Annotated in this window: 52 protein-coding genes and 1 riboswitch (1 of these 53 running past the window's edge); of the genes, 35 read left to right on the plus strand and 17 right to left on the minus strand. The window is 44.6% G+C overall.

Annotated features, from left to right (window positions below):
- The 3 genes from F7R24_RS11360 to fdxA form a co-directional block, all read left to right on the plus strand.
- Positions 1–1,087 carry the 3' portion of an NAD(P)/FAD-dependent oxidoreductase gene (locus F7R24_RS11360; protein WP_151671374.1) on the plus strand. It extends 221 nt beyond the left edge of the window, so the window shows 1,087 of its 1,308 coding nt (coding positions 222–1,308); its start codon lies off the left edge, out of view; its stop codon occupies positions 1,085–1,087.
- A gap of 19 nt (positions 1,088–1,106) precedes the next feature.
- Positions 1,107–1,487 (plus strand): DUF2237 family protein, encoded by a 381-nt coding sequence (locus F7R24_RS11365; RefSeq protein ID WP_151671375.1) that lies wholly within the window; start codon positions 1,107–1,109, stop codon positions 1,485–1,487.
- Positions 1,488–1,548: 61 nt separating this feature from the next.
- Positions 1,549–1,872, plus strand: coding sequence for a ferredoxin FdxA (gene fdxA / locus F7R24_RS11370; RefSeq protein ID WP_151671376.1), 324 nt, complete (start codon positions 1,549–1,551; stop codon positions 1,870–1,872).
- A 56-nt stretch (positions 1,873–1,928) separates the two neighbouring features.
- Here fdxA and lipA read toward each other — a convergent pair whose 3' ends face one another.
- The 4 genes from lipA to mtnP all read right to left on the minus strand — a co-directional run bounded on the left by lipA (position 1,929) and on the right by mtnP (position 7,682).
- Entirely contained in the window at positions 1,929–2,972 is a 1,044-nt protein-coding gene (gene lipA / locus F7R24_RS11375) for a lipoyl synthase (RefSeq protein WP_151671377.1), read from the minus strand.
- A gap of 78 nt (positions 2,973–3,050) precedes the next feature.
- Positions 3,051–3,908: a PA4780 family RIO1-like protein kinase gene (locus F7R24_RS11380; protein WP_151671378.1), complete on the minus strand. Its 858-nt coding sequence runs from the start codon at positions 3,906–3,908 to the stop codon at positions 3,051–3,053.
- A 77-nt stretch (positions 3,909–3,985) separates the two neighbouring features.
- Complete coding sequence (locus tag F7R24_RS11385; protein ID WP_151671379.1) at positions 3,986–6,649, minus strand: transporter substrate-binding domain-containing diguanylate cyclase; 2,664 nt, start codon at positions 6,647–6,649, stop codon at positions 3,986–3,988.
- A 97-nt stretch (positions 6,650–6,746) separates the two neighbouring features.
- On the minus strand, positions 6,747–7,682 hold the full coding sequence (gene mtnP, locus F7R24_RS11390) for an S-methyl-5'-thioadenosine phosphorylase (RefSeq protein WP_206057531.1): 936 nt from the start codon (positions 7,680–7,682) through the stop codon (positions 6,747–6,749).
- 149 nt (positions 7,683–7,831) lie between these two features.
- Between mtnP and arsS the strand changes: the two genes are divergently transcribed.
- Both arsS and F7R24_RS11400 read left to right on the plus strand, forming a co-directional pair.
- Complete coding sequence (gene arsS, locus F7R24_RS11395; protein WP_151671380.1) at positions 7,832–8,797, plus strand: arsenosugar biosynthesis radical SAM (seleno)protein ArsS; 966 nt, start codon at positions 7,832–7,834, stop codon at positions 8,795–8,797.
- Positions 8,798–8,817: 20 nt separating this feature from the next.
- Complete coding sequence (locus F7R24_RS11400) at positions 8,818–9,621, plus strand: sterol desaturase family protein (RefSeq protein ID WP_151671381.1); 804 nt, start codon at positions 8,818–8,820, stop codon at positions 9,619–9,621.
- Here the strand turns inward: F7R24_RS11400 and F7R24_RS11405 are convergent.
- The 4 genes from F7R24_RS11405 to F7R24_RS11420 are packed head-to-tail and all read right to left on the minus strand — an operon-like array spanning position 9,612 to position 12,106.
- On the minus strand, positions 9,612–10,094 hold the full coding sequence (locus tag F7R24_RS11405; RefSeq protein WP_151671382.1) for a DoxX family protein: 483 nt from the start codon (positions 10,092–10,094) through the stop codon (positions 9,612–9,614). The genes F7R24_RS11400 and F7R24_RS11405 overlap by 10 nt on opposite strands.
- Positions 10,091–10,867, minus strand: a complete 777-nt coding sequence (locus tag F7R24_RS11410; protein WP_151671383.1) for an HvfC/BufC N-terminal domain-containing protein — start codon at positions 10,865–10,867, stop codon at positions 10,091–10,093. Before F7R24_RS11410 ends, F7R24_RS11405 begins: the two co-directional genes overlap by 4 nt.
- Complete coding sequence (gene bufB / locus F7R24_RS11415; protein ID WP_240776094.1) at positions 10,860–11,768, minus strand: MNIO family bufferin maturase; 909 nt, start codon at positions 11,766–11,768, stop codon at positions 10,860–10,862. Before bufB ends, F7R24_RS11410 begins: the two co-directional genes overlap by 8 nt.
- Positions 11,769–11,794: 26 nt before the next feature.
- On the minus strand, positions 11,795–12,106 hold the full coding sequence (locus F7R24_RS11420) for a BufA1 family periplasmic bufferin-type metallophore (RefSeq protein WP_151671384.1): 312 nt from the start codon (positions 12,104–12,106) through the stop codon (positions 11,795–11,797).
- A gap of 265 nt (positions 12,107–12,371) precedes the next feature.
- Between F7R24_RS11420 and F7R24_RS11425 the strand changes: the two genes are divergently transcribed.
- The 6 genes from F7R24_RS11425 (at position 12,372) to F7R24_RS11450 (ending at position 20,092) form a co-directional block, all read left to right on the plus strand.
- The gene (locus F7R24_RS11425; protein ID WP_151671385.1) at positions 12,372–12,944 is read left to right on the plus strand and encodes a sigma-70 family RNA polymerase sigma factor; all 573 of its coding nucleotides are present in this window, start codon (positions 12,372–12,374) and stop codon (positions 12,942–12,944) included.
- A complete protein-coding gene (locus F7R24_RS11430; RefSeq protein WP_151671386.1) occupies positions 12,944–13,156 on the plus strand; it encodes a zf-HC2 domain-containing protein in 213 nt (70 codons plus the stop codon). The genes F7R24_RS11425 and F7R24_RS11430 overlap by 1 nt, the downstream gene beginning before the upstream one ends.
- Positions 13,157–13,240: 84 nt before the next feature.
- Positions 13,241–14,647 carry an SLC5/6 family protein gene (locus tag F7R24_RS11435; protein WP_151671387.1) on the plus strand — a complete coding sequence of 469 codons (1,407 nt, stop codon included), beginning with the start codon at positions 13,241–13,243 and terminating at the stop codon, positions 14,645–14,647.
- A complete protein-coding gene (locus F7R24_RS11440) occupies positions 14,631–15,542 on the plus strand; it encodes a metallophosphoesterase family protein (RefSeq protein WP_151671388.1) in 912 nt (303 codons plus the stop codon). The genes F7R24_RS11435 and F7R24_RS11440 overlap by 17 nt, the downstream gene beginning before the upstream one ends.
- 93 nt (positions 15,543–15,635) lie before the next feature.
- The gene (locus tag F7R24_RS11445) at positions 15,636–17,795 is read left to right on the plus strand and encodes an FAD-dependent oxidoreductase (RefSeq protein ID WP_151671389.1); all 2,160 of its coding nucleotides are present in this window, start codon (positions 15,636–15,638) and stop codon (positions 17,793–17,795) included.
- A 17-nt stretch (positions 17,796–17,812) separates the two neighbouring features.
- Positions 17,813–20,092 carry a putative bifunctional diguanylate cyclase/phosphodiesterase gene (locus F7R24_RS11450; RefSeq protein ID WP_151671390.1) on the plus strand — a complete coding sequence of 760 codons (2,280 nt, stop codon included), beginning with the start codon at positions 17,813–17,815 and terminating at the stop codon, positions 20,090–20,092.
- Here F7R24_RS11450 and F7R24_RS11455 read toward each other — a convergent pair.
- Positions 20,032–20,751, minus strand: coding sequence for a DUF3047 domain-containing protein (locus tag F7R24_RS11455; RefSeq protein ID WP_151671391.1), 720 nt, complete (start codon positions 20,749–20,751; stop codon positions 20,032–20,034). The genes F7R24_RS11450 and F7R24_RS11455 overlap by 61 nt on opposite strands.
- Before the next feature lie 84 nt (positions 20,752–20,835).
- Between F7R24_RS11455 and F7R24_RS11460 the strand changes: the two genes are divergently transcribed.
- The 12 genes from F7R24_RS11460 to F7R24_RS11515 all read left to right on the plus strand — a co-directional run bounded on the left by F7R24_RS11460 (position 20,836) and on the right by F7R24_RS11515 (position 35,017).
- On the plus strand, positions 20,836–21,516 hold the full coding sequence (locus tag F7R24_RS11460) for a TIGR04283 family arsenosugar biosynthesis glycosyltransferase (RefSeq protein WP_240776095.1): 681 nt from the start codon (positions 20,836–20,838) through the stop codon (positions 21,514–21,516).
- Positions 21,513–22,136 (plus strand): TIGR04282 family arsenosugar biosynthesis glycosyltransferase, encoded by a 624-nt coding sequence (locus F7R24_RS11465; protein WP_151671393.1) that lies wholly within the window; start codon positions 21,513–21,515, stop codon positions 22,134–22,136. Before F7R24_RS11460 ends, F7R24_RS11465 begins: the two co-directional genes overlap by 4 nt.
- 16 nt (positions 22,137–22,152) lie before the next feature.
- Positions 22,153–22,256, plus strand: a riboswitch (TPP riboswitch).
- Between the two features lie 62 nt (positions 22,257–22,318).
- Complete coding sequence (locus F7R24_RS11470) at positions 22,319–23,299, plus strand: FAD-dependent oxidoreductase (RefSeq protein WP_151671394.1); 981 nt, start codon at positions 22,319–22,321, stop codon at positions 23,297–23,299.
- 10 nt (positions 23,300–23,309) lie between these two features.
- Positions 23,310–23,480, plus strand: a complete 171-nt coding sequence (gene thiS, locus F7R24_RS11475) for a sulfur carrier protein ThiS (protein WP_206057532.1) — start codon at positions 23,310–23,312, stop codon at positions 23,478–23,480.
- A gap of 1 nt (position 23,481) precedes the next feature.
- A complete protein-coding gene (locus F7R24_RS11480) occupies positions 23,482–24,243 on the plus strand; it encodes a thiazole synthase (protein ID WP_151671396.1) in 762 nt (253 codons plus the stop codon).
- Positions 24,240–24,866, plus strand: coding sequence for a thiamine phosphate synthase (locus F7R24_RS11485; RefSeq protein WP_151671397.1), 627 nt, complete (start codon positions 24,240–24,242; stop codon positions 24,864–24,866). The genes F7R24_RS11480 and F7R24_RS11485 overlap by 4 nt, the downstream gene beginning before the upstream one ends.
- The gene (gene thiD, locus F7R24_RS11490) at positions 24,859–25,668 is read left to right on the plus strand and encodes a bifunctional hydroxymethylpyrimidine kinase/phosphomethylpyrimidine kinase (RefSeq protein ID WP_151671398.1); all 810 of its coding nucleotides are present in this window, start codon (positions 24,859–24,861) and stop codon (positions 25,666–25,668) included. The genes F7R24_RS11485 and thiD overlap by 8 nt, the downstream gene beginning before the upstream one ends.
- 37 nt (positions 25,669–25,705) lie before the next feature.
- The gene (gene thiC, locus F7R24_RS11495; protein ID WP_151671399.1) at positions 25,706–27,622 is read left to right on the plus strand and encodes a phosphomethylpyrimidine synthase ThiC; all 1,917 of its coding nucleotides are present in this window, start codon (positions 25,706–25,708) and stop codon (positions 27,620–27,622) included.
- 251 nt (positions 27,623–27,873) lie between these two features.
- Positions 27,874–29,595, plus strand: coding sequence for a Na/Pi cotransporter family protein (locus F7R24_RS11500; RefSeq protein ID WP_151671400.1), 1,722 nt, complete (start codon positions 27,874–27,876; stop codon positions 29,593–29,595).
- Between the two features lie 135 nt (positions 29,596–29,730).
- Positions 29,731–32,088 (plus strand): diguanylate cyclase, encoded by a 2,358-nt coding sequence (locus F7R24_RS11505; RefSeq protein ID WP_151671401.1) that lies wholly within the window; start codon positions 29,731–29,733, stop codon positions 32,086–32,088.
- A gap of 140 nt (positions 32,089–32,228) precedes the next feature.
- The gene (locus F7R24_RS11510; RefSeq protein ID WP_151671402.1) at positions 32,229–32,858 is read left to right on the plus strand and encodes a histidine phosphatase family protein; all 630 of its coding nucleotides are present in this window, start codon (positions 32,229–32,231) and stop codon (positions 32,856–32,858) included.
- A gap of 5 nt (positions 32,859–32,863) precedes the next feature.
- Positions 32,864–35,017: a putative bifunctional diguanylate cyclase/phosphodiesterase gene (locus F7R24_RS11515; protein ID WP_151671403.1), complete on the plus strand. Its 2,154-nt coding sequence runs from the start codon at positions 32,864–32,866 to the stop codon at positions 35,015–35,017.
- Positions 35,018–35,061: 44 nt separating this feature from the next.
- Here the strand turns inward: F7R24_RS11515 and prmB are convergent, their stop codons facing one another.
- On the minus strand, positions 35,062–35,979 hold the full coding sequence (prmB, locus tag F7R24_RS11520) for a 50S ribosomal protein L3 N(5)-glutamine methyltransferase (protein WP_151671404.1): 918 nt from the start codon (positions 35,977–35,979) through the stop codon (positions 35,062–35,064).
- Positions 35,980–36,129: 150 nt separating this feature from the next.
- Between prmB and F7R24_RS11525 the strand changes: the two genes are divergently transcribed.
- Complete coding sequence (locus F7R24_RS11525; RefSeq protein WP_240776096.1) at positions 36,130–37,362, plus strand: EAL and HDOD domain-containing protein; 1,233 nt, start codon at positions 36,130–36,132, stop codon at positions 37,360–37,362.
- A 71-nt stretch (positions 37,363–37,433) separates the two neighbouring features.
- Here F7R24_RS11525 and ilvD read toward each other — a convergent pair whose 3' ends face one another.
- Positions 37,434–39,269, minus strand: coding sequence for a dihydroxy-acid dehydratase (gene ilvD, locus F7R24_RS11530; protein ID WP_151671405.1), 1,836 nt, complete (start codon positions 39,267–39,269; stop codon positions 37,434–37,436).
- A 163-nt stretch (positions 39,270–39,432) separates the two neighbouring features.
- On the opposite strand from ilvD, the gene F7R24_RS11535 reads away from it, so the two are divergent.
- The 4 genes from F7R24_RS11535 (at position 39,433) to F7R24_RS11550 (ending at position 42,148) form a co-directional block, all read left to right on the plus strand.
- Entirely contained in the window at positions 39,433–39,684 is a 252-nt protein-coding gene (locus tag F7R24_RS11535) for a hypothetical protein (RefSeq protein ID WP_151671406.1), read from the plus strand.
- Positions 39,685–39,791: 107 nt separating this feature from the next.
- Positions 39,792–40,061 carry a PepSY domain-containing protein gene (locus F7R24_RS11540; RefSeq protein WP_168926822.1) on the plus strand — a complete coding sequence of 90 codons (270 nt, stop codon included), beginning with the start codon at positions 39,792–39,794 and terminating at the stop codon, positions 40,059–40,061.
- Between the two features lie 33 nt (positions 40,062–40,094).
- Complete coding sequence (locus tag F7R24_RS11545) at positions 40,095–40,778, plus strand: response regulator transcription factor (RefSeq protein ID WP_151671408.1); 684 nt, start codon at positions 40,095–40,097, stop codon at positions 40,776–40,778.
- On the plus strand, positions 40,775–42,148 hold the full coding sequence (locus tag F7R24_RS11550; RefSeq protein WP_151671409.1) for an ATP-binding protein: 1,374 nt from the start codon (positions 40,775–40,777) through the stop codon (positions 42,146–42,148). The genes F7R24_RS11545 and F7R24_RS11550 overlap by 4 nt, the downstream gene beginning before the upstream one ends.
- 10 nt (positions 42,149–42,158) lie before the next feature.
- Here F7R24_RS11550 and argA read toward each other — a convergent pair whose 3' ends face one another.
- The 3 genes from argA to F7R24_RS11565 are packed head-to-tail and all read right to left on the minus strand — an operon-like array spanning position 42,159 to position 45,490.
- Positions 42,159–43,502 (minus strand): amino-acid N-acetyltransferase, encoded by a 1,344-nt coding sequence (gene argA, locus F7R24_RS11555; RefSeq protein ID WP_151671410.1) that lies wholly within the window; start codon positions 43,500–43,502, stop codon positions 42,159–42,161.
- Positions 43,503–43,522: 20 nt separating this feature from the next.
- Complete coding sequence (locus F7R24_RS11560) at positions 43,523–44,788, minus strand: inorganic phosphate transporter (RefSeq protein ID WP_151671411.1); 1,266 nt, start codon at positions 44,786–44,788, stop codon at positions 43,523–43,525.
- Between the two features lie 21 nt (positions 44,789–44,809).
- Complete coding sequence (locus tag F7R24_RS11565) at positions 44,810–45,490, minus strand: TIGR00153 family protein (RefSeq protein WP_151671412.1); 681 nt, start codon at positions 45,488–45,490, stop codon at positions 44,810–44,812.
- 219 nt (positions 45,491–45,709) lie between these two features.
- Between F7R24_RS11565 and glnE the strand changes: the two genes are divergently transcribed.
- Entirely contained in the window at positions 45,710–48,607 is a 2,898-nt protein-coding gene (gene glnE, locus F7R24_RS11570) for a bifunctional [glutamate--ammonia ligase]-adenylyl-L-tyrosine phosphorylase/[glutamate--ammonia-ligase] adenylyltransferase (RefSeq protein ID WP_151671413.1), read from the plus strand.
- A gap of 91 nt (positions 48,608–48,698) precedes the next feature.
- Here glnE and F7R24_RS11575 read toward each other — a convergent pair whose 3' ends face one another.
- Entirely contained in the window at positions 48,699–49,697 is a 999-nt protein-coding gene (locus F7R24_RS11575; RefSeq protein ID WP_151671414.1) for a branched-chain amino acid aminotransferase, read from the minus strand.
- Between the two features lie 192 nt (positions 49,698–49,889).
- Between F7R24_RS11575 and F7R24_RS11580 the strand changes: the two genes are divergently transcribed.
- The 4 genes from F7R24_RS11580 to F7R24_RS11595 are packed head-to-tail and all read left to right on the plus strand — an operon-like array spanning position 49,890 to position 54,418.
- Positions 49,890–50,792 (plus strand): mitochondrial fission ELM1 family protein, encoded by a 903-nt coding sequence (locus tag F7R24_RS11580; protein ID WP_151671415.1) that lies wholly within the window; start codon positions 49,890–49,892, stop codon positions 50,790–50,792.
- Positions 50,789–52,072, plus strand: coding sequence for a Vi polysaccharide biosynthesis UDP-N-acetylglucosamine C-6 dehydrogenase TviB (gene tviB / locus F7R24_RS11585; RefSeq protein ID WP_151671416.1), 1,284 nt, complete (start codon positions 50,789–50,791; stop codon positions 52,070–52,072). The genes F7R24_RS11580 and tviB overlap by 4 nt, the downstream gene beginning before the upstream one ends.
- The gene (locus F7R24_RS11590) at positions 52,069–53,169 is read left to right on the plus strand and encodes a glycosyltransferase family 4 protein (RefSeq protein ID WP_151671417.1); all 1,101 of its coding nucleotides are present in this window, start codon (positions 52,069–52,071) and stop codon (positions 53,167–53,169) included. The genes tviB and F7R24_RS11590 overlap by 4 nt, the downstream gene beginning before the upstream one ends.
- Before the next feature lie 19 nt (positions 53,170–53,188).
- Positions 53,189–54,418 carry an O-antigen ligase family protein gene (locus F7R24_RS11595; protein ID WP_168926823.1) on the plus strand — a complete coding sequence of 410 codons (1,230 nt, stop codon included), beginning with the start codon at positions 53,189–53,191 and terminating at the stop codon, positions 54,416–54,418.
- 18 nt (positions 54,419–54,436) lie between these two features.
- Here the strand turns inward: F7R24_RS11595 and F7R24_RS11600 are convergent, their stop codons facing one another.
- Positions 54,437–55,207 (minus strand): 6-hydroxymethylpterin diphosphokinase MptE-like protein, encoded by a 771-nt coding sequence (locus tag F7R24_RS11600; RefSeq protein ID WP_151671419.1) that lies wholly within the window; start codon positions 55,205–55,207, stop codon positions 54,437–54,439.
- Between the two features lie 46 nt (positions 55,208–55,253).
- Here F7R24_RS11600 and F7R24_RS11605 point away from each other — a divergent pair, with 46 nt between their 5' ends.
- Complete coding sequence (locus F7R24_RS11605) at positions 55,254–55,955, plus strand: glycosyltransferase (RefSeq protein WP_151671420.1); 702 nt, start codon at positions 55,254–55,256, stop codon at positions 55,953–55,955.
- A gap of 46 nt (positions 55,956–56,001) precedes the next feature.
- Positions 56,002–57,024: a glycosyltransferase gene (locus F7R24_RS11610; protein WP_151671421.1), complete on the plus strand. Its 1,023-nt coding sequence runs from the start codon at positions 56,002–56,004 to the stop codon at positions 57,022–57,024.
- A gap of 5 nt (positions 57,025–57,029) precedes the next feature.
- Here the strand turns inward: F7R24_RS11610 and F7R24_RS11615 are convergent, their stop codons facing one another.
- Complete coding sequence (locus F7R24_RS11615) at positions 57,030–57,581, minus strand: glycosyltransferase family protein (protein ID WP_151671422.1); 552 nt, start codon at positions 57,579–57,581, stop codon at positions 57,030–57,032.
- Positions 57,582–57,671 lie beyond the last annotated feature (90 nt).

Genomic DNA, 57,671 nt, shown 5'->3' on the forward strand with positions numbered 1-57,671 from the left:
TAGAAGTGCTCGGTTTAAATTTCAAATTGGGCGTTTAGAAAATATTGATCGCACAAAAAAAATACTGTTTTTAGCTCCGGTTACGGGTATTGATGGAGAAGTTGTTCTGCCGATTCGTACCCTTAGCTATGACTACCTAGTCCTAGCGGTAGGCAGTCAAACCCATGATTTTGGTATTGAAGGGGTCAGAGAGCATTGCGCCTTTTTGGATAATCGCTATCAAGCTGAGCGTTTTCATCACCATTTGTTAGAGGCCTGGTTGCGAGCAAGTTCTGAAGCCGAAGGTCATCTGCGTATTGCCATTGTTGGAGCGGGTGCGACGGGTGTAGAGCTTTCTGCAGAGATTTTTCATGCGGCTAAAGAGCTAGGTGCCTATGGCTTATCAAAGCTAAATCGAAGTCAACTAGAGGTCAATTTAATAGAGGCTGGTCCGCGAATTTTGGGTGCATTACCTGAACGTTTATCGAGTGCTGCTCATGTTGAGTTGGAAAAACTAGGTGTCAAAGTTAAAACCAACACCCAAGTCGCCGCAGTCACTCAAGATCATTTATTGACTCAAAATAACGAAGAGATCAAAGCAGAATTAAAGGTCTGGGCAGCGGGTATAAAGGCTCCTGACTTTTTGCGAGAGTTAGACGGCTTGGAGGTGAACGCCAGAAATCAGCTTGTGGTGAATCCTGACTTGCGATGCACTCTCGATCCAACCATTTTCGCCATCGGTGACTGTGCTGCCTGCTTGATGCCAGATGGTAAGAGTCTAGTGCCTCCTCGTGCACAAGCGGCTCATCAAATGGCAAGTTTTGTTTTCAAACAGTTCAAAAAAGTACTCGAGAATGAGCCTCTGCCAGCCTATGAATACAAGGATTATGGCTCGATGGTCTCACTCAGCAATTACTCTACCGTCGGAAGCCTGATGGGAAATCTCAGTAAGGGTAGTATGATGATTGAAGGTAAAGTGGCCCGTATCGTCTACGTATCCCTTTACCGGCTTCATCAAATTGCGATTTATGGTTTTTTCAAAACGGCTCTGATTGCGTTTGTGGCCAGAATTAATCGAGTGATACGACCACGATTGAAGTTACATTGAGTTTGTTAAGGAGCCCAGCATGGGTACGGATAATCCAGTGAATAAGTTGAATGTATTAGGCAAACCCTTGCAACCTTGCTGCAGTGTCATCAAAACAGGTTATTTCAGAGATGGCTATTGCCGAACAGATCAAAGTGATTTTGGTCGTCATGTGATTTGTGCCATTGTCACTGAGGAATTTTTAACCTTTACTCAACGTCGTGGTAATGATTTATCGACACCTATGCCTGCCTATGGTTTTCCGGGTTTGAAGCCGGGAGATAAGTGGTGCTTATGTGCATCTAGGTGGAAAGAAGCTCATGAAAAGGGTTGTGCGCCTCCTATCATATTGGAAGCATGCGAAAAAACGGCTTTAAGTGTCGTTCCTCTGGAGCTTTTACAGCAGTATCAACTATCCTAGTAGCAGTGTGCTATTTTATAGTTCAGATTAGCCTGTGCATTGAACCTAAGACGAGATCATCATGGCATTTGTTGTCCTTGAAAACTGTATTAAATGTAAATATACCGATTGTGTGGATGTGTGCCCTGTAGATTGTTTCTACGAGGGTCCTAACTTTCTGGTTATCCATCCTGATGAGTGTATCGATTGTGCTTTGTGTGTTTCAGAATGCCCTGCCGATGCCATCGCTTGTGACGACGAGGTGCCTGAAGATCAGATTGAATTCATCAAGATTAATGCTGAGCTAGCCGAGATATGGCCGAATATTACTCAGCGTAAAGACCCCTTAGAGGGGGCAGATGAGCAAAATGGTGTGGCAGGAAAGCGTCAAGAATTGATTCGCTAGAGTGATAGTGAGAGGGCACTGACAGTCTGTTTAACGACTGCAGTGCCAACGCAACATTAACCGATCTGTTTTAGCTCGATCTGATTTGGTTTTTTGCTGACGGGAACCTCGCCAGGTGCAGCTAGGCCTAGATTGTTTTTCTCAAACACTCGATCGGCACGATAGCTAGACCGAACCATCGGGCCAGACGGTACTTCCATAAAACCTTTTTCCAGTCCTACTTCACGATAGATATTGAACTGTTCAGGTGTGACGTAACGCTCAACGGGTAAATGATTTTTGGTTGGGCGCAAGTACTGACCTAGGGTGACAATATCGACGCCGATGGCGCGCAGGTCATCAAAGGTTTCATAAATCTCTTCATCCGTTTCACCCAGGCCGACCATAATACTGGTTTTGGTGATCACATCAGGACGATATTGCTTGGCATATTCGAGTACTCGAAGGGTCTTCTCATAGCCTGCTCGTATGTCACGCACGGGGTGAGTCAATCGTCGCACCGTTTCGATGTTTTGAGCAAAGACTTCAAGGCCTGAATCGAGCACTTTTTCGATATTGGCTTCAACACCGTCAAAGTCTGGCGTCAGCGCTTCTACGATGACCTCAGGTGTTCTGGCCTTAATGGCTGAGATGCAGGCGGCATAATGGGCAGCGCCACCATCGTTAAGATCATCCCGATCAACCGATGTGAGAACGATATAGCGCAATGCCATCAATTCGACAGACTTAGCGGTATTTTCAGGTTCATCCCGATCCAGCCAACCTTTAGGGTTACCGGTATCTACCGCGCAAAATTTGCATGCGCGGGTACAGACTGAGCCCATCAACATAATGGTCGCCGTGCCAGAGTTCCAGCACTCGCCAATATTAGGGCAATGCGCTTCTTGGCAGACGGTACTTAATTTATGCTCAGTCACGTTACGCATAACGTCATTAAAACGCTCGCCACCCGGCATTTTGGCACGCAACCATTCGGGTTTGCGGGTATAAATTTCAGGTGCGGTGTTATGCGATTGCTTAACGCCATCTTTGATCGCTGCAATGCCTAATTCGTTGCGAAACTTTTGGCCGCTGGATATACGGTTTTCATGTTTACTCATTGAGTGTTGCACTCCGCGTTTATATCTTATTCACGATCACCTGATGCTAGGTAATGTGTTTATAGGATAATTCTAGCACTAATCATCATTCTGTTCGGCATGCATTCGCTGCAAACGTTCACTTTCTTCTTCACTGGCAGCATCGATAACCGCCATTAACTCGTCTACATCAGCATGGGTTTCATCGTAGGTGTAAATACCCGTGAGCTGGCTATCAGCGTGTAGCTTGCCAGATTCATATAAAGACCACATCTCTCGTGCAAACTCTGTTTTTAGCAGTTCAGGTGCGAAACGGCCAAAGTAGGCACGCATGGTATTGACGTCTCGCTCAAGCATCATGCTGGCGCTATTATTACCGGCGGCATTGACTGCTTGAGGCAGGTCGATAATGACGGGCCCTTGAGCGTCTAACAGGACATTAAACTCAGAAAGATCGCCATGCACTAATCCTGCACATAGCATGCGTACGACTTCTTCAATGACTTGTTGATGCCAAACTTTCGCGTCTTCTGGGCTAAGGGTAACGTCATCTAAACGAGGAGCAACGTAGCCCTCAGCATCGGTAATTAGCTCCATTAATAGCACGCCATCAATAAAACCATAGGGCTTCGGAACTCTGACACCGGCTGAAGCGAGTTGATACAGCGCTTCGACTTCAGCGTTTAACCAAGCATTTTCCTGCTCTTTTTGTCCATATTGCGTTTTTTTAGACATGGCTCGGGCTCGACGGGTATTACGAACCTTGCGCCCTTCTTGGTACTGAACCGCTTGCTTGAAGCTACGTTTGCTGGCTTCTTTGAACACCTTAGCGCAGCGCACCTCATCGCCACAGCGCACAACATAGACTTCGGCCTCTTTGCCGCTCATCAGTTGGCTGATCACTTCGTCGATCATGCCATCTTCTACGAGCGGCTGTAATCTTTTGGGTATTTTCATAAATAGTCTATGTCCGGTGGCATGTGCAGCCTGTATTTAGGCATATTAGGTTGAACGTCTTAAACGCATTGAGGTGATTATACCTTACCCACCATGACGACACAGTTGCGACCTTGATGTTTCGCTTTATAAAGTGCGCGATCCAGTTGTCCGTAGACGTCTACAAAGTCGTTTACGTTGGTGGCAGGCCAAACACCCGCACCGATGGATACGGATAGATAGCCGATATCGGTGCTGTGATTCTCTATGTGAAGATTGATGATGGCGTCACAAAAGCTTTGCAGATGCTGTGCAAATTTCTCTGTATCTGTGTCATGGGTTATGACTAAGAACTCCTCACCGCCGATGCGAAAGAGAAAGTCATCAGCACGATTGAAGAAATTAGCGGCTAGTTCTGCGACTTTTATCAGAACTTGGTCGCCATGCTCATGGCCGTAATGATCATTAACAAGCTTAAAGTAGTCGAGGTCAAATAGCGCAAACGCAACATTCAGTTTTTTGCGCCGAACTCTTCCCATTTCATTATGAAAAATTTGGTGTAGATAACGACGGTTATAAAGACGAGTGAGGTCATCTTTGATCGACAGTTCTTCTATTCGCTTTTTGTCACTGATATCGATGCGAGTCGCCAAAATTTGGTGAATTTTTCCTAACCAGTTTTTCTGCGGAGTTAAGGTCAAATCAACCCAATAACTGCTACCCAGTTTAGTTTTGCCTTCCAATTCACCTGCCCAGGTTTGACCCATTAACAGGTTTTCTTTGATCGGTTGAAAGGTTGCGGGTGACATATCTAAGTCGGAGCGATCTTCAAGGGTTAGTTTTTTGAGTTCGGTCTCTGTGTAGCTGGTTAAATCGCAATAGCGCTGGCTGGCCCAGATAATTTGACAGGTATTAGGGTCAAAAACGCTCGCGTAGGTCAGATTGTGTACTTGATGGATGTAGGTTTGTAAGCGTGTTTTTTGGAAACGATAAGTCAGTACCCAAGCCAGCATTAATGCCAATATGAGGGCTACAATTAATGCAATGTGGATGATTTGTCGTTCATCCAGTCGGGTCACTAGTTCTAAGCTAATCCAATCGGTATAGATTTTACGATGTTCGTCAGGGGTTATGCTATCCAGTGTTTTTTGCATAATGCTATGCAGTAATGGATTATCTTTGTGCACGCCGATGGCTAATTCAAAGCGTTGATCTGACTGGCCGACAACTTGTAACCCGGTAATGCCGAGACGTTGCTGAGTGTAGTTAATAACAGCAAGATTACCCGAGTACACCAGTGCTTTACCGTTAACTACCGCATTCAAACCTTCAGTGACATCTTCTACAAGTACTAGTTTAATATCTGGATAGTTATTACGCAGATACTCGTGTGACCAATAGTCTTTAACAACGGCGACAGGTTGGCCTGCAAGTTCACTGTAATCATTGATAAACAGTGTGGTTGCTTTGCCCACCAGAACCATCGGAAAGCTTAAGTATGACGTGGTAAAGTTAAGGTATTCTTTCCGTTCAGGGGTGGGTGTTGCTGCTGATAGCATGTCAATTTGCTTAGCCTTTGTCATTGCGACAACGGTTGACCAGTTGATATCGATAACCGGTTCAAATGTTACACCCAATCGTTCTTCAAATAATTGAAAATAATCAGCAACAATACCCTTAAATTCACTCTCTCTATCAATAAATTCAAAAGGTGCCCAGTTAGTATCGTTACCAATACGAATAACAGGATTATTGATAAGATAGAGTCTCTCGTCTTGAGTTAGACTGTTTGTGTCAATGCTATGGGCTATCAGTTCTTCGGGGTTAAATCTAAGAAACTCTTCGGGAGAAATTAGGCCGACATCACGCGCTTCGGCGGCGGTAGCCAGTATTCTGGCACTGTCTAAGGTGCCAATTGGAGTGCTTCCTGTTCTGACATATTTTGTCGTCGCGCGTGCTTCGAATAATAGTGCTTGTCGGCTTTTGATAACGGGGTAGTGCTCTAGTATAAAATCGACGATTTCTGGTTGATGGGTGATGGCATAGTCCCAACCTGCAATCGTCGCGTCGCGAAATTTTTGAACAATATCGGGGTGTTCAGCGGCAAATTCATAGGAAGTAATCACTAGATCTTCAGCGCTGTTAATCCCAAAATCACCGGGTTTGACTAGGTGATAGGATTCGCCAAGCTCGTTTAGTTGATAAGGCTCATTGGTTTCGTAAGCGCCATAGAGATCAACACGTTCTTGAATAAAGTCATTAATATCACCCGTGGGTGGGTAAGTGCGGGTAGGCTGATCAATTTCCGGTTTAGCGCGGTGAAGTAAAGCGAGTATTTGTAAGTTATTGTAATGTGATACGCTTTTGCCACTTAATTGGTAAAGTTCGGTGATCGGTTCTTTAGACAACAGTACCATTGGCGAGTACTGAAAAGAGGTCATGACGGCTTTGATCGGGTGACCTTTGATAAAGTCTGCTATAACGCTGGAGTAGGCAGTTCCAAAAGTGGCGCGACCACTGACAACCTCTTCACGAATATTGATTCCAGGTTGCCAAGCGTTGATCGTGACATCAAGTCCCGCATCGCGATAATAACCTTTAGCAATAGCGGCGTAGAAACCTGCAAATTGGTACTGATGGTGCCAATTGATTTGCACCGTAACCGGAGTAAGCTGTTTAACCTCGTCTGCAATCAATGGCTTGCTGAAAAGAATTAAGCTTACCAATAGAGTAATATAAACATGAATCGATTTTTTATTCATGTTTCATTATAAGTTGATTGTGTTTGAATCATCAATCGTTGATTGGCAATTCAGAAATCTCTATGACAATTTAATATAAGCAACAGCATCCAATCAGTTAACCCATCAAAACATCGATTCGCTCTTTCCAACTGTCTGACAGGTTTTCTATTGGTGTTACCAATCCCGCGCGTAACGCCTGATGTGCTTCAGATTCCGGTAAAGGCTCCGACAGGTGTTGTAAAAAATGCAGCAAGATTTCCTGGGCATGCTGGCTGTTTTGCATCAGATTTCTGATGGCATAGTCTGCTGTGACGTGTTGTTCTTTTGGATGCCAGCAGTCGAAGTCGGTGACCATTCCAAGCGTAATGTAAGCGATTTGAGCTTCTTTGGCTAAACGTGCTTCCGGCATATTGGTCATGCCGATCACCTGCGCGCCGATACTGCGATACCAATGAGATTCGGCACGAGTCGAAAATTGTGGCCCCTCGATACACAGATAAGTACCATGGGTTTTTAGTTTAAAGCCCTGATTTTCAGCAATGGATCGTGCGGATTGTGAAAAACGCTTGGCAAGTGCCTGGCAAGTTGGGTCTGCCATCGAGATATGTGCGACGGCACCTTCGCCAAAAAAGGTGTTTTTGCGTAGACGCGTCATGTCAATAAATTGGTCTGGTAGCACCATGTCTAGCGGTGCTAGGTCTTCCGTTAGTGAGCCGACGGCTGAAAACGAGAGTAAGTGGCGAACACCCAGTTTTTTCATCGCGTAGATATTGGCGCGAAAGGGAATCTCGCTGGGTATGAGGTGATGCTGGCGACCATGGCGCGCTAGAAAGACCACTGGAACACCGGCAATTTCTCCTGTCACCAGTGCATCGGAGGGTTGACCATAGGGGGTTTCGATGGAATGTTCTTGACGCTGCTCGAGGGCGTCAATCTGATAAAGACCACTGCCACCAATAATTCCGATCGGGGTGTTTTGCACGTCACGCCTCCAAACTTCATAGTCTTGTGATTCGATCATGACCTGTTTTACGTAGATTTCAATAGACAAAAAAATAAAAATCCTGTCAAAGTGTAAGAAAGTACCATTTGAATACGACTGAGTAACCATCACTGCACGTGAAACGTCAGTACCGATGTATCTAAATTGTTATTACTAAGCTTTTTTCTTCTAAGCTGTTATTTCTTAAAAGGTGTTATATGAAAGATACTCTGCCACGATTAATTGCGACCGACTTTCCGCCCTTACGACGTGGCAATTTAGAAGTCCTTCAAGCCAACATTACCTTGACCTGTAATCAGTCCTGTTTTCATTGTCATGTGGCGTCCAGCCCTAAACGTAAAGAAGCCATGACACACGAAACACTTGAGTTGCTCTTGGCGACATTGGATCGTCATCCCAGTATTCATACGCTAGATATCACCGGTGGCGCACCTGAGTTGCATCCTGAATTCCGCTGGTTGGTGAAAGAAGCGAGAAGCAGAGGGATAACCGTTATCGATCGCTGCAATTTGACCATCTTAAGTGAACCCGGTCAGGAAGATACGGCAGAATTTTTAGCTCAACATCAGGTTAAAGTGGTTGCATCCTTGCCCTGTTATTCAGCGGAAAACGTCAATGCTCAACGGGGTGACGGTGTGTTTGATGCCAGTATTGTGGGCTTACAAAAGCTCAATGCGCTGGGTTATGGGCATGAAGCTTCTGGGTTGGTATTGGACTTGGTGTATAACCCGCTCGGTGCTTCCTTGCCACCCCCTCAGCCAGCATTAGAAAAAGCCTATAAAGAACAACTAAAGGAGCATTTTGGTATTGTCTTTAACGACCTCTATACCCTCACCAATATGCCGATTCAGCGCTTTGGCAGTACCTTGATTAGTAAAGGTACCTTTGATGAATACATGACGCTCCTGAAAGCCAACTTCAACTCAGCCACCTTGCCGGGTTTAATGTGCCTAAATACTCTGTCTGTGGATTATCTGGGTCAGGTGCATGACTGTGATTTTAATCAGCAGCTAAAGCTACCCTTAGGTGATGCAAAAGAACCGGTTTATTTAAAAGAGTTATTAGATGCAGATCTATCCGGTTCGCCCATTCGCATCGCAGACCATTGTTACGGCTGCACGGCAGGGCAAGGCAGTAGCTGTGGTGGTGCATTGGTTGCATAAAGAAAGATAGAAGGTGCTAAATGGAAAACGAAGCCGTCATACGTTTAAGTGGATTTATCGGTGTTTTACTTTGCATGCTGTTGTGTGAACGCATGTGGCCGAGACGAACTTGGCGGCAGGGTCGTTTGCAGCGCTTTGCCATCAATTTCAGCTTAATTGCGCTTAGTGGCTTGTTGCAACGCATAACCTTAGGTGCTGCTGCAGTTGCCATGGCGATTTATGCGCAGGCGCAAGGCTGGGGGTTACTGAATCTGATTGAACTGCCCGCTTGGTTGATGCTGTTGGTTGGCATTTTGTTGCTGGATTTGGCCATTTATCTGCAGCATGTGGTGTTTCATCAAGTGCCTTGGTTATGGCGCTTGCATCAGGTACATCATGCCGATCTTGATCTGGATGCCACCACAGGACTGCGTTTTCATCCGATAGAAATTCTTTTGTCATTGATGATCAAAGTGGTGGTCGTGGCCGCTCTGGGCATTAGCCCTTGGGTAGTGATTATTTTTGAAGTTTTATTAAATGCATCGTCCATGTTTAATCACTCAAACCTGCGTCTTCCAGAAACCGTTGAACGCCGCTTACGTTGGTTGATTGTGACCCCTGATATGCATCGTATCCATCATTCGGTGCATCGTGTCGAAACCGATAGCAACTACGGCTTCTTTCTGTCGATTTGGGATCGGATGTTTAACAGCTATACCCAAGCACCTCGGGATGGTCATACCACCATGGTGCTGGGTTTGGATTATGCCCAGCAGCCCGAGAAGCTGAAGTTACAGCATTTGTTAATCATGCCTTTTGTCAGTCGAACAAAACATCATGAATAACGTTTATGGATCAAGTAATCTAGAGAAAAAACACCTGCACCGTTCTTCATCAAATACAGTAGTACGACTGCCCATACGCCATGAAGGGCATAAGCACTAGGGTAGACTAGAAATTGAATCACTGCTGTCATGATCAGCAGTGCTAAAGCAGAAACACGTGTGCCTAAACCCAATAGAATCAGTATTGGAAAGACATGCTCAGCAATTGTTGCTAGTACCGCAGCAATATCTGCAGGTATCAGTGGTAGTTGATATTCATACTGAAAAAGAAAGATGGTCGAACGGGCTAACGTTGGCCAACCGAATATGTATTCTCCATTAATAATATTGATGGCAAATCCTTCAATCTTAGTTTGACCGGATAACCAAAAAACGGCAGCGATAGAAAATCGGCCTAATAACGCAATCAATGCGTGAGGAATTAGCTCCATCAAGTGAAGCAGTCGGTGATAAATCATCAATAAGGTACTCATAGCATGGCTCCTTTGAAGGGTAGATCGATTAGGTCAACAATCGCGTTTTGTTTGATGAGTCGTTGAATTGCAGCAACAGGCTCAAATGAAAATTCACTTGCAAGTTCAGCAGCCTGTGTGACCGATAAACCTTTAAGCAACGAGTTAATAAATTTTGCCATTCCCAAGTCAATTCGATGAATATCGACATCCAATTGCGGTCTTGTAAGGAGCACGTTTTCAGCTTGGTCAAGCGCGATAGTATTGAGTTGAATCTCTGCTTGAGGCTGATGTGCAAACCAAATAGAGGCCAGGGGGAAAGCAGAGTTGAGTAACTGAGTTGAGGGTGCCAGTAATAATCCGGTGCTGTTTAGCTTATTTTGATCTTCTATCAAGTTGATGAGTTTGGATAATTGAATAGGTTGAACGTCTGCCGCATGACGACTTTCTTGAATGGCGAATTCTAACTTTGCAATATCCTCGAGATAGGGGATTGATCTCGCAGGTGGGAAATCGTGTATAAATTTGGCAAACGATCGCCCATATTTGACCATCATGGGTACGTCAGGTGGACATTGCATCACATATTCCTTTGCCATAGCGCGAAAAAAACGCTGCCCCACCAATTGTTCGATAACAGGAAAGTTTCCTGCAAGAACATTGATCAATGAGCTCATGACATTATTTCGGTAAACCGAAAACCGTTCATAGCAATCGGTTTGATTCCAGCAAGCTAATCCTTTTGGTATGGCTGCGTCCGGATTGAGTAATGATTCGTTAAAGGCATTATGCATACGGACTCCTGAGTTGTTGTTCGGCTTGAATCATTAAAAACACTTTTGCCTGTTTGGCCTCTTCATGCAAGACAGCTAATCCGGGTACATTGCCGTCGCGTTCCAACAAAGTCGGACGAGGACCCATTAACTGCAAGGCTTTTTGGTAGAGATTCCATACCGGCGCTGCAACTTCTGAATCGTGGCTATCAATTAAAAGAGGAGATCCATCACTGTCTTGATCTGTCGCAAAACCAGCAAGGTGAATTTCGCCGACTGCAGTTAATGGCAGTGCTTGTATATACCCTAAAGGGTCACGATGATGATTGATGCAGGATACATAGACATTATTAATATCAATCAGTAGTCCGCAGCCTGTCGTTTTAATAATCTCGGTAATGAAGACTTCTTCAGTCATATCCGAGTTGTCGAATTCTACGTAAGTGGCTGGATTTTCAAGAAGCATGCGTCGGCCCAAGCGAGTTTGCACATGGTCTACTTGTTCGCAAATATGCTTTAGCGATTGCTGCGTATAAGGAACCGGTAGCAAATCATTGAGATAATGACCCTGGTGTGTGGACCAGGCTAAATGCTCTGAAAATAGCTCAGGTTGGTAACGGTTCAGTAAAAGATTAAGACGATCCAGATGTGCCTCATCAACCGGTGCTTGAGCGCCAATTGATAAACCAACACCATGAATGGATAAAGGATAATGTTCTCTAATCTTACTGAGGTAAAAGTGAAGGGGTCCGCCGTCGACCATATAGTTTTCAGCATGAATCTCAAAAAAACCAAGCTCAGGTAAAAACTGAAGAATCTCTTTAAAGTGCTCTGGTTTTAACCCAATACCGACATCTGTCGATAGCATGTGTTGAATTGGGTCAAGAGCAGTGCACGCTTTTGATAAGGCTAGATCAGACACGGCGGAATCCTTTTATTGATTAGTGACTAGCTGTTAACCTCGGTAAATTCATTTAATTGGCCAAACCCAGTGGCAGAGGTAGGTGATTCAACTTGAACACAGGTTCCTTCAGGTACTAAGGACCACGCATTGCCTTGATAGTCTTTTGTGGATGAACCCGCACACGACGTGCCCGGTCCTGCTTTACAATCGTTCTGGCCTGCTAGTGCAACCCCATAACATTTCTCCATCGCTCCTTCCGCAGCGACAGCCGTTCCAGAAAGGGCCGCTAAAGAGATCGCTGTGCCGAAGGCCATTGCTAACGATGCAGATGTCAGTTTTTTGTTGATAGTTGTCATTTTGTGTACCTCATTGATGATTGAATGTTAGGTGTTACATTCGTTTGTCGAGGTGGATTGAACTTTCTTACACATAAAATTAAAAAAATTTCGTTAAACAGTTCTGCACCAAAATATGGCAGTTTTTTGCTGCTTATTTAGACACGAAATGCCGATGAAAATGAGGGTTAAAAAGATCAATTCAGGGGCTCTTTTTTAAGTGTCAAAATTTGAAAAATATGCTATTTAATTGCTACGTGAAAACTAGATAAGGCACCCCACTCAGATGCTTAATGACTACGAAAAGCGAATTGAAACGCTGCGGCCACGGTTATTGTCGTTTGCTCGGCTTCAACTACGTAACAGTGATGAAGCCGAGGATGTGGTACAGGAAGCGCTGATCGTAGCCTTGACAAAGCAAGAAGACTTTGATGGTCGCAGTCAGTTCGAGACCTGGGTGTTTGGTATTTTAAAATTTAAAATTTTAGATGTATTTCGATCAGAGAAGCGCCGTGCCTACTGGATATCCGATTCTGACGATAGCTGGCAGGACGAGCTGGATAAACAGTTTCGTGAAAACGAGCGTTGGCAGGATGATCATCGACCTCAAGATTGGGGGGATCCTGAAGCGGTGCTGGCCAGCAGCCATTTTTGGCGAGTCTTCGATGCTTGCATGATCCATTTGCCTGATGTTCCCGCCCGTATATTTTCGTTGCGCGAATTGATGGAGGTGGATATTGAGGAGATTTGCTCTTTACTCAATATTACTGAAAATAACTGCTCGGTCATTCTTTACCGAGCCCGAATGAAGTTGCGCCAGTGTCTTGAAAAAGGCTGGGTAGCGGAAGGGAATAAGTGATGTTGACCTGTCACCAAGCGACGCAATTGATGTCTTCTCGATTGGATCGTGAAATCTCTCTTAACAAAAAAATCAGTCTTAAATTTCATCTCATGATGTGCAAAAGTTGTCATCGTTGTGATCAACAACTGGAACTGATTCATCAGGCTGGACAGCAGTGGTATGAACGCATGATTCGCGAGGGTCATATCAAGCCAGAAACAGATGAATAGGGCACAAAAGAATTGTTATCTACGTTGTAAGAAAACACCCACTTCATTCGACTTATCCTGTAAATATGAAAAGAGGATAGATCGATGTTAGCTTCATCAATGCAAATGTATGTCATGGTCATCGCTTTGCTTGCGATTGCCGTCTTTACCTTAATCACGGCACCTGCAGTTAAAACAGCGGAGGGGTTTTTTAGCGGTTCAGACCAGGGCAAAATACCCAGTGTTTGGACTCTAACGCTTTCACAAGTCACGACTTGGATATTTGCTCGCTCACTATTAAATGCTGCGATCCTTGGCTACTTGTTCGGTATAGCGGGCACGCTCGCCTATGCGGTTTATTACGGCTCATTTCTGACCGGCTGGCTTATCATTGATCGTCTTCGGTTTCATCACGGTGAAACCAGTATTCAAACATTTTTTGTGCGTCACTTTGGTCGCTTAGGCTCCTACGCATACAACCTGCTGGTCTCACTTCGGTTGCTCTCCGAAGTGTTTGCTAATCTACTGGTCGTAGGTATCGTGTTTGGCGCAGTGGGATCAGGTGCTTGGCAACTATCGATTCTATTGGTTGCAGGGTTAACCCTAGTGTATTCCATGCGAGGAGGGTTGAGTGCTTCTTTGAAAACCGATGTTCAGCAGATGTTGATTTTATTGGTCATTTTGGCGGGCTTAATGGTGTTGCTGTTAACACATCAGGCATTTGAATGGCCCTCGATCTTAAGTAGTTCACCTGAGCTCAATAATCCGGGTTGGATTTTGCTGATCGTTGCTCTTTTACAGGTCATCAGTTACCCACTGCATGACCCTGTGATGATGGATCGAGGCTTATTGGCGGATCGTCAAACAACACGCAAAAGCTTCATCCATGCCTTCTGGATATCCACGTTGTTTATCCTGTTGTTCGGTTTATTGGGTGTTTTCGCCGGTTTACATCGCATGGGTGAAGAGGAACTGATGGGTACCTTGCAGCGATTGTTTGGCACACCCGTCATGCTGTTAGTGGGTATGGCGCTGATTATTTCTGCGGCATCAACCATGGATTCTACGTTATCCAGTGCCTCACGCTTGGCGGTGGTAGAAATGAAAATAGGGCAAGCGACACCTGCTACGGGTCGGTGGGCTATGTTGTTGTTTATGCTGGGAGGACTATTTCTAGTCTATGTGGGCACCGATGACCTTTTTGCTGCGGTAGCCGTCAGCGGAACGGCCTCGTTATTTTTAACACCGGTGATTATTTTCAATATCTGGTTAAAACGCGATGTGGCACGCTGGAGTTTTGCGGTGAATTTCATCGTTGCGGTACTCGGATCAGTGCTCTATTTTCTGGAAACCTCGGGTTACATGAGTCTGTTAGGTGATCTCACGGGTTTCACTCACAGCTATAGCAAGCTGTTGGTGATCACCCTGTTTATTTTGGCGGTGGGTGTGCTTAGTTTTGCACTGGGGTTAAAGCCTAAACAGAGTGAGGTTAGCGATGAGCAATATGCGTGAAGGGCGAAGTTGTCCGATCGATTACCGTTATTCTCCCCAGCAAATTGCTGCAACGAAAGCCTGTCTTTCTACCGAAGTGCTATATGTGGCAGGCGGTCTTTATGGCAACCCTTATGCTCTTGAATGTTTAGAGTCGATGGTTGCGGAAGAGGCGGATGCGCAATTAATCTTCAATGGCGATTTTCACTGGTTTGATGCCGAGACTGAGTTGTTTCGATGCATCAATGATCGAGTGGCTAAGTATCAAGCGATTAGCGGAAATGTTGAGAAAGAGCTCTGTCGACTAGACTCTGTGAATGTCGGTTGTGGTTGTGCCTATCCGGAAAGGGTTGAGCAAGCCCTTGTCGATCGATCAAATCAAATTCATCGACGGTTACAGTCGTGTCTTCCCAAGGATGAGTTACTGTTAGACTGGCTAAGAAATTTACCCAGTTTTGTTGTTGCTGAGGTCGCCGGAAGACGAGTGGCAGTCGTGCATGGTGATGCAACATCCTTGGCAGGATGGGGCTTTGATGCAGAAGGCATCGATCTGCCGGAACAACAAGCACTCATTCAAGGCTGGTTAACTGAGGCTGAAGTCGATGCGTTTGCGTCTTCTCATACTTGCCAAGCGGTCTGTCGTCAATTTCCGTCAGGTGTGGTGATTAACAACGGTGCAGCCGGAATGCCAAATTTTAATGATGGCTGTTATGGAATCGTTACACGAATTGCCCAAACGGCGGGGCATCGTAAACCGCTATATTCGACGACCTATCAGGGGTTGGTGTATGAAGCCTTACCGCTATTCTACGATCAGGATGCTTGGACAACACTGTTTCTCTCCTTGTGGCCAGCAGGTTCTGATGCCTGGATCTCCTATTGGGAAAGAATTGCACAGGGAAGTAAAAAACCTTAGATGATTTGATCAGCGTTTAAGTCATAGAGAGTGTAAGAAACACCGTGATGGATACGACTAAGTTAAAACAGAATATTACTTAAGGTGTGAGCAATGAATAAGAAAGTCGTATTACTGGCTGGATTAGTTTTAGCGGTGTTGGTGGTTTGGCAGCTGGGTTGGTTAGATGCGTTAACCTTTGATAACCTGAAACAGCAGCAGGCTAACCTGATGGCGATGAGAGACGCTCAACCCCTAATGGTGAGTGTTGTTTACCTATTGATTTATGTCGGTGTGACTGCGCTGTCCCTTCCAGGGGCTGCGATTATGACACTCGCCGGTGGAGCCATCTTTGGCTTAGGATGGGGACTGTTATTGGTATCCTTTGCCTCGACGCTGGGTGCAACGCTGGCGATGCTGGTGTCGCGTTTTTTTCTACGCGATTGGGTCAAACAGCGATTTAGCCATAGCATGAAAAAGCTGGATGACGGTGTTGAACGGGAAGGTGCCTTTTATCTGTTTGCACTTCGTCTGGTTCCGGCATTTCCTTTCTTTGTGATCAATCTGGCGATGGGTCTGACACGGATGAAAATCTGGACCTTTTGGTGGGTGAGTCAGGTGGGAATGCTGGTCGGTACGGCGGTCTATGTCAATGCCGGCACTCAGCTTGCACAACTTCAGTCACCGAGTGATATTTTATCCATTCAACTGTTGGGCGCCTTCGCGCTGTTGGGTGTATTCCCGTTGCTGGCCCGCAAAGCACTGGAGATCTATAAAAGTCGTCAAGCGTTACGTCAGTGGAAAAAACCGGCGCACTTCGATACCAATTTAGTGGTGATCGGTGCTGGCAGTGGTGGTTTGGTCTCGGCTTACATTGCCGCGGCCGTGAAAGCCAAGGTGGTACTGGTTGAAAAGCACCAAATGGGTGGTGACTGTCTGAATACGGGCTGTGTGCCCTCAAAAGCCCTGATTCGTTCAGCGAAACTGGCGCATGAAATGCGTCACGCTGATCACTATGGTTTGAAAAGCCAACAACCGGAGATCGATTTTGCTGCCGTGATGGATCGTATTCATGCGGTGATCGCTGAGATCGAACCTCATGATTCGCTAGAGCGTTTTACCGGATTAGGTGTCGATGTGCGCCAAGGTAGCGCGAAACTCATCTCGCCTTGGGAAGTAGAGATTACCTTGAATACTGGCGAAATACAGCGTGTCACTACCCGCAGCATTATTCTGGCAACGGGAGCAGAGCCCTTCGTACCTGACCTTCCGGGGTTAGACAAAGTAGACTATCTCACGTCTGATAACCTGTGGCAGTTACGCGACCTGCCTAAACGCTTGTTAGTGCTGGGTGGCGGGCCTATCGGTTGTGAATTAACGCAAGCGTTTCAACGTTTGGGATCTCAGGTGACGCAAGTGGAACGCGGTGAACGCTTGATGGCACGTGAAGATAAAGACGCCAGTCAGTTGGTGATGCAGCATTTTCGTCAAGAAGGGGTGGATCTTCGTTTGCAGCATCAAGCGTTACGGTTTGAAGTCGCTGGCGATAAAAAATACCTGATTGCCCAGAAAGTGACTGGAGAAGAAGTCTCTATTGAGTTTGATCGTGTTGTCATTGCCGTAGGCCGAAAACCTAGACTCAGGGGTTATGGTCTTGAAGAGTTGGGACTGTTACCTGAAGAGGCTAAAACGCTCGATACCCTCAATACTAACAACTATTTGCAGACACTTTACCCCAATATTTTTGCCTGTGGTGACTTAATAGGTCCCTATCAGTTTACCCATGCTGCTTCGCATCAGGCCTGGCATGCCACAGTCAATGCGTTGTTTGGTGATTTTAAAAAGTTTGCGGTGGATTATCGTTTTCTTCCTTGGGCGACGTTCACCGATCCTGAAGTGGCCCGAGTCGGTTTAAATGAACAAGAGGCTAAAGAGCAGGGCATCGATTATGAAGTCACCACCTATGGTATCGATGATCTTGATCGTGCCATCGCCGATGGCCAGGCCTATGGTTTTGTCAAAGTCTTAACACAGCAAGGTAAAGATAAAATCCTAGGTGTGACGTTAGTGGGTCCTCACTCTGGTGATTTGATTGCCGAGTTTGTACTCGCCATGAAACATGGACTGGGAATGAATAAATTGCTGGGGACGATTCATATTTATCCAACCATGACCGAAGCGAACAAATTTGCGGCAGGCAATTGGAAAAAAGCCCATGCACCCGAGACGGTGTTAGGTTGGCTGCAAAAATTTCATCAGTGGCGGCTTAAGTAAGCTAAGGGGTAAAGAAGATGAATGGTAGGGAAAAATATTTCCAGTGTCGTTTATGTTGGTGGGTGGCAAGTGCCGTATTTGCTGCCATTCTCTTTATCGAGGCTGTCATTCTATTACCTTCTTATTTCAATTATGAACGAGACCGCTTAAAAGCATTACAAGAGGCAAGTTATCAAGCTTTAATGGCGCTTCCTTCTTTACAGCAAGCCGAGCTAGACCGTTTAAGTCAAACCACTCTAGTGAGAGGGCTTAGACTTCAAAATGTAGATGGAAGTGTTATCCGAGAAGCAGGTGAAACCTTTCAGACACTACCTACTATCGGCGATAAATTGAAGCGTATTGAGCAAGGTACCAGAACAGAAATCGCCTTTGACTTAGATAAACCACAGCCAATGCAAGTGCACGTTAGAATAAACAGTGAGCAGGTTGCGGGAGAGTTAGTTGCATTTGTGTGGCGTATCATCGGGTTGATCATTTTGATTGCCACAGTCGTTACGGTAACGACACTAATAGTCTTGCAATATTTAGTGTTGGGGCCTGTGTTATTACTGCGCAGTCGGATGCAAAAAGCATCAGAAGATCAGCGACATTATAAAAACTATTTAGGAACATTAAAGCGCAGTGACGAGTTAGGAGAGTTGTCCCTAGAGTTCGACCGCTTGCTTGAAGTAAACGCGGGGCGTTTAGCGTCACTCGCACGTTTTCCAGATGAAAATAACCAACCAGTGCTTCGAGTTAATCAAGAGGGTCAGTTACTCTATGCTAATAAAGCGAGTGACTTATTGTTAAAGGATTGGGGTATAGAAATAGGTGATGATATACCTCAACGTTGGCAAGAATTACTGTTAAGCGTTCTTAAGGCGGCAACCGCCAGTACCGTAGAACATCAAATAAACAATCAGTGGTTGTCTATACGTTTAGTTCCGTTTCCTGAAGCGGGCTATATCAATTTGTATGCTGCGGATATCTCTGAACGAAAAGAATACGAAGAAAGCTTAAGGCACCAGCGAAATCATGATCAATTGACTGGGTTGCCTAATTTAGCCGTATTTCAGGACCGTTTATGTCAGGCATTGACGGCTAACGCTGTTCATAAACAGCCACTGGCTGTTTTGATGATGGGCTTAAAAGGATTTTCCTTAATTAATGGTGTTGCTGGTCATGAGGCAGGAGACCATGTATTGCGAGAAGTCGCATCTCGATTAGAGAAAATACTGCCACCTAACATCACTCTTGCACGCGTAGGGGGGGATATCTTTGGTGTCTTGATCCCTCAATACACTAATCTCAATGAAGTGGCAGCGTTTGCTGAGCGTCTCGTTTCAGCAATCCTCCCAGAGTTTCAATGGCAAGACCATGCATTGAGCTGCAAGTCTAGAATTGGCGTGGCGATATACCCTGAAGATGGCCAAGATTATTCAAGTTTGATTGCCCGAGCTGATTTAGCCATGACGAGTGCTGGCGCTGAAAATGGGCGTTATGTACATTTCTTCGTGTCAGGACTCAATGAAAAATTACAGCGTCATCAGCAGCGTTTGGTGGATTTGACGCAAGCACTCCAACGTGGCGAAATTGAAGCCTGGTATCAACCACAGGTCGACGGTTTGACCGGGCGGATCACAGGGGCGGAAGCCTTGGTTAGGTGGCGTCATCCGAAAGATGGCTTGATCTCTCCAATGGAGTTCATTCCTTTAGCGGAAGAAAGTGGATTGATTTTACCTTTGGGGCAACAAGTATTGGAACAGGCCTGTCATCAGGCGGCCCAGTGGAGAAACAGCACAGGCTTTGAAGATTTTTCTATCGCTGTGAATTTATCGGCTCGCCAATTAAATGATCCAGACTTAGTCAGTAAAGTGGACAGCGTTCTGCGACTGACAGGTTTAACACCAGCCGCTTTGGAGTTGGAAATCACCGAAAGTGCTGTGATGGATAATACAGAACAAGCGATTGCGGTGTTAGAGCGGCTGTCTCAGTTGGGTGTGCGTTTGTCAGTAGATGATTTCGGTACAGGGTATTCTTCGTTGTCCTATCTGAAACGGTTACCCGTCAATAAGATTAAAATTGACCGTGCGTTTGTCAAAGATCTTCCTGAAGATCTGAAAGATAAAGCACTTTGCCAAGCTGTCGTTGCGATGGGCCAAGCGTTGGGGCTTAAGGTGCTTGCAGAGGGTGTGGAAACACAAGCACAAGCCGAACTGCTTATGCAGCTCGGATGTACTGCTTTTCAAGGCTACTTTTATGGTCGTCCCGTCATTGCATCGGAGTTATCCGGATCATTAGTTGGACAGCCTGAATGATCTGCTGTGGCGGACAAGATTAGATCAGAATACCACGCCTTGGCTTCACCACCGGCGTTATCGCTGTCGCTCATCAAGGCTAAGGCGATAACACGTGGATTCGGGTTGTCAAAATAGCGTTGGAAATCCTGTGCTAGGTTGCGACTTTCTGCAATCCATTGGTTTTTCAGTAGATCTCCAGATTGTAACGCGACCAAATGCGCTCGTTGAGTAAATGCATTGGGCCAATCTGTGCCTTGAGCTTGTTCGCTGGCCCACACATAGTTGAGTGCTTGGACCTGCCAAGGTAGTCGTCCCGTTTTGGCTACCGCATAAACACGTGCGGGATAGTCATCGCCTGCTTTGGTGGTTTCGTCAACACCCGAAAAGGTATTACTGATTCGCCAACACCAATGTAAAAAGGGTGTTTCTTGTAAATTGACCTCACCTTCCCAGCCAATGCCGGATGCAGATAGGTTAGTACGAGCAAAAAGTACCTCTTGGTCGCCTGCACTGACGATACGATAGAGCGTTTGACCGCTAAATCGCTCCGTTTTCCAGCCTTCAAGGCCTGATACGGAAAAGGCGGGCGGAACTGCCGTTAAGGGTTCAGCGGCAAAGACTGTGGATGAAATAAAATGGCTTGTAAGAAAACATAGGGTTAAACGACTAAACTTCATAAATGCCTCCGAGGCTTTTATTTATATAGCGTTTAGTGTCATCAGTCAGCAGATTCTTACACAATCAGTGAAAAGGTAAATTCAGTGCCAAAGGGTAGCATCATTATTCCTGTGTTAAATGAAGCGGAACACCTAGTGTCACGACTACAAGCGTTACAGTCGTTTCGAGAGCAGGATATTGAGTTGATTTTAGTAGATGGTGGAAGTTCTGATCATACACAGCAGTTATCTGAAGGTTGGGTTGATCAATTGATTTGCTCTGGTGCCGGACGTGCTTTGCAGATGAACTCAGGCGCTCACCAAGCAACAGGGACATGGCTTTTTTTTCTGCATATCGACACACGTTTTACTGCTGAAGCTGAAAAAGCCCTGCTCTCAATAGTGTCTAATGAGGCTCCAAACTGGGGGCGCTTTGATGTGTTGATTGAGGGTAAGCACCCACTATTAGGATTAGTGGCTAACATGATGAACCTACGTTCACGCTTGTCGGGCATTGCCACCGGCGATCAGTTGATCTTTGTACACCGCTCATTATTTGATGCGGTCGGAGAGTTTCCTAAACAGCCGTTAATGGAAGATGTAGAGTTCTCTAAGAGAATGAAAAAGATCCAACCGCCACTGTGTTTGTCTGAACGGGTCATCACCTCAGGGCGCCGTTGGGATCAAAATGGGTTTTGGTCAACGGTGTTATTAATGTGGTCACTGAGGTGGCGCTATTGGCGAGGGGAAACGGCTGACGAGTTGGTTAAGGAATATTACTCATGACATCACCACGTATTCAGTTAGCTATCTTTGCCAGAGCACCGATTGCAGGACAGTGCAAAACACGTTTAATTCCAGCACTGGGCGCTGAGGGCGCTGCGCAACTTCATGCGACTCTGGTAGAGAAAACGGTGAAAACGGCACTTGCCGTTCCTCATGCCGACGTGACACTGTGGACAGTTGATAAACCAGAGCATCCTTTTTTCAGGCGTTTAGTAACAGACTACCCATTGTTAAAATGGCAACAGCAGCCTGAGGGTGATTTAGGCGAGCGAATGCATCACGTGTTTATGACGCAACAACAGCCAACGTTGTTAATGGGTAGTGACTGTCCCGCGTTTACATCTGATCTATTGCAGCATTACGCTTGCTTACTTACTCAGCACGCAGCGGTGTTTGTTCCCGCTGAGGATGGTGGTTATGTCTTAGTAGGCTTACAGGAACCCTGTTCACAGATATTTGAACAGATGGAGTGGGGCACCGCTGAGGTAATGCAACAAACACGTAAACGGCTACAGCAGGCGCAGATCGATTGGGTTGAAGCAGAGTCGCTCTGGGATATTGATCGTCCAGAAGATCTGAGTCGACTGACTGTATCATCCAATTCTTTACATAGTGCGTAGTTAAGCATAATATTTATTTAATCCGTTGGGGTGCCGTCAAAGGCTGAGAAGTGTTTCATACACTAACCCATCGAACCTGATACGGGTAATACCGGCGAAGGGAACGGGTAGTCTGCTTTCAATTCTCCTTTTCTGTTCGCTCGTGCACCCGTTTTGACTCTGGCGTGTATAGGGCAAGTTTCATGTCTGACATTTCAATTATTGGTGCGGGTGTCGCTGGCCTGTGTGTTGCCAACGAGCTGCTATCTCGTGGCGTATCTATTCGTGTTTATGATCATCAACCCTTACCCGGACCTCATGCTTGTTCTTGGTGGGCTGGCGGAATGCTGGCACCTTTTTGTGAACGCGAAAGTGCGGAACAAGAAGTGGTTCGTTTTGGGTCGGAAGCTATTGATTGGTGGGATCAGCATACCGGTGTCGTGCAACGAAATGGCTCTTTGGTGTTAAGCACAACCCGTGATCGCAATGAGCTAGTTCGATTTGCGAAACGCACCAGTGACTATGAGTTGTTAGATGCACAGCAAGTGTCAGCCCTAGAACCCGATCTTTCAGGACATATTCGTCAAGCGTTGCATTTCAGCGGTGAAGCCCACCTAGATCCACGCAAAGCCTTATTAACACTCGCTGAAAACCTTAACGCGGCAGGAGTCGTTATAGAACAAGGTGAGCCATCGGCTGATAGCAAGGTTATCGACTGTCGAGGGTTAGCTGCGATGGATAGGTTATCCGGACTGCGCGGTGTCAAAGGCGAGATGCTGGTGTTGCGCTGCCCAGAATTGTCGATCTCACGTCCGGTGCGTTTTATTCATCCCCGTATGCCGCTGTACATCGTTCCTCGTGGTGAGGGTATTTACATGCTGGGCGCGACCATGCTGGAAACGTCAGAGGGCAATCGACTAACTGTTCGTTCGGTGTTGGAATTGTTATCCGCCGCGTACGCATTACATCCAGCCTTTGCAGAAGCCGAAATTATTGAAACCGGTGTTGATGTACGTCCTGCGTTCGCTGATAACCTGCCTCGCATTCGCCAACATAATGGACGCATCTATGTGAATGGCTTGTATCGACACGGCTACCTTTTATCACCCGCGTTGGCTCGCATGACCGCTGATCTTGTCTTGAATAACCACATTCCCGAGGCTTTTTATGAAGATTTTCTATAACGGTGAACTCATGGAAGTCACAGCAGAAAGTCTTGATGCTCTGTTGCGTGAGTTGAACTTAGAAGGGCAGGCGGTTGCTACGGCCGTGAATGGTGATTTTGTGCCGCGATCACTGCGTGCTGAAAAATTATTGATTGAAAACGACCACGTCGAAGTGGTTGCACCGATGCAAGGGGGCTGAAGTGAAAACCTTTTATGGCGTAGAGCTAGACAGTGCATTAATGCTTGGGACTGCACTTTATCCGTCACCCGCGATTATGGCGCAGGCCTTTGATGCGTCAAAAGCATCTGTCGCTACCGTGTCATTGAGACGTGAAAACTCAGGTGGACAGGCTTTCCGAGAGTGGTTGCAAACCTTAAATGTTCGTTTGCTCCCCAATACAGCCGGTTGTTATTCGGTTAAAGAAGCGGTGACCACAGCACACATGGCAAGAGAGTTATTTGATACTACTTGGATCAAGTTAGAGGTCATTGGCCAAAGTGATACCTTACAGCCCGATCCATTTGGTTTGGTGGATGCTGCCAGAATCCTGTGTGATGAGGGTTTTGATGTCTTTCCTTACACCACAGAAGACTTGGTGCTAGCCGAGCGCTTGGTCGAGGTTGGATGTCGTGTGTTGATGCCTTGGGGTGCGCCGATAGGTTCGGGTTTAGGATTGAACAACCCCTATGGTCTTCGCAGCCTTCGTCATTATTTTCCTGATATTCCACTGGTGGTCGATGCCGGCATCGGGCTTCCTTCTCATGCGGCACAAGCGATGGAGTTGGGCTATGACGCAATTTTGCTGAATACCGCCGTTGCCAAAGCGGGTGATCCCGTTGCCATGGCGAAGGCCTTTGCCTTAGCCGTCGAAGCAGGTCAAACCGCCTATCAAGCCAGCCCTATGGAACCTCGTGATATGGCAAGTCCTTCCACTCCCGTCATAGGAAAGGCATGGTTATGAAGCTACCTCATCGTTTTTATCCCATTGTTGATAGCTCACATTGGGTTGAAAGATTGCTGCCTCAGGGCGTAAAGCTGGTGCAGCTGCGCATCAAAAACAGGTCTGAATCTGATTTGCGAGCCGAAGTGATGAAAAGCCTAGCCTTGGCACGTCAGCATCAAGCGGCATTAGTGATTAATGATTATTGGCAATTAGCCATCGAACTCGGTGCAGATTGGCTGCATTTAGGCCAGGAAGATCTTGAAGAAGCAGACTTAACCGCCATACGCCGTGCCGGTATTCGTTTAGGTATCAGCACTCATAGCGATGATGAATTGGAGAATGCGCTGCGTCATACACCAGACTATGTGGCGTTAGGGCCTGTGTTTCCAACCACGACGAAACAGATGCCTTGGCAACCTCAGGGCGCTGACAATGTGGTTCGATGGAAGCAGCGAGTGGGTGATATCCCCTTATGTGCCATCGGAGGAATCACATTAGAACGAGCACCCGTCATCTATCAAGCTGGCGCTGATCTCATTGCTGTCGTTAGTGATGTGACAGCCGCGCAAGACCCCGAGCAGCGGACTCGAGACTGGATTGCCTTTGCGGAAAAGAAAGTCAACGGAGGTGCACATGACTGATATCCCTCGTGTGTTAACCATTGCCGGTTCCGATAGTGGTGGTGGTGCGGGTATTCAAGCGGATTTAAAAACCTTCAGTGCCTTAGGTGTCTACGGTGCGTCAGTGATCTGTGCCTTGACGGCACAAAACACGCGAGAAGTCAGAGCAATTCACGCGGCACCACCTGAATTTATTCGGATGCAATTAGAGGCTGTATTTGATGATATTCAAATAGATGCCGTCAAAATTGGCATGCTTGCTGATCCGGATACGGTGCGTTGTGTTGCCCAAGCGCTGCGTCAATACGCGCCAGCCATTATTGTGGTGGACCCTGTCATGGTGGCCAAAAGTGGTGATCGTTTGTTAGCAGAAGAGGCGATCGCGTCGCTCTGTTCAGAACTTTTACCCTTAGCCACCTTAATAACACCTAATTTACCCGAAGCGGCTGTATTAACAGGGCAGATGGAGCCAACAACCTTAGAGCAAATGCTCTCATTACTGCCTGCACTCAATCAGCTTGGGAGCAAAGCGGTGTTATTGAAAGGTGGACATCTGCAGCAGGATGCAGAATGTATCGATCTTTTATTCAGTGAAGGTCAGTTGCATCAGTTTACCTCACCGCGCATTCATACAGACAACACCCATGGAACGGGCTGTACCTTATCCTCTGCCATTACTGCTGAATTAGCGAAAGGGGCAACCTTGCCGCTATCAGTGGCTAATGCAAAAGAGTGGCTCAGTGGCGCAATAGCCGCGTCGTCGCAGTTAAACGTCGGCCAAGGACATGGTCCAGTGCATCATTTTTATCAACTTTGGCAATGACTTGTCGGTCAACATAACGCTTATAAAAGGACCCATCATGAAAACGTCTACAACAGAAAATGCAACATCAAAAAAAGCGCAACACGCTTCGCCGCTGAACCAGACAGCGCAGGTGGACAGTCTAGCGGTACAGCCTTTTCCTCAATCACGAAAAGTGTATATAGAGGGAAGCCGTCCTGATATTCGTGTGCCGATGCGCGAAATTACCTTGGCAGATACGCCGACTGCTGCTGGGCCTGAAAAAAATCCACCGTTATATGTCTATGATACGTCCGGCTTATACACCGACCCCGAAGCGAGTATTGATGTTCGTAAAGGCTTGCCACCACTGCGTGATGCATGGATACAAGAACGAGATGATACTGAATTGCTAGACGATCTTTCTTCTGATTACGGTCGTGCTCGTGCGGCTGATTTGCGCTTGGATGAACTGCGCTTCGATCTACAGCGCAAACCACGCCGAGCTAAATCGGGTAAAAACGTTACCCAGCTTCACTATGCTCGTCAGGGTATTATCACGCCTGAGATGGAGTTTATTGCCATTCGTGAAAATATGAAGCTTGCCAAACAGCATGCGGATCAGCCGTTATTAGCGCAGCAGCATCCGGGGCAATCCTTTGGTGCGCGTTTACCGGATGAAATCACACCTGAGTTTGTCCGTGCTGAAGTGGCAGCAGGACGTGCGATTATCCCGTGTAACATTAACCATCCCGAACTCGAGCCGATGATTATTGGACGAAACTTCTTGGTTAAAATTAACGGAAATATTGGCAATTCGGCGCTAACGTCTTCGATTGAGGAAGAAGTAGAGAAGATGACCTGGGGAACGCGTTGGGGCGCTGATACCATTATGGATCTCTCTACGGGTAAAAATATCCACGAAACCCGCGAATGGATTTTGCGTAACTCTCCTGTGCCCATCGGGACGGTACCAATTTATCAGGCATTAGAAAAAGTAAATGGCGTTGCCGAAGACTTAAATTGGGAAGTGTTCCGTGACACGCTGATAGAGCAAGCCGAGCAGGGTGTGGATTACTTTACCATTCATGCTGGGGTGCTGTTGCGATTTGTGCCGATGACAGCAAAGCGTATGACTGGCATTGTCTCGCGCGGTGGCTCCATTATGGCGAAATGGTGTTTGGCGCATCATCAAGAAAATTTCTTGTATACCCATTTCGAAGAGATTTGTGAAATCTGTAAAGCCTATGATGTGGCGTTTTCCTTGGGAGACGGTTTACGTCCCGGTTCCATCTATGATGCCAATGATGAAGCGCAGTTTGCAGAGTTAGAGACCCTAGGGGAGTTGACCAAAATCGCTTGGAAGCATGATGTTCAAGTGATGATTGAAGGTCCAGGCCATGTACCGATGCACCTGATCAAAGAGAATATGGATAAGCAATTAGAATGCTGTGATGAAGCCCCTTTTTATACATTAGGGCCACTGACCACCGATATTGCACCCGGATACGATCATATTACCTCGGGAATCGGTGCTGCGATGATCGGTTGGTACGGTTGTGCGATGCTTTGCTATGTAACGCCTAAAGAGCATTTGGGCTTACCGAATAAAGATGATGTAAAAACAGGCATCATCACCTATAAGATCGCTGCTCATGCGGCGGATTTAGCCAAAGGACATCCGGGTGCGCAAATCCGTGATAATGCCATGTCTAAGGCGCGCTTCGAGTTTCGTTGGGAAGATCAGTTCAATATCGGTCTTGATCCGGATACAGCACGCGCTTTTCACGATGAAACCTTACCGAAGGACTCGGCGAAAGTGGCGCATTTCTGCTCGATGTGTGGGCCGAAATTCTGCTCGATGAAAATCTCGCAAGAGGTTCGTGATCTGGATGCGGCGCAAATCGCGTCGATGCAGGCTCAAGTGCATGCAGGTATGCAGGAGAAGTCACAGGAGTTTAAGCAAACTGGCGCGGAGATTTACCACAAAGCGTAATAGCCGGTAACCTACTAAAGGCACCCTAAAGGGCTTTTCCATCTAAACTGGAAAGGCCCTTTGTCGTTTAACCAGTTGTGTAATTTAGAGGCTATCAACGGCTTTTTTATAAGGTTTCTTTCTTCCATCTTTCTCAGTTGCTATTATTTCGCCCGAATGTCATAAAAATTTAACACAACTGTCACAAAATACAGGCAGAATGCGTGTCATAAAACCTTAACCCAACTGTCATAAAACTTGTTGAGCGCCTCATGACCTACACTTTGTTCGATTTCCTCCAGTTGATCGGCTCACTGGGTATCTTCATTTTTGGTATGAAAATCTTCAGTGAAGGTCTTCAGAAGATAGCCGGTAACCGTCTCAAAGGTATCTTAAGCGGTATGACACGTAATCGTGTTACGGGACTGTTTACCGGTTTTGCAACCACGGCGATTACCCAGTCATCCACCACTACCACGGTTATGGCTGTCAGCTTTGTTAATGCGGGATTGCTAACCTTTGTTCAGTCCACGGGCGTGATCATGGGGGCGAACATCGGTACGACAATTACGGCTTGGTTAGTGGCACTGTTTGGATTTAAGTTCCAGATCACACCGATTGCCTTGGCAGTCATCGGTTTGTTTTTTGTATTTTTGTTCTCTAAAAATGCTCGCTGGCGCAATATTGCAGAAGCGATGGTTGGCTTTGGTATTCTTTTTATCGGGCTGGAGTTTATTAAAGGTTCGGTACCTGATATTAATACCAACCCCGCAATGTTCAGCTTTTTGGATAGTTTCTCAGATTATGGTTATCTATCGCTGATACTGTTCGTCTTTGTCGGTACGATTTTAACCTTACTGACGCAATCCTCTTCCGCTGCAACTGCTATTACATTAGTCATGCTATTTGAGGGTTGGATCTCTTTTCCTATCGCTGCCGCGATGATTTTGGGAGAAAACATCGGTACCACAGTGACGGCAAATATAGCGGCATTGGTCGGTAATGTGCATGCCAAACGAGCAGCAAGATTTCACTTCTTTTTCAATGTGATCGGTGTGACGTGGATGATGATATTGATCTATCCTGTGTTGGGATTGATCGATAATGTGGTTCAGTTCTTCACAGAATCGTCTATTTCAGTGTTGAGTGGATCAGTAGAGTCTAGGCCCAATGCTACCTTAGCACTATCACTTTTCCACACCAGTTTTAACGTGCTTAACGTTCTCATATTGTTTGCTTTTGTGCCTTACATTGTTCGTTTTGTCGAGTATATTCAGCCAGATAAAGGCGGTGCGGATGATGAATTTCATCTGCAATACATCAGTACCGGTATGATGACATCACCTTTATTTGCTATCCAGCAGGCGCAAAAAGAAATACAGATCTTTGCAGGAATCACCGAGCAGATGCATGGTCAGGTAAAACAGCTGCTGTTTGACCCTACCGCTAACCGAGAAGAGTTGTTGGAACAACTGCATAAAGATGAGCAGAAGACCGACACATTAGAAATAGAAATCTCTGATTATTTGGTGCGTATTAGTGAAAGAACCTCGTTAGAGCATGAACTAACAGAGCGCATTCACAATATGCAGGCGATGCTGAACGATCTTGAGCGTATTGGTGATATTTATTACCAAATAGGAAAAACTGCAGATAAATTGCAGGATTATCAAACCGATTGGCCTGAAGAAGCGGTGGCCGAATTGGGTAGCATGATGGACGTGCTTTATGAAGCTATCCAGAATATGGTGAATAACGTTTCCAAAGAACCGAATGCGGTAAGGTTAGAGGATGCTGTCGCATTAGAAAAACGTATTAACAGGCATCGTAAACAGTTCAGAAAGAATCATTACAAGCGACTTGAAAATGGCAACTATCCGGCTCGAACCGGGATGGTTTTTATCGATGCATTGAACCGTTTCGAACGTATTGGTGATCATGTGATTAATATCAATGAGTATGCCAGCGGTAACCGCATCAAAGGTACTTCTTGATCACTTCTTAATCTGATTTACACACGAAAACCCCTTTGACATGGCAGTTATTGGGGTTAACGTGTATATTTATTAGAGCTGTTTAATGTTTTGAAGCATTTGCTCAGAATAATCTGCTCTCAGGATTAAGAACCCATGGACACATTTGCGCCGCAGTTAAGATGGCGAGCAGTCAAGTTATCTGCGGTGATGTTGTGGCTGATTCTGTGTGTGTTTTCCTCCTCTTTACTTTTTGCTTCAGTTTCAAATGATCGCTCTAACACCCTTCACTTTGGCGTTTTTTCCTACCTAGGTGATGAACAAACCTATCAAAAGTTCGCACCTCTTGTAGAGTATTTAAATAGCGTTCTTGAAGATGAATGGATTGAGTTACATGTTCTGTCTCAAGAAAAGTTGAATGAGCGCATCAGTGAAGGAAGCATTGATATCGTAACGACCAACCCAACTCATTTCTTAGTCGCTCGAAGTCAATTCCCGTTGACGGGTGTGATTGCAACACTGGTTCAATCTTATGATGGAGTGCCATCGCATTATCTAGGTGGCGTCATATTAACGCTGGCGCATCGTGACGATATTGGTTCATTACGAGATATACACGGTAAAGTCGTTGCCACTCCAAGCCGAGATAATCTTGGAGGATATCGTGCGCAAGTGTATGAGTTACATCTTGCGGGTATTAGGGTTCCTGATGACTTATCTGCCTTGATTGAAGTGGGTACACATCGAGAGTCGGTAAGGGCTTTACTGGATGGTCGAGCTGATGTGGCGTTTGTACGCGATGGTATTATGGAGCAGTTACTTCGAGAAGGTTTTTTACCAGAGCGCTCCATAAAGCTATTAAATGCACAAATTAATGCCGATTTTATTCATAAACTGTCTACTCGACTTTATCCTGAGTGGCCGGTGTTTGCTTTACCTCATGTCGATGAGAGAGCAGTTCGACATATCGCTGCAGCACTTTTTTCTTTAGATTCTGATAACCCTTTAGCTATGCAAGCCGGTATATATGGGTTTACCGTGCCTGCTGATTATCAAGCGGTCGAAACCTTATCTCGAACTCTACGACTACCTCCCTACGATCAACTACCTGATTTTACTTTAAAAGATGCTTGGCAGCGTTGGCAGTTTTTGATCATTTTTGTTGCTGTTGCGGTCAGTATTATTTTTCTACTTAGCCTTGGTTTAGTGTGGTTGTGGCGCAAAGCGCATGTGGATCGTGATCGCTTTGGAACCTTGTTACAGGGGTTAGGAGAAGGTGTGTATGGCACGGATAAAGAGGGGCGTTGTACCTTTATCAATGAAGCAGCGACGCAGATGCTACAGACGTCTTCAAAAGCAGTGTTAGGTAAGGATCAGCATAGTCTTTTTCATCACCATTATCAGGATGGTCGGTTTTATCCGTATTCAGAGTGCCCTATCACCCAAACACTGAATGATGGTCGTAAGCGTGAGTTGAGAGAATGGTTCATTCGTCAAGACGATGGACGTCATTTCCCCGTAGATCTTACCGTTACGCCTCTGTTTAATAAGGATTCAATAGTAGGTGCGGTTGTTGCCTTTTCTGATATTACCCGTCGTGTCAAAGTGGAAGAGGAAAACAAGCGCCTAACTCAGTACAACCGAATGTTATTGGAGTCTGCAGGTGATGGTATCTATGGTATTGATATGCATGGTAAGTGCACCTTTATTAACCCCGCTGCCCTAAAAATGTTAGGTTTTAATGCGGAAGAAGTTTTAGGCCAAGATCCACATCAGATTTTCCATTATTGTTACCCCGATGGCAGCGACTATCCATCCCATAAATGTCCAGTCCACCTCACCAAAATGAAAGGTGTCGAAACCGAGTGTGAAGATCACTTTATCAACAGCGAGGGTGAGTCTCTACCGGTGCATCTAAAAGTCAGTCCAATTTTTGAAGATCAGGCTCAGGTGGGTGTTGTGGTTGTGTTTCAGAATATTACAGAACAAAAAGCCTTGCAGGCTCGTTTGATCACTTTAACGACAACGGATGACTTGACTGGTTTGTACAATCGACGGTACTTCCAAAAACAGTTGAGTAAAGAGTTTGCTCGCTTTCAGCGTTCCTTCGCTGAAACGGCAGTATTGATGCTTGACTTGGATTTCTTCAAGCAAATTAACGATACCTATGGGCATGCTGCCGGTGACAAAGTGCTGAAAGATTTTGCTGAACTGTTACTCAATGCACAACGAAACAGTGATTTCTGTGCTCGCGTCGGTGGTGAAGAGTTTGCTTTACTCTTGCCGGATACTTCGCTGAGTCATGCGTTGAGTTTTGCTAATCGTTTAACCAAGCAGGTCAGAGAAGCCGTATTTAGTTTCAATGATAAAAGGATTCCCTTAACGGTGAGTATTGGCTGTACACACATGTATATCGATGACAGTCATCCAGATATGGTGTTAGCTCGTGCTGATAGAGCGTTATATCAAGCCAAAGAATCCGGCAGAGATCGGGTTGTTGCCTATGGTCAGTGATCACTGAAGACTAAGGTTGTCTTGCGTCATTTATGAAAAATGTTTTAACTTATGAGTGACTTATTAATAGGAAGTATTTGATTTAGTTGTTTGTTCTGAGTAGTCTTGATGATAACCCCTTTTCTATAGTGGTTTTTAAAATGAAACGATTTTTTTATTTTCTATTACTTATGCTCAGCATGAGTAGTGTGTCGTTACCTGCACAAGATTTTTTAGTGGTGCCAGCAACTTCAACAGATCTTCAGATGGTGCGTGAAGGTGGTTTCGTTTTATTTATTCGACACGGTCCGACCGATTCATCTAGACCTGATCACGTTCCTATCGATTTAAACGACTGTAATACCCAGCGTCCCTTAACCGAACAGGGAAAAGTACTGATGTCAGGTGTTGCTGAGGCCATTCAGTTAGCCGGTTTTCCATTAGGAAATATCTATACCAGTCCTCTATGTAGAGCCGTTGAAACCACCGAAATTTTATTCGGCACTGATACTTTTACCGTGGAAAAGTATTTAATGTATGTTGCAGCGCTGACATCGAACGAAAAAATACCCATTATCGCCAAGACTCAAGCCTTACTGAGTGAAGATGTGTCTTTAGGTGAAAATCGTATCCTAGTTGCACATGGTCCCAACTTGGTTGAGGTGATGGATTATTTTCCAGTTGAAGGGGCTTTAGTCATTTTTAAACCCTTAGGTGATGAAGGTGGCTTTGAATATATAGCGACCATCGAACCCGATCATTGGGCAGAGTTACTGCCTAACCTCGAGTAATTAAGATGCGAGCCGGAAAAACAGTACTACTGATGTTTCTACTTCCGGCATTCGCTGTATTGGTGTTTTCTTTCGGTATTGGTCTGCTGTCATTAAAAAGTTTAAAGTCGCAATATCTGATCAATAGCGATGTTCAAGCCAGTGACTTACTAACACTGCATCAAGAGTCCACTTTTAAACGAGATATCTCTGAACTTCATCAGCGAGTATCTGATACATTGGATTCTGCTCGGAAAGGCGCTTTAAGTGATATCGGGTTATATCGACTGCATGCTCATCTTGTGGATGATCTGGCTGCTATAGAGCAGCAAGTTGAAGTGTTAGCAGCGTCTAATCTTTTGCGGGAAGTTAACCATGATTCTGTTAATGGTTTACGACAATCGTTTACCGAATATCGTAGACTGGTCATTATGGCAACAGAAATAGCTGCGATTGACCCAAATACCGCCAACACTTTTTTTGCCGAAGCGCAAACTAGCTTTAATCAATTTTCAATCTTTTCTGGTCGTATTGCCATGCTCCTTACAGAGCGAACGATGCAGCGAGAAAAAGAAGCCCGTCAGCGTCATGAAGAAGCCTTTGTGCAAATTTTTGTGTTTAGTCTTTTAGGTGCCGCTTTGATATTCGTTGCGGTGTTGATCATTGCGATTAGAATTAGTGGTCATGTTCGTGATATCGCCGATGCCCTAAGTGAACTGTCTTATAACTCACAATCGGATATTCACCTTCCCAAAATGGAAAGGTTACAAGTCAGCTCTTCAGGAGAGTTTGGCCGTATTGCCAATGTCATCCTAGGTTTTCGCGATGATATGGTCCGGCGTATTAAAGCCGAGGAAGAAAATCATCGTTTAATATTTTATGATGCGTTGACTGAGCTTCCCAATCGTCGTTTTTTACAGGAACAACTTCAGTATGCTGTAGGGACAGGAGCGCGAGTGAATAATTTTCATGCGCTCTTATGGTTAGATTTAGATCGCTTCAAAGTGATCAATGATGTTCGAGGCCATCAAGCGGGCGATCATTTATTAATTGAAGTGACTAAACATTTGAACCAAATGCTGAGAGAGGGCGATCTTCTTGCGCGTGTCGGTGGCGATGAGTTTGCTATCTTTTTTGAGCTACCACAAAAACAACAATCGGAAGCGGCAAAAGAAGCTGAACGGATAGCGCTGCGAATTTGTGCTGGACTCAGCCGAGAGTATTTTATTGATGGTCATGGACATTTCATGACAGCAAGTATGGGTATCGTGCTGTTTTCCGATCGACATATCGGGGTAGAAACGCTTCTTAGTCAAGCAGAAGTCGCTAAGTATCAAGCCAAGGATACCGGTCCAGGAACAGTGTCTTTCTATGATCCTAATATTCAAGCTGAGATCAACAGAGTAGCGGAATTAGAAAGCGAGCTTCGCTCTGCTTTAGATCTAGAACAATTGATTTTGCACTATCAACTTCAGTTTGATGAGCATTCAAAGCCTGTCGGTGCTGAAATCTTAATGCGTTGGCAGCATCCTGAAAAAGGGTTGATTTCACCTTTAGATTTTATACCACTAGCAGAAGAGAGTGGTTTGATAGTGCCGATTGGTAAGTGGGTAATAGAGTCAGCTTGTAAATTATTGTCCAATTGGCAGTTCAACCCTTCGTTAAGGCATATGCAACTTGCTGTTAACGTCAGTGCCAAACAGTTCCGCCAGGAAAATTTTGTTGAGATGGTACTGAGCATTATTGAACAAACCGGTGCTCCAGCAGATAAATTAAAACTTGAATTGACGGAATCCATTCTTCTCGAAAATGTTGAGAAAGCGATTCGGAAAATGAAGGCGTTGCGGGCTAAGGGTATTACCTTTGCCATGGATGACTTTGGTACGGGTTACTCATCATTACAATACTTGAAGCGCTTACCCTTAGATCAGATAAAAATCGATCAATCGTTTGTGCGAGACATTGTTGACGATCCTGAAGATACGGTCATTATCCAAACGATTATTGCGATGGGTCAGGCGTTGTCTATCGAAGTTATCGCTGAAGGCGTAGAGACAGAAGAGCAACTAAGTCTTCTGTCTGCATACGGTTGCCATCGTTACCAAGGTTATCTATTTACTAAGCCAGTCAGTCTAAGTGACTGTTTGTCGTTAATTAAGCGCTTTAACAATAAAACCTAGTCGTTCTTTAGGGGATTATGATCTAAGCGTTTAATCAATCTGCACTAAAAATATCTGGCATATTGGGCTAATTCTTCAGCAGTTAACAGGAACACACCATTTCCACCTTTTTCAAATTCAGCCCAAGTAAAGGGTATTTGAGGAAACTGATCAATAATATGTTGTTCGCTATTACCAACTTCGACGACCAGTAAACCATCTTCTGCGAGGTATTGACTGGCTTCACGCAAAATTTTGCGGGTAATATCTAGGCCATCACTGCCTGATGTCAGGGCTAATTTAGGTTCGTGCTGGTATTCTGAAGGCATCGAGTTAAAGTCAGCTAAATCAACATAAGGAGGATTGCTGACAATCAGGTCATAACGTTTGCCACTTAATCCAGCGAAGAGATCACTTTCAATCGCATGAACACGATGAGTCAGTTCGTGGCGTTCAATATTTTTCTGAGCAACTTTAAGCGCATCGGTTGATATATCGACTAGATCTACCTGCGACTCAGGGAACTGATAGGCACAAGCGATGCCTATACAACCACTACCGGTACACAAATCGAGGATATGATCGACAGGGCCCGGTCTTAACCAAGGTGAAAAAAGTTGCTCGGTTAATTCCGCGATAGGTGATCTGGGAATGAGGACTCGCTGATCGACATAAAAAGGAATGCCCATATACCAAGCTTCGCCAGTGATATAGGGCAGTGGTATACGTTCTTCAGTTCGGCGGCGAATAAAGGTTAAAATACGCTGTTTTTCTTGAGTTGTAAGGCGTGCATCTAATACGTGATGACTAGCATCCCAAGGCAGATGGACAGCGTTCAGAACTAAATGAACAGCTTCATCCCATGGATTATCGGTTCCGTGCCCGTAAAATAAATTGGCCTGTTTAAAGCACGTCATCGCCCAGCGAATGTAATCGCGCAAGGTGTGTAATTCATTAGCGGGGTTGTCGGTTTGAAAGTTCATCTAGTGTGTTACTCTGACTACTGTTAGGTCATGTTGAGTTTAACCCATGTTAAATACTCAGTGTAGTAATGGCTAGTGACATAAAGTAGGTTTTTTGTATATGCTACAGATGATTAACACCACTTCCAGCATAATAATGGAGTTAGCTTTGTGAGCGAAAAAAAGATGGAAGATCAGGATCTAGGCTTGCCAGTGCTGATGGCGCGTCAAGCTATCTATACTAAAAGCCAGGATGTGGCCGCTTACGAATTGTTATTTAGGGATGAAGATGGCAACTTTGTGAGCGGTTTAAAGGATGACGATGCTACCCTGTCAGTGTTAGTTAACTCCTATAGTTCTCATAGTAAGGCGTCGCAATCCCCCGTTCCTTTTTTTATTAAGCTGACTGATAAGGTTATTTTAGACGATCAGTTACCTGATTTTCCTAGGCATATGTTTGTTCTGGAATTGTTGTCTCACACGGAAGTTACACCACGTTTGATTGAACGTTTAAAGGAGCTTGCTTCACAAGGTTATCGTTTGGCTTTGGCAGGCTTTGATCCATCAGACACAAGGCTTCATCCACTGCTGAAAGTTATCCATGTGTTGAAGTTAGACATTCAGCTGATAGGCTTAGATCGTATTCCTTCGTTAGTGCAAAAGCTTAAGCCATTTAACCTAGAATTGATGGCAGATAAGGTTGAAACTCAAGATGAGTTTCGACGCTGTCTTGAAATGGGTTTTGCGCTTTATATGGGTTACTTTTTGAGTAAGCCAGACTTGGTACGTGGTAAGAAGATATCGGGTAATAAGATCTTGTTGATGCAAGTCTTACATGAACTACAAAATCCTAACGCTACGGCTCAATCCGTCGAGCAAATGGCACTGAAAGATCCTGAGTTGACGTATAAAATTTTACGCGTCGTCAACTCTGCCGCCGTGAATTTGCGTCGCGAGATTAACTCACTATCTCACGCCATTGCCCTATTGGGTATGGATCAGGTTCGCCGCTGGGTTATGCTATTTCTAGCGAAAAGTGACAATGGCAAACCAACCGAGTTAACTCGAACCATGCTGGTGCGTGGCCGAATGTGTGAGTTGCTAGCTGAGATGCTCGATTACAATGATCCCATGGAGTGCTTCATCGTGGGGCTGTTATCGCAATTGGATGTGATGATGGATATGAAAATGGAAGATCTGTTAAGTGAAGTGCCGTTACAGCAGTCCGTTAAAGATGCGCTAACTCATCATCAAGGCCAGCCTGGCTTGCTTCTCAGTGAGGTTGAAGTCTATGAGCGTGGCGAATTCCGTGAATTGAAAAAGCTACTGCCGTCACAGTTTTACGAAGTCTCTTATCGTCATAGTTTAAAGTGGGCTGAACAAGTGCTGGATGTAATGCAGTAAGAAATTCGTCGTTAAGTATTAACAACATTAAAGGGGCTAACCAGACAGGTAGCCCCTTTTTAGTGTGTAGCTTAATCTAGTAGAGTCAGATCGCGAACTGCGCCTTTATCTGCTGAAGTCACCAGTTTAGCATAGGCTTTTAGCGCCGCAGAGACTTTACGAGGTCTGTCCATGGCGGGTTTCCAGCCTGATGCGTCTTGTTCTGCACGACGTTTTGCCAATTCTTCATCAGAGATCAGCACATTGATGCTGCGGTTAGGAATGTCGATACAGATAGAATCGCCATTTCTGACTAAACCTATTGCACCGCCAGAAGCCGCTTCTGGTGAAACGTGTCCAATAGATAGCCCGGATGTACCTCCAGAGAAACGACCATCGGTGAGCAACGCGCAGGCTTTACCCAGTCCTTTGGATTTTAGATAAGAGGTGGGGTAAAGCATCTCTTGCATACCTGGACCCCCTTTAGGTCCTTCATAACGAACGATCATCACATCACCCGCTTTTACTTTATCATTCAAGATATGCTCAACCGCTTGGTCTTGAGATTCAGTGATATGAGCGGGACCTTCAAACAGAAGGTTGGAATCGTCAACCCCAGCCGTTTTGACGACACAGCCATCTTCAGCAATATTGCCAAAAAGAACCGCAAGTCCCCCTTCCAGAGAGAAAGCGTTTTCAAGATTGCGAATACAGCCGTTTTGACGATCGCCATCCAGTGTTGGCCAGCGTGTGGACTGACTAAAGGCTGTTTGTGTGGGAATGCCCGCAGGACCTGCTTTGTAGAATTCCATCACTTCGGGTGTTGGGTTACGCATGATATCCCACTGATCTAGCGCTTCCGCTAGGGTGTTGCTGTGAACTGTCGGGATGTCGGTATGCAGTTTTCCAGCACGATCTAACTCGCCCAAAATGGCATAAATACCACCAGCACGATGGACATCTTCAATATGATATTTAGGTGTGTTGGGTGCTACTTTACACAGTTGCGGAACCACGCGTGATAAGCGATCAATATCGGTAAGGGTAAATTCAAGTTCACCTTCTAGCGCAATGGCCAGCAGATGCAGAATGGTATTGGTTGAACCACCCATGGCGATGTCTAAAGACATGGCGTTCTCGAAGGCTTTGTAGTTAGCAATATTGCGCGGCAATACTGACTCGTCATCACCTTCATAGTAGCGCTTAGCCAACGCAACAATTCTGTGGCCTGCCTCTTCAAATAAGCGACGACGATCGCTATGAGTGGCTAGGGTTGTTCCGTTACCTGGCAGTGAAAGCCCTAAAGCTTCGGTTAAACAGTTCATCGAGTTAGCAGTAAACATACCAGAACATGAACCACAGGTAGGGCAGGCAGAACGTTCATACTCTGCGACCATCTCGTCAGAGGCGCTATCGTCTGCGGCAATAACCATGGCATCAACCAGATCCAGCTTGTGCTCAGAAAGCTTGGTTTTACCTGCTTCCATTGGGCCACCAGAGACGAAAATTACAGGAATATTGAGGCGCATCGCGGCCATCAACATTCCCGGGGTAATTTTGTCACAATTAGAAATACAGATCAGCGCATCAGCACAGTGTGCATTGACCATGTATTCTACGGAGTCAGCGATAATGTCACGAGACGGGAGTGAATAGAGCATACCGTCATGGCCCATGGCGATCCCATCGTCTACAGCAATGGTGTTGAATTCTTTGGCGACACCGCCTGCCTTCTCAACTTCACGTGCAACCAATTGTCCCATGTCTTTGAGGTGAACATGGCCGGGAACGAATTGGGTAAAAGAGTTGGCGATGGCAATAATAGGTTTGTGAAAGTCTTCATCTTTCATGCCGGTAGCACGCCAAAGGGCGCGGGCTCCCGCCATATTGCGACCAGCGGTAGAGGTTCTGGAGCGGTACTCAGGCATTGGCTTTTCCTTAAAATCTATGCAGGTTGACAGGGTCTTTATAAGCGTAGAGCGAGTATATCAGATTCCTGTCAGGTGTCAGTCACAGGGTTTTAATAGGGTTGAACAAAACCTGACATCCACTTATGCTGCTCTTTATTTATTAGCTTTGGACTGAGTATTTATGACAATAAAAATCGACAAGAAGTCTATACGTCGAGACAAGCTACTGCGTTTTTGCATGTTTACAGGTATACCTTTAAGTATCCTCGCTGTGGCGAGTTTATGGATTGGACAATATGCTGGATCGCCCACCTTAGGAATTGTCTTTATATTGTCGGCTGCTCTAGCCGTTGTCATTGGATTGGTTTACAACGTTCGCTTTGTCATTCTTTCCATCCGTGAGGTTAAACGACAACAGTCATCAAAAGATTGATGCTTATCAACAGTAGATTTTCTCTGTTAATCATCAGTTCATTTCAGTTAGGTTAACCTGTTTGAATAATGGTGAGGTGTCAAATTAATGCAGCCGGAGGAACCCTAATGTCCGTAGGGCAAAAACATGTTTTAGGGCCAGTGTATAAGTATCTGTTGATAGCTTTGTTCTTGGTCGCAGTAACAGTGTTAGCTGAGCCTGTTACCAGTGTGAAGCAGGCAACTGAAATTGCTCAACAAGCTTATGGTGGTCAAGTGGTAAAGGCTGAAGAGACTGACGTTGAGGATAAGAAAGTTTTTGTTATTCGTGTTGTTAACGAAGGACGTGTTCGCGATGTAATGGTTGATCCTGAAGATGGCACTATTCTTAACCCTTAATATCGATGACCGAAATAATTTTGGATTGGTGGTATGAAAGCACTCATAGTTGAAGATGATCAAGATCTAAGGCGTCAGCTTTTCACTCAGTTGAGTGATAAAGGCTATACCGTAGAAGAGTGTGAAACAGGGAAAGATGCCCTGTTTCTGGGTAAAGAGTATGAGTTTGATATCGCTATCGTTGACTTGGGTTTGCCAGAGCTTTCAGGATTAGAAGTGATTCGAGGTTGGCGTGAAGCGCAACGGGATTTTCCGGTATTGATTTTGACCGCCAGAGGCCATTGGCAGGATAAGGTCGAAGGGTTAGAAAGTGGTGCAGATGATTATTTGGTTAAACCTTTTCAACCTGAAGAGTTAACCGCAAGACTCAACGCTTTGGTGCGCAGAGCTGCGGGTCACTCCAAGCCTAAGCTAAGTTTTGGTCCGCTGACATTAGATACGGTTAGCCGAGTCGTACAGCTGAATGGTGATGAGGTTCGTCTGACTAGTTACGAGTACCGTACTGTCGAATACCTGATGATGAATGCGGGTAAAACTATCTCTAAAGCTGAGTTAACCGAACATCTGTACCATCAAGACTTCGATCGAGACAGTAATGTGTTGGAAGTCTTTATTCGCCGCTTACGGCAAAAGCTCGATCCTGAGCAAACCTTACAACCTATTTTGACTGTGAGAGGTTTGGGCTACCGATTTAATCCGGAGCTAGCGTCCTCTTGATACGTCGTTATCTGCCTAAGTCGCTTAAATCGAGACTATTTTTCGCCTCTCTGGTTATTTTACCGTTTATTTTGGTGATTGCTGTTGTCATTCTCCAGCGTGCTCATTACGACAGTTTAGTCTCTTCTGAGCGCTCTCAAGCTCAGCTTCAAGTGTATCTTTTATTGGGTTTAGCAGAACTGGATGATAAAGGGCTAACCATTCCCAATATGCTACCTGAACCTGCGTTAACGCAGCCGGGGTCGGGTGTGTATGCCTTTATTAGCAATGATCAGCGCGAACTGCTTTGGCAGTCAGAATCTGCCGCTATCTTGCCTGCCAGCTTATTTGATATGACCGGCCAAAGCATTCCGGAACCAGGCCAGGTTATTTTTCGCTATCTAAAAAGCGATGGGCTTTATCTATTACAGTATCCTGTTATTTGGCTAGCCGCATCTGAAGAACGATTATTTAATATTTCGGTGTTGCGCACTGATGAGCGCTTGAAAGAACAGATGCGTGCCTTCAGTACCCGCTTATGGGGATCATTATTGGGGGTGTTAATTTTAGCCTTGAGTATGCAGTACATTATTCTTCGCTGGGGCTTGCGCCCACTCAATCGTTTGGCGGGTGATTTAAGATTGATTGAGAAAGGTGAAGCGGATCGCTTAACGGGGCGCTATCCGAAAGAAGTGCAGCCAGTGACGGATAACTTGAATCAACTGATCTTAACTGAGCGTCAGCAGCGTGAACGCTATCGCAATACCCTTGCTGATTTGGCGCATAGCCTGAAAACGCCTTTGGCGGTTATTCATGGCGCTAGTAATGAAAATCTGTCACCAGAAGCCTATCGCCGTTTAGTAGAAGACCAAACTCAGCGGATGAATCAAATTGTACAGTATCAACTTTCGCGTGCAGTGAAGAGTAAAGGTGGCTTGGCCGCCAAGCCGGTCAATGTTCGGCCGATTGTTCAACGCTTAGCGGGTGTGCTGACCAAGGTTTATACCGAAAAAAGCTTACAAATAGAAAATGACGTAGCTGAAGATGCGCTTTTTTATGGAGATGAGCGTGATTTAATGGAGTTAGTCGGTAATTTAATGGAAAACGCCTGTAAGTATGGCGAGAAAATTGTCAGAGTTAGCTCCTGTCCAACGGGCAATGGAATATTGTTATTTGTCGAGGATGATGGTCAAGGTGTGATGCCCAATCAAGCCAAAGTTATTTTAGAAAGAGGCAAGCGTATCGATACCTCTACCTCGGGTCAGGGGATAGGTTTAGCCGTTGTTGTCGATATTTTAAGTAGCTATGGTGGTGCGTTAGAGGTGGATAGCTCCCCGACTTTGCAGGGAGCTAGATTTAGAATGATGTTGCCTACGCCTAGCTTAGATTGATATTTGTTCATTAACCCAAGGGTTTGAAAAAGACCTTAGAGTTACGTTGAAAGTTGTACAAGGCTTTCTTTTCACCCGGTAACTCATCCAATGAAGCTTCTTTAAAGCCACGCTCGATAAACCAGTGAGCGGTGCGTGTCGTCAATACAAACAGCTTTGATAGATCGAGGGTTTTAGCGCGATCTTCTAAGGCAGCCAGCAGGCGATCTCCACGCTCACCACCGCGATAATGATGATCGATTGCGACACAGGCGAGCTCACCGACCTGTTCTTCATGGAAAGGATAGAGAGCGGCGCAGCCAATAATGGCACCGTCACGTTCAATTATGGTAAAGCGTTCTATTTCCATTTCCAAGCGCTCGCGTGAACGACGAACGAGTATCCCTTTTTCTTCTAACGGAGCAATCAGCTCTAAAATACCACCGACATCATCAATCTCTGCTGTACGTATCTGCTCATAAGATTCGCGCACAATCATCGTGCCGGAGCCGTCACGAGTTAATAGTTCGGCAATCAGGGCACCATCACGTTGATAACTGATCAGATGACAGCGCGGAACTCCCTCTTCACAGGCATCTGCTGCGGCTTGTAGTAATCGAGCAGTCTCTGTATGAGCCTCAGCAGGGTTTTCAATGCCAGCTAGGTACTGTGTCACCCAGCGACGCGCCGTTGCAGCAAGCAGCTCACTGCGTAAATCTCCATGACTGTCGGTAATACCGCCTTCGCTTCCAAATAGAATCAGTTTATCCGCACTCAGTGAGATGGCTGTCTGTGTAGCTACCTCTTCCGAAGAGAGGTTAAACACCTCGCCAGTGGGTGAAAAGCCAAGATTGGAAATCAAAACGATATTGTTCATATCCAGTTGGCGACGAATCGCTTGGTGATCTACACGGCGCAGTTCACCGGTGTGACCCAGATCAACACCATCAACGACACCTGCTGGACGAGCCGTGACAAAATTTCCACTACACACGCGGATTCGCGCACCATGCATTGGCGTATTGGAAAGTCCCATAGAAAACTGTGATTCCAGTAGTGTTCTTAAGACTCCCGCCGCTTCAATAGCGCACTCAAGCGTTGCCGCATCAGTGATACGTTGATGATGATGCAGTCGTGTTGGAATGCCCCGTTTTTGCAAGCGTTCTTCAATCTGTGGGCGGGTGCCAAAGACGATCACCAAGCGCACACCGAGACTGCTAAGCAAGGCGACATCATGAACGATATGAGTCAGGTTGGGATCAGCTAAGGCTTCACCACCCAGCATCAACACAAAGGTCTTGCCTCTATGCGCATTGATGTAGGGTGATGAATGTCTAAACCAGTCAATGTACTGGTCGTTATCTTGCTTACTCACTGAAGAACCTGTCCTTTAATTTAGAGGAATATGGCGCTTAGGATAAAGAAGATTATGATAGAGAGGAAGGCTCCAGCCGGTAAAGTGACAATCCAAGAGATAAAAATGGTGCCAATAATGCGTAAATTCAGTGCTGCCATGCCTCGCGCAAGACCAACTCCCAATACTGCGCCGACCAAGGTGTGTGTCGTGGAAATGGGTAACCCCGTTCCAGAAGCCACCACCACGGTAGCGGCAGCCGCTAGCGTTGCCGCAAAACCTCGGCTAGGTGTCAACTCTGTAATATTTTGACCGACAGTCGCAATCACTTTATGTCCATACATTACCAACCCGGCCACAATGCCGATACCGCCTAATAGTAAAATCCACGCAGGCATCACTGAGCGGGCAGCCACTTCACCACCGGATTGCACTACGCTAACCACCGCTGCTAAGGGTCCCACCGCATTAGCGACATCATTTGAACCATGGGCAAAGGCCATGGCGCAGGCGGTAAATAGCATCAAAATACCAAAAATCTTTTCTACATTGGTGAAATGGAAACTCTTGTCATCAGACTGTTTAAAGTGCAATTTTTTGATCATGTGAATGCCAATCAGCATGGCGATAACGCCAATCCCTGCAGAGGCCAAACTGCTTTGAGCAAAGGTCATATCCAGACCGATGTGGGTAAGACCTTTGGTAAAGGTCACCATGGCGATAATAAAGCCAACTAAAAAGATGTAGAAGGGTACAACTCGCTTAGCGTTAGCCAAAGGATCATCGGTGCTGAAAATAAAAAACTGCACGCTGCGAAACAACCAGAATGAGATAAATCCAGCGGTAACGGGTGATATCACCCAGCTGGCAACGATAGTCCAGATTTTGCTCCATTGAACAGCATCCACCGAGATACCAACGGCAGCAAAGCCGACAATCGCACCGATAATGGAATGCGTCGTAGAAACTGGCCAGCCAAAGTAGGTGGCGATCAATAACCAAATACCCGCAGCTAAAAGAGCGGACATCATGCCAAACACCAGCAGATCCGGTGAATCTGCCAAGAGTCCAGCATCAGTAATGCCACTTCTTATGGTAGAGGTTACGGCCCCGCCGGCTAAATAAGCACCTGCAAACTCGAAAATAATCGCAATGACAATCGCTTGCTTCAAGGTAATGGCTTTAGAGCCAACTGAGGTACCCATGGCGTTGGCAACATCATTCGCTCCAACACCCCAGGCCATAAAGAAGGCAAAGATACAGGCTAAAATGATTAAAATAGTACCGTGCTGAGCTAATACGTCCATAACGTCTCGCGTATTTTATCGTTATCGTGCGAGCAGCAGCTGTAAACGGCTGCCAACATGCTGTGCGTAATTGGCAAGATCACCAATATCATCAATGATTCGATACAAAAAGATCACATCGACCGGATAGATGTCTCGTTCGATCGAAAACAGAGAGTTACGGAGGGCGCGCTCATGTTCATCATTGACGTGTTCAAGCCGGTCCAATTCATCAATTAATTTTTCGGCAATTTTTACTTCATGACCTCTGAAACCAGCAGCAAGGAGTTCATCCAATTCATTAAGGGCAATGACGGCTTGTGCGGTTGTCTGAATAGAGGTGTCTAAAAAATCAACTAGTTCGGCTTGAATCGCTTGCGGAATTTGCATTTGTCGACCGAGCATCATGCCCGAAATGTCCTTAGCTCGATTGGCGACTTTATCCTGTACTCTGAGTAGGTCTAGCAGGTCACCCCGCGGTACGGGCAGAAAAAGATTACCGGGGAGGTTCTGACGAATATCCCGCTTCATTTCGTCAGCTTCGCCTTCAATCACAGCGATACAATGTTGAATGGTTTTGGCTGTTTGCCAATCATTGTTCAATACCGCTTGTAAAAAAGGCTTGAGTGCGACTGCTGCTTGTTGCGATTTCGTAAAGTGCTCTTGCATAGGTTTAAAAGGAGAGCGTGCAAACATTTTCAGGATCGGGTTATTACTCACCATCAGCGACTGGCCTGTGTTGGTTTGAAAGCCTAACCAAAAATAAGTTAGGAGACCTGTTAAAGTCTTATGAATTATAGGGGTCATAACTGAGTTTATGTAGTAAAACTGTCATAAATATGTCAATTAAGTGTCATCTACTTGATCAAGCTCAAGAGTGCTTCAGTTTGAGAATCTCTGTTATGCTAAACACTGTCCTGCCTTTACTGCGAGAGATGAGATATGTCCGAAAGTCGTTTACTTGAGTACTTGCCTTCATTGCTTCAGCCAGTTGTTGATAAATCATTAGACGCACTCCAACCCAAGCTAGTTGAGTTATCTCAGTTAACAGATGATTTGCGTGAGGAGTTATGTCGCGTTCTGGCAGTAAGCGACTTTGTGGCAGAACAATTAATCCGTCGACCTGAGTGGTTAGAACGACTGGTTGATCAGCAAGATCTGTTGAGCAGCTATACAGCAACAACCTATGTCGATCGATTAAATGCGCTATTAGAGGCCGTCAATGACGAAAATCTCCTGCATCAGCAGTTAAGACGTTTTCGTCATTATGAGATGGTCAGAATTATTTGGCGCGACTTAACACGTCGATCTGATATGCGTGAAACCACCCAAGATCTATCTCGCCTTGCAGATGCCTGTATTGATAGAACCTTGGATTGGCTTTACCAGCGTGCCTGCAAACGATGGGGGGTACCGATGTCATTCACGACGGGAGCGGAACCTGTTCCTCAGCGTCTGGTCGTTTTGGGTATGGGTAAACTGGGCGCGAATGAGTTAAACCTGTCATCCGATATCGATTTAATGTTTTGCTTTCCGTCATCAGGTGAAACGGATCATCCATCTAACCCGCTTGAAAACCAAGACTTCTTCATTCGCTTAGGGCAGAAATTGATTCAAGCACTCGATAATCACACAGTGGAAGGGTTCGTCTTTCGAGTGGATATGCGACTCAGGCCCTTTGGTTCGGCCGGTCCCTTAGCAATTAGCTTTGCGGCCATGGAGAACTATTACCAAGAGCAAGGCCGTGATTGGGAGCGTTATGCCATGATCAAGGCGCGAGTGGTTGCCGGTGATCTTGAGGCAGGGGAAGAGTTGATAAGACAGCTTCGTCCTTTTGTTTATCGCAAGTATATCGACTTTAGCGCGTTTGAATCACTGCGTGATATGAAGCAGATGATTAATCGAGAAGTTCGTCGAAAAGGCTTAGAACAGAACGTAAAGTTAGGCTCAGGTGGTATTCGTGAAGTGGAATTTATTGCCCAGGCCTTTCAGTTGATTCGTGGTGGACGAGATCGCGATCTACAGCAACGCGAATTGCTGCGAATATTACCCTTATTGCCTGACTACGTCGGTATGCCGCAAGTGGCGGTGAATGAGTTGACCGATGCTTATATTTTTCTGCGCAATGCCGAGCATGCTATCCAGGCAATCGCTGACGAACAAACACAAGAGCTACCTCAAGACCCTATCGGGCAGGCGCGCATCGCGTTAGCCATGGGCTTTGATAACTGGGAGCGTTTTTCTGAGCAATTAAGCCTGCACCGCCAAGCGGTTTCGCGTCACTTTGCCGATGTTATCGCACCTGCAGATGAAGATGAGGAAGCAATCGATGTTGCTGATGAAGCGCAATGGCTGAGTCTGTTAGCTGAAGAGTTGGATGAACAAGAAGCGCTCGCTTTTCTGTTGGGAAAAGGCTTTGCTGAACCTGAGCTGGGATTAAAGCATCTGCAAGGTTTATTACATTCCAAAGCGATGCAGATGTTGCAACAGGTGGCTAAAACACGCTTATTAAATGTATTGCCACCCTTGTTAGAAGTGGTTGGACGTTGTGATAACTCTGAAGTGACGCTAGAGCGAGTGCTTCAGCTAATTCAATCGGTTTTACGTCGCTCCGCTTACTTGGTGCTGTTAGCTGAAAATCCAGGTGCAATGCAGCAGTTAGTCAACCTCTGCTCAGCAAGTGCCTGGTTTGCGGCTTTGTTAGCGAAACAGCCGGTATTACTCGATGAGTTGATCGATCCTCGAACACTCTTTACGCCGCCCGATAAAACCCGCCTACAAGCTGAATTAACGCAGCAACTATTGCGTGTACCCGAGGATGATGTAGAGCAGTTAATGGAAACTCTGCGATATTTCCGTCATGCGCATGTGTTACGAGTAGCGGCCTCCGATATAACCGGCGCGTTGCCGTTGATGAAAGTGAGTGATTACTTAACCTGGTTGGCAGAAACGTTGCTCGAAGCCGTTTTGCAAAGTGCTTGGAAGAGTTTGGTCGATAAGCATGGAGTGCCGATGCGAACCGCTGACGAGCCATGTGACCCTGATTTTATCGTCGTGGGTTACGGTAAAATGGGCGGTATAGAGTTGTCTTACGGCTCTGATTTAGACCTTGTATTTATTCATGATGGTGATCCTGATTTGAATACCGACGGTGAAAAATCCGTACCGAATCCGGTGTTCTTTAACCGTCTTGGGCAAAAGATGATTCACCTGTTGAACACCTTTACGACATCCGGTCAGTTGTATGAGATCGATATGCGCTTAAGGCCGTCAGGCAATTCTGGCTTATTGGTTTCCAGTTTAAATGCGTTTGAAAAATATCAGCGTAATGAGGCTTGGACATGGGAACATCAAGCATTGGTTAGAGCGAGAGTTGTCGCCGGTAGCCCAGCGCTAGCGAAGCGTTTTGAGCAAACAAGAGCGGCTATTTTAATGCAGCAGCGCGACTCCACAACCCTGCTTGATGAGGTCTGTTCGATGAGAGAAAAGATGAGAGCTCATTTAGCAAATTCATCTGCGGATCAATTTGATCTTAAGCAAGATCGAGGAGGCATCGTTGATATTGAGTTTATGGCGCAGTTTTTAGTGTTAAACCATGCATGGCAGTTTTCAGATCTGGTTACTTATACTGATAACATCAGAATTTTGGATGCGATTGAAGCACATCAACTGCTGACCGCGGTAGACGCTGAAACCTTACGAGAGGCTTATCGTGTGCTTCGCTCAGTCGGTCATCGTCAGGCACTACAAGAACAATCGAATAGTGTGGTAGCGGATGCTGTGTTAAACCAGCACCGAGAGCAGGTAGTAGAGATATGGCAAAAGGTGATGCAAAGCTGATGGGCTTATTCAGCTTCTAGAGCCGAGTTTTTAAAAGGATAGGAAGGTAGGGAATGAAGGCAGAGTTGGTTACTCTGCCTTCGTTCAAGCGTTATACGCGAGTTAACCAGCCGTGTGTGTCTTCAGCTTGACCCCATTGAATATCGTTAAGAGCTTTGCGCAACTTACGCGTCGTCTCACCAACGCCACCATGACCCACAGCATATTCCTTCCCTTGATAAATGAGAGTGCCTACGGGTGCTAGAACTGCTGCTGTACCTGATAGCGCAGCTTCGCAACCAGGTTTTGCTGCACGTTCAAGCAACTCAGCAACGGTTAACTCACGCTCTTGAACATCCATTCCCATATCGCGAGCTAGGGTCAGGATAGAGTCACGGGTAACGCCGTGCAGGAAGCTTTGATCCAGCGCTTTAGTAATAATCTCATTACCATCAATCAGCAAAAAGTTAGCCGCGCCCGTTTCCTGCACGTCACCACCTGGGCAGAAGAGTACTTGATCAGCCTGAACGCTTTGACGAGCTTTCATGATCGGTTGTAAAGCGCTGGCGTAGTTACCGCCACTTTTAATCATGCCCATATGAGGAGCACAGCGCATCCCTTGGTCTTCCAGCAACAATCGAAGCGCCTTATCACCACCGGCAAAGTAATCGCCTACGGGTGATACAAGCACATAAAAGCATGACTTATCAGAAGGTACGGCTGCTTTACCGATAGCGGGTTCAGTACCAATGTGAGTCGGGCGAATATACAGTGATCCCGGAGGTGCTGGCACTTCGTCTGCAAAGCGAGCCACGGTATCTTTAATCATCTGTGCAACGACATCAGCATTCAGATGAGGTAAACCTAGTAGGTCAGAACTTTGTGAAAGACGAGCAATATTTCGATCCATACGGAAAATGTTCACTGAACCATCTTCATGGCGAAATGCTTTTAAGCCTTCAAAACAGGTACTGGAGTAATGTAAAACATGAGCGCCAGGGTGAAGCGTGAGGCTATCGCTGCTGACCATCTCCGGCACACTCCAGTTTGCACCATCAAACCAAGTGATCGCCATTTCAGGCATGAAAACGGTACCGAATGCAGCAGCCATGAATATATCCTCAAGAAGCTAGAACAGATGAATTTTTGGGTTACACCCTATAAAGAATCATCGATTGTAATCATACCGACCCCTAAAGGGAATTGTCTGGCACCTTGCTAGTGCAAATTTAAGTGGAGACTGTGGCTTTACTCGATCGGCTGGTATGATTAAGGATTATCTCGGTATAGAGTAGTGTGAGCAGTGAGTGTAGTCTGGATTATTAGTGATGGAAAACAGGGGCATTTCAATCAGTCGTTAGGACTTTGTGATGCTTTGCAACGATTGCGTCCCAGTTTGCAGGTTGAAACCATAGCGCCATTTACACCTCATCAGAATATGTTGTTGGCAATGGGCTTCGCGCTGCCAGATGAAATTTCAACTCTACACACTCAAGCACCACCCAGTATGATTGTCTGTGCAGGGCACTCGACCCATTTCACTGCACTGACACTCGGTTGGCGCTTAAAAGTCAAAACGCTGGTTTTGATGAAACCAAGTTTTCCTCCCAGTTGGTTTGATCTATGTCTGATACCAGCACATGATCAACCCACATCTGCACGGAATATTATTGCAACTCGAGGCGCTTTAAATCCTATGCGTCCTGATAGTAAAAAGCCCAATACCGGCATTATCCTTATTGGTGGACCTTCCAAGCACCACCATTGGGATGAACAAAGTTTATTCGATCAATTGAATGATATTCTTACTAAAGATCAACAAGATTGGTTAATCACTACATCGCGGCGCACCCCTGATTCAACACTAAACAGACTTTACGCTCTTCAAAATGTAACCTTTGTCCCTCATACGAAAACACCTCAAGGTTGGTTAGCAGCGCAACTGGCAACGACCGAATATGCTTGGGTGACTGCCGATAGTGTCTCAATGGTTTATGAAGCCTTAACAGCAGGGTGCGCCGTCGGCGTTTTAGACGTGCAAGAGCGCCAATCCAATAGACTAACGCGAGGGATACAAGGTTTGGCTGAAGAAGGTACAATTACCCTCTATTCCCAGTGGACTCAAAAACTGCAACTGAGTAAGTCCGGTGTATTCAATGAAGCGGATCGGTGTGCAGAAGAAATTTTAAAACGAGGATGGCTATGAGCCAATTAACATTAGATCAGATCCGATTGGGTATTATTGGATTAGGGTATGTTGGTTTACCGCTTGCTGTAGAGTTTGGTAAGTATCGCTCTGTGGTAGGGTTTGATATTAATCAATCTCGTATAGAAGAGTTAAAGAAGGCAGAAGATTCAACCTTAGAAGTGTCCTCAGAAGAACTGAAGTCCGCTGCTCATCTTAGCTTTACGAGTGATATTGAAGCATTGCAGCAGTGTAATGTTTATATAGTTACGGTTCCGACGCCAATAAATGGACAAAAACAACCAGATTTAACGCCGTTGATAAAAGCATCCGAGACTCTGGGGAAGGTCGTTAGTATTGGCGATATTGTGATTTATGAATCTACGGTTTATCCAGGTGCGACAGAGGAAGATTGTATTCCTGTTATTGAACAGGTGTCTGGACTGAAATACAACAAAGACTTTTTTGCAGGCTATAGTCCAGAGCGAATTAACCCTGGTGACAAAGTGCACCGAGTGACAACCATCAAAAAAGTAACCTCAGGTTCAACGCCTGAGATTGCGGACTTAGTGGATGCTCTTTATGGTGAAATCATTATTGCCGGTACTCACAAAGCCAGTAGTATCCGTGTCGCAGAAGCGGCAAAGGTAATCGAAAATACTCAGCGTGATTTGAATATCGCACTCGTTAATGAACTCGCCATTATCTTTAATAAATTAGGTATCGATACAGAAGAAGTGTTAGAGGCAGCGGGTACTAAGTGGAACTTTATGCCCTTTAGGCCAGGTTTAGTTGGCGGACACTGTATAGGTATTGATCCCTATTACCTAACCTATAAAGCACAAGCTGCCGGTTATATTCCAGATGTGATACTTTCTGGGCGGCGGATCAATAGCAATATGGGCGCTTATGTTGCAGATGAGCTAGTTAAAGGGATGTTACGAAAGCGTATCCATGTATCAGGTAGTCGCATTTTGATTATGGGTTTCACGTTTAAAGAAAACTGTCCCGATCTTAGAAACACTCGCATCACCGATATTCTGCATACGCTTTCTGGCTATGGTGCAAATATAGATGTTTATGATCCATGGGCTTCCGTTGAAGAAGCGCAAGCTGAATACCAGATCACACCTATTCAATACCCCGAAGACGGAACCTATGATGCCATTTTGCTAGCGGTCGCCCATGATGAGTTTAAATCCTTGGGAGCGGATGTCATTCATGCTTGGGGTAAAGATCCTCATTTACTCTATGACATCAAATATGTATTACCCGCAGATCAGGTGGACATGCGGTTATGAAAACCCTCAAGGTCGTGCAATTACTTCCCGATCTTAATGGCGGTGGGGTTGAGCGTGGTACTCTTGAAGTGGCAAAAGGCTTGGTGGATGCCGGTCACACCTCCTTGGTGATCTCGGCGGGTGGTCGTATGGTCAAGCAATTAGAGATGGAAGGTAGCCAACACATAACTTGGGATTTGGGCAAAAAGTCGCTATTTACCTTGCGACATGTTTGGGCATTTAGGAGGTGGTTAGCACATGAAAAGCCCGACATTTTACATGTCAGATCTCGTATGCCTGCTTGGGTCGCTTGGCTAGCTTGGCGAGGAATGCCAGAAAATACTCGACCACGATTTATTACCACCGTGCACGGACTCTACTCGGTTTCACCTTACAGTGAAATTATGTGTAAGGGTGAACGCGTTATTGCGGTATCCAATACGGTTTGGGGCTATATTCGCGACAACTATCCGAAAATCGATATGAATAAGGTTACCGTTATTCATCGAGGTATTGATCCAGCCGAGTTTCCACATGGATACCTGCCTTCCGTCACTTGGATGACAGAATGGAAGCAGACATACCCGCAGCTCGAGGGTAAAAAAATCCTCACACTGCCGGGACGATTGACTCGACTAAAAGGGCATCATGACTTTATCGATTTGATTAACTCACTTAAGGAACAAAACTTAGCCGTTCATGGTTTGATTGTGGGTGGCGAAGACCCCAAGCGACAAGCTTATGCACAGGAACTGTATGTCCGTGTTAAAGCCCTAGGCTTAGAAAATGATATTACCTTTACCGGTAACCGAAGTGATATGCGGGAAATTTATGCGATCTCTGATGTTGTGTTGTCACTGTCTAAAAAGCCAGAGTCTTTCGGAAGAACAGTGCTTGAAGCCATAAGTATTGGAACGCCTGTGGTGGGATATGATCATGGGGGAGTGGGGGAGATATTGGGTGAGTTGTTTCCTGAGGGTCTTGTTAATTCCATGGAAAAAAATAATTTAGTAAAATTTACAAAAAATGCGTTATCTAAAAAAACTAATGCTAAAGTTGATAAAAAAATGCTGCTTGGGTCAATGATAGAAAGAACGATTCAAATTTACTTGGGATGAACAATATTGGAAGATGTTAATGTATAAGCTTGCTAAAAGAATAAATGGTATTTCAATTGAATTTCATGAACTTGTTAGGCTTATAAATAGCGTATTGGTTTTTTTGTATTTGATACTTTTGATTGTAGGTTCTGTAAGTTCAATAACATCATTAATTCTATTGGTTACAATTATTGCGTTGCCAACTATTAATTTTAAAGAGTTAACGAAATATGATTATTTTTTCTTTGTGTCGTGGTTATTGTTTGGGTTATATCATGCATCACACATATATATATTGGAGATGCAATTAAATAGTGGTGTAGAAAAGTATTTAAAATTTATTGCTGGGGCACTCTATTACTTAATGATACGACAATATGGTTTATATGAAAAGTTCATTTATTTCGGTGCTCTTATAGGTGGAGCTATTGCCTCTTTTTTTGTAATGTATCAAGTGTACGGTTTAGATTACAGTGGACGTGTTGGCTTGGGGCATAATCCAATTTCATTTGGCACAATAATGTGTTTGTATGCAGCTATAGCAATGTGCGGCGCAAGTGTTTTTAATAATTACATGAGGTATTTTTTTATATTGGCATCATTTGTTTTTATAATTATGTCATTTTATAGTGGTACGAGAAATCTTTACTTTGTGTATGTTCTTTTGTTTTTGTATTTCCTATATCTTAACAAAGGTTTTTTTTATACGAATATATTTAGTTGGCGAGCTTATTTATTTTTAATGTTGGTATTTTTATCAATTTTAGGAATGGGTGTGTTTAATAATGATATGGTAGAGAAGAGATTTGAGAATACATATTCTGAAGTTGAGCTTATAAAGAAGGGTGATCTTAGTAGTTCTTTTGGCCAACGTTTGCAAATGTGGGATGCAGGTATATATTTGTTTAAAGAGAGACCTGTTTTCGGACATGGTGAAAACCGTCAGACACTAAGTTTGGCGCTAGAGAGTTTTCTTGAAGAAAAAGGGTACTTTAGTAATATCATGATTAGATATTCACATTTTCATAATTCATTTATTGATCACATGGCAAAGTTTGGGTTGATAGGTTTAATTCTTTATATTTTAATATTTTATTTTGCTGTTAAGGGTGTTTCTCTAGATAGAAAATCAAGTTTGCTTATAGTAGTTTTGTTAATTTATATTATAGGGTCGTTTACTAATGTTCCATTTAGTCAAAACAGAACCATGATGACATTTATTATCATGGTTGTTTGTTTGCGAGCTAGGTGTTTTGTAAAAACATGATTTATCGCTGATAAAGTCTTACTGATTTTTACAGAGTTTATACGCATGTAGAATGTTAATTCTTTCTAAGGATGTAAGGTTTCCCTCGTGTCCGGCATTATAAAATTTCACTCCATACCTCTTAGCATGATTTTGAAGAATTTTAAATTCTTCATTTCCATTCATCATATCTAGGCGTTTCATTTGTGTGATTTTATTTTGTTCATGTTCCAGGTCATCTTGAGACATCTTATATGCATATTTTTGTTTGGGGTCGTATGACAAGTCACACCCAATAATGATAATGTTTCTATACCCCAAATAAATTAATGTTTGTGCTGCAAACAAAAGAACACTTGAATCATTGCCTATTCCAGTGCTGATGTCATAATGATAGCCTCTTTTCTTTAATCCACCGTTTGTATACGGTATATGAAATACTCTATTATCTACGTAGGTTTTGTCTATATTTGGAAAGTTGTTTCTAAGAAATATTATTTCGGCATTGCAAGATAAAATTTCATCCTGGAAATTAGAGAATCTTTCTCTATCGGCAACAAAGTGATAGTTAGGTTTGCTGTTTGGAAATATTCTAAACCCACAATTAACAGTTGCGAAATCTACTTCATTATTAATCAATAAGCTGAGATCCAAATGCTTCAACGAGGGTGCATTTCCTACAAGAAAAATAGACTTGTTTTTTGCTGTATCTTTTAAAGATCTAATTTTTATAATTTGGTTTCTAAAGACTAATAGATTTAGTGCTTTGTTGGTTTTCCATTTGATCTTTCTTAAAAATTTTCTAATCATATTGTTCCATGTTATAATTAATTAATGTTATTTTTTGAGGTGAGATATGAATGATACTATATTAAGAGTCTTTATAGGATACGACCCTGTGGAGAATGTTGCTTGGCATACCATGGTGCAATCTATAATTGACAATAGTTCCATCCCAATTGCTATCATACCTGTTAATACACGGAATTTAAAGGGCATTTATAATCGTGAAAGAGATGGGAAGCAGTCAAATGAGTTTTCGTTCACTCGATTTCTAGTGCCATACTTGAGTGGATACCAAGGATATTCAGTTTTTTTTGACTGCGATATGATGCTTAGAGCTGACGTAAGCGAGTTGCTTGAGGTGATAAATAGACAACCAGGCAAAGCAGTATATGTTGTAAAGCATGATTATGTTCCAAAGAATGAAATCAAATATCTAGGAACTGTTCAGTACTCCTACCCAAGAAAAAATTGGTCCTCAGTTGTACTGTGGAACTGTTCGCATCCAAAAAATAAAATTGTAGATCCTAATTTTGTAAATAGTCAAACAGGTCTTGTTCTTCATAGGTTTAAATGGCTGGATGATAATGATATTGGAGACTTAGATATTCGTTGGAATTGGTTAGTCGGTGAGTATGAAAATCCACCTGAAGATGTCAAGAATGTACACTGGACTATAGGGGGTCCATATTTTAATGAATATAGTAATGTTCCTTATTCTGATGAATGGAGAGTGGTTAAGGAGAAAGTTGTTTATTGTAAGCAGCTAAAATAGCTGCTTACAATAATTTATTATTTGCTTATTGAAGATTGATTTTTTAATGAAAATTTTACATTGCTTATATTCAAATCGCTTAGGTGGGCTAGAACAAGCATTTATTAATCTAAATGATATGCTTTTTAGTCTTGGTCATGATGTTGAAATATTAGTACCCCTAGATGCCCCTTACCTAAAAAAACTTGAAACAGATTTCATAATTAACGATTTCAATAATGCAGGATATTATAATTTATTCTCCATTTTGAAATATAGAAAACTATTGAAAAAAATTAATCCTGATTTGATTATAAGTCACAATTCAAGAGCCACTTATGTTCTTGATAAATCAAGATTAGGGCTCAATATTCCATTAATTAGCTTTTTGCACAGTAATAAAATTCATCGAGTAAGAGGTGCGGATCATATTGTGGTACTCACGGATGACATGAAATTAAATTGTATAGAAAATGGTCTTGATTTCTATTCAATATCAGTTCTTCCTAATGTAATAAAAGATATACCTGAATTAAGATCTTATAATCCACCTAACACCGTTGGAACATTTAAAATTGGGTTTATAGGAAGGTTGAGTAAAGAAAAAGGGTTGCAGGATCTATTAGAGGCAATATCTTTAATAAAAGATAGGTTCTCTATTGAATTGCACATAGCTGGTAGTGGTGCTGATAAAGTTAAAATAGAAAGTTTAGCTAGAAAACTAGAAATTTCTGAAAGGGTTTTTTTCTCTGGGTGGGTTGATGATGTTCAAGATTGGATAAATTCAATTGATTTAATTGTTGTACCCTCAAGAAGTGAAACATTTGGAATAGTAGTTTTAGAAGCTGCTGCATACGGATGTCCAACTATTGCAACCAATGTACCAGGGCCAGCCAGTCAAATAACAAATGAAGTTGATGGTTGGTTAACTGAACCTTGTTCCCCTAGTAGCCTTGCCGATACGATTGAAAAAGCTCTTCTAGATGTAAAATCATGGCCAAAAATACGAAGATCTGCTTATGCAAGAGCTCATAAATATTTATTTGAATATCGTTTATCTGATTTGAGTAATATTCTTGACAGATTTTAAAAAAACTACTTAATTTTCTTTTTTTGTTTGTATGTAGTTTCGTAATATTTTATCTGTCTTAAAAATCGACTATATGCATAATTCATCGCGTAGATGTAACCAATTAACCCTTGTCTCCAGTAGCCTTTTAAGAAATAGCGCTTCAAAAACGATAACCAAAACTCTAATACAATTCTGACCTTGGAAGGCTTTCTGCCTTGGTTAATCATGTCTTCTACTTGAGCAGATGAATAGGCATTCATCTTTTCTACTCTATGAGAAAAATCTCTTATAGATGCATGGGCAATTTTTCCATTCAGTTTATCCGTAATAGCATCGTCCTGCATAATAACACGGTCATGAACAGGGCTTTCGCTATATCGTCCCTTTGACTTTTTATAGAGACGTATGGGCTTGTAAGGAGTCTTAGGGTTAAGTTTGTTACTTAGGTAAATGATGTCATGAATAGCAATGTGATAACCATCGGCTAATTGCTCCGGCTTTTTGAAGAGCGCTAATATTTCGTCCTTAAGTTCAACTGTTACTCTTTCGTCAGCGTCTAAATTGTATGCGCCCATAAAACAGCACCTACAATTTAAGAATTAATCGCTTCAAACTACCTCCATCACTTTTAATCGATGGAGGTCGGTATGAGCAACCAAACCAAG

This window comes from Nitrincola schmidtii, assembly GCF_008973715.1.
Lineage (GTDB): Bacteria > Pseudomonadota > Gammaproteobacteria > Pseudomonadales > Balneatricaceae > Nitrincola > Nitrincola schmidtii.

Bases quoted from the DNA above. Each gene is read 5' to 3' on its own strand.
- lipA (WP_151671377.1), bottom strand. From the start codon at position 2,972: ATGAGTAAACATGAAAACCGTATATCCAGCGGCCAAAAGTTTCGCAAC.
- F7R24_RS11590 (WP_151671417.1), top strand. From the start codon at position 52,069: ATGAAAACCCTCAAGGTCGTGCAATTACTTCCCGATCTTAATGGCGGT.
- F7R24_RS11380 (WP_151671378.1), bottom strand. From the start codon at position 3,908: ATGAAAATACCCAAAAGATTACAGCCGCTCGTAGAAGATGGCATGATC.
- F7R24_RS11365 (WP_151671375.1), top strand. From the start codon at position 1,107: ATGGGTACGGATAATCCAGTGAATAAGTTGAATGTATTAGGCAAACCC.
- tviB (WP_151671416.1), top strand. From the start codon at position 50,789: ATGAGCCAATTAACATTAGATCAGATCCGATTGGGTATTATTGGATTA.
- F7R24_RS11385 (WP_151671379.1), bottom strand. From the start codon at position 6,649: ATGAATAAAAAATCGATTCATGTTTATATTACTCTATTGGTAAGCTTA.
- F7R24_RS11430 (WP_151671386.1), top strand. From the start codon at position 12,944: ATGTTGACCTGTCACCAAGCGACGCAATTGATGTCTTCTCGATTGGAT.
- F7R24_RS11400 (WP_151671381.1), top strand. From the start codon at position 8,818: ATGGAAAACGAAGCCGTCATACGTTTAAGTGGATTTATCGGTGTTTTA.
- thiS (WP_206057532.1), top strand. From the start codon at position 23,310: ATGGAAGTCACAGCAGAAAGTCTTGATGCTCTGTTGCGTGAGTTGAAC.
- F7R24_RS11500 (WP_151671400.1), top strand. From the start codon at position 27,874: ATGACCTACACTTTGTTCGATTTCCTCCAGTTGATCGGCTCACTGGGT.
- ilvD (WP_151671405.1), bottom strand. From the start codon at position 39,269: ATGCCTGAGTACCGCTCCAGAACCTCTACCGCTGGTCGCAATATGGCG.
- F7R24_RS11565 (WP_151671412.1), bottom strand. From the start codon at position 45,490: ATGGTGAGTAATAACCCGATCCTGAAAATGTTTGCACGCTCTCCTTTT.
- F7R24_RS11595 (WP_168926823.1), top strand. From the start codon at position 53,189: ATGTATAAGCTTGCTAAAAGAATAAATGGTATTTCAATTGAATTTCAT.
- F7R24_RS11405 (WP_151671382.1), bottom strand. From the start codon at position 10,094: ATGAGTACCTTATTGATGATTTATCACCGACTGCTTCACTTGATGGAG.
- F7R24_RS11575 (WP_151671414.1), bottom strand. From the start codon at position 49,697: ATGGCTGCTGCATTCGGTACCGTTTTCATGCCTGAAATGGCGATCACT.
- F7R24_RS11435 (WP_151671387.1), top strand. From the start codon at position 13,241: ATGTTAGCTTCATCAATGCAAATGTATGTCATGGTCATCGCTTTGCTT.
- F7R24_RS11470 (WP_151671394.1), top strand. From the start codon at position 22,319: ATGTCTGACATTTCAATTATTGGTGCGGGTGTCGCTGGCCTGTGTGTT.
- F7R24_RS11610 (WP_151671421.1), top strand. From the start codon at position 56,002: ATGAAAATTTTACATTGCTTATATTCAAATCGCTTAGGTGGGCTAGAA.
- F7R24_RS11545 (WP_151671408.1), top strand. From the start codon at position 40,095: ATGAAAGCACTCATAGTTGAAGATGATCAAGATCTAAGGCGTCAGCTT.
- F7R24_RS11615 (WP_151671422.1), bottom strand. From the start codon at position 57,581: ATGGGCGCATACAATTTAGACGCTGACGAAAGAGTAACAGTTGAACTT.
- F7R24_RS11485 (WP_151671397.1), top strand. From the start codon at position 24,240: ATGAAGCTACCTCATCGTTTTTATCCCATTGTTGATAGCTCACATTGG.
- F7R24_RS11450 (WP_151671390.1), top strand. From the start codon at position 17,813: ATGAATGGTAGGGAAAAATATTTCCAGTGTCGTTTATGTTGGTGGGTG.
- F7R24_RS11535 (WP_151671406.1), top strand. From the start codon at position 39,433: ATGACAATAAAAATCGACAAGAAGTCTATACGTCGAGACAAGCTACTG.
- F7R24_RS11515 (WP_151671403.1), top strand. From the start codon at position 32,864: ATGCGAGCCGGAAAAACAGTACTACTGATGTTTCTACTTCCGGCATTC.
- F7R24_RS11440 (WP_151671388.1), top strand. From the start codon at position 14,631: ATGAGCAATATGCGTGAAGGGCGAAGTTGTCCGATCGATTACCGTTAT.
- F7R24_RS11560 (WP_151671411.1), bottom strand. From the start codon at position 44,788: ATGGACGTATTAGCTCAGCACGGTACTATTTTAATCATTTTAGCCTGT.
- thiC (WP_151671399.1), top strand. From the start codon at position 25,706: ATGAAAACGTCTACAACAGAAAATGCAACATCAAAAAAAGCGCAACAC.
- F7R24_RS11410 (WP_151671383.1), bottom strand. From the start codon at position 10,867: ATGCATAATGCCTTTAACGAATCATTACTCAATCCGGACGCAGCCATA.
- F7R24_RS11425 (WP_151671385.1), top strand. From the start codon at position 12,372: ATGCTTAATGACTACGAAAAGCGAATTGAAACGCTGCGGCCACGGTTA.
- F7R24_RS11505 (WP_151671401.1), top strand. From the start codon at position 29,731: ATGGACACATTTGCGCCGCAGTTAAGATGGCGAGCAGTCAAGTTATCT.
- thiD (WP_151671398.1), top strand. From the start codon at position 24,859: ATGACTGATATCCCTCGTGTGTTAACCATTGCCGGTTCCGATAGTGGT.
- F7R24_RS11600 (WP_151671419.1), bottom strand. From the start codon at position 55,207: ATGATTAGAAAATTTTTAAGAAAGATCAAATGGAAAACCAACAAAGCA.
- arsS (WP_151671380.1), top strand. From the start codon at position 7,832: ATGAAAGATACTCTGCCACGATTAATTGCGACCGACTTTCCGCCCTTA.
- F7R24_RS11510 (WP_151671402.1), top strand. From the start codon at position 32,229: ATGAAACGATTTTTTTATTTTCTATTACTTATGCTCAGCATGAGTAGT.
- F7R24_RS11540 (WP_168926822.1), top strand. From the start codon at position 39,792: ATGTCCGTAGGGCAAAAACATGTTTTAGGGCCAGTGTATAAGTATCTG.
- F7R24_RS11605 (WP_151671420.1), top strand. From the start codon at position 55,254: ATGAATGATACTATATTAAGAGTCTTTATAGGATACGACCCTGTGGAG.
- F7R24_RS11420 (WP_151671384.1), bottom strand. From the start codon at position 12,106: ATGACAACTATCAACAAAAAACTGACATCTGCATCGTTAGCAATGGCC.
- F7R24_RS11465 (WP_151671393.1), top strand. From the start codon at position 21,513: ATGACATCACCACGTATTCAGTTAGCTATCTTTGCCAGAGCACCGATT.
- F7R24_RS11455 (WP_151671391.1), bottom strand. From the start codon at position 20,751: ATGAAGTTTAGTCGTTTAACCCTATGTTTTCTTACAAGCCATTTTATT.
- F7R24_RS11445 (WP_151671389.1), top strand. From the start codon at position 15,636: ATGAATAAGAAAGTCGTATTACTGGCTGGATTAGTTTTAGCGGTGTTG.
- prmB (WP_151671404.1), bottom strand. From the start codon at position 35,979: ATGAACTTTCAAACCGACAACCCCGCTAATGAATTACACACCTTGCGC.
- glnE (WP_151671413.1), top strand. From the start codon at position 45,710: ATGTCCGAAAGTCGTTTACTTGAGTACTTGCCTTCATTGCTTCAGCCA.
- fdxA (WP_151671376.1), top strand. From the start codon at position 1,549: ATGGCATTTGTTGTCCTTGAAAACTGTATTAAATGTAAATATACCGAT.